The organism is Loktanella atrilutea (genome assembly GCF_900128995.1).
In the GTDB taxonomy this organism is placed as follows: Bacteria; Pseudomonadota; Alphaproteobacteria; order Rhodobacterales; family Rhodobacteraceae; genus Loktanella; species Loktanella atrilutea.
On the sequence record NZ_FQUE01000001.1, the window covers coordinates 840,193 to 897,363 of the forward strand.

Consider the following 57,171-nt stretch of genomic DNA (forward strand, 5'->3'; position numbering starts at 1 on the left):
CGGCCGCGGCGGAGAGCGGCAGGCCCGAGCCGCCGTATTCCTCCGGGATCAGGGCAGAGAGGTAGCCCGCCTCGGTCAGGGCCTTGACGAAGGCGGTCGGATAGGCGCGTTCGGCGTCGAGCTCGCGCCAGTAGCTGTCGGGGAATTCGGCGCAGAGGCGGGCGACGCCATCGCGGATGTCGTCGTGGTTTTCAAGGTCTGGCATGTCGGTCGGTCCTGTCGTTGGGTCGTTGAAGTGCCGCGGCGGCGGATCGGACCGACCGCCGCGGCGTCATGGGAATGTCAGCGGCACGGGCCGCCGGATCGGGTCAGCCCTGTCCGAATTCCGCGCGCACCCGGTCGCCGTGGGCGTCGAGGGCGGGGACCGGACCGAAGTCGGGGGTCTGGCCATCGACCACGGCGCCCGGCGCCAGCAGGCGCACGGGGCCGGTCGGGGTCTCGACCTCGACGAAACGGTTCTGGGGATGGCGCGCCAGATCGTCCATGCTGTTGACGCGCCCGTTGGCGATGCCCGCCGCCTCCAGCCGGTCGGCGATGGTATCGCGGTCGTCGGACTGGAAAGCCTGTTCGATCAGCGCATCCAGCGCCGGGCGATTGGCGACCCGGTGGGAGTTGCTGTCGAAACGCGGATCGGTGGCGAGGTCCGCATTCCCCAGCAGGGCGGCGCAGAACCGCGCCCATTCCCGCTCGTTCTGGATCGAGAACAGCACCTGCTTGCCGTCCCGGCAGGCGAAGGCGCCGTAGGGCGCGATGGTCGGATGGCTGAGGCCGTTGCGGTCGGGCGCCTTGCCGCCATAGGCGAACTGCAGGTAGGGCACGTTCATCCAGTCGGTCAGCGCGTGAAACAGGCTGACCGCGATGTGCCGCCCCTTGCCGGTGGTGTGGCGGGCGTAAAGCGCCTGCAGCACCGCCTGATGCGCGGTCATCCCGCAGGCGATGTCGCAGACCGACACGCCGACGCGGGCGGAGCCTTCGGCGTTACCGGTGATCGCGGACAGCCCGCTTTCCGCCTGCACCAGCAGGTCATAGGCCTTGCGGTCGGCAAAGGCCCCCTCCTCGCCGTAGCCGGAGATCGAGACGGTGATCAGCCGGTCGTTCATCGCGCGCAGGCGGGCGGGATCGAAGCCAAGGCGGGTGATCGCACCGGGGGCGAGGTTCTGGATGAAGATGTCGGCCTCGGCCAGCATCGCCTCCATCACCGCCTTGTCAGCCTCTTGCCGCAAGTCCAGCACCACGGATTCCTTGCCCCGGTTCAGCCAGACGAAATAGGCGCTTTCGCCGTGCACGAGGTGGTCATAGCCGCGGGCGAAATCGCCCTCGGCCCGCTCGATCTTGATGACGCGGGCGCCGGCCTCGGCCAGACGCCCGGACAGATAGGGCGCGGCGACCGCCTGCTCCAGCGAGACGACGAGCAGCCCCTTCAGATCATCGCTCATCGGCGTCCTCCTGTGGTCGGTGTGCGCGGAAACTGGCACGGGTGGGTGCGGCTGCCAAATAGGGATTGCCTTTGACGGCCATCAAGAAATGATATGGCACGTCGCGGCATCAGCCCCGCTCGGCGCTGGCCTGCATGGTGACGACACCGTCCGCATCCCGCCGGACCCGCAGGTCGAGGCCGGTCTCGCTGTCGATCGCCTCGACCGTGACGGGCTGGCCCGCGATCAGGGGCGCGAGGCCGCGGTAGCGGAAGACGGCGGCAGGGGCGCCGAAGATGCTGGCGGCGAGGTTCTGCATCCACGTCGCCTGCATCGGCCCATGGACGACGAGGCCGCCATAGCCCTCGACCTGCTGCGCATAGGGCCGGTCGTAGTGGATGCGGTGGCCGTTGAAGGTGATGGCGGAATAGCGGAACAGCATGACCGGATCCGGCGTCACGTGCCAGGCGTGAAGTGCCGCCCAGGGGTCGCCCGCGGCGGGCACGGGCGCCGGGCGTTCGGGGTCGGGGTCGGCGCGATAGACGATGTCGTGGCGTTCGGTCACGCAGGGGCCCCGCGGGCTGTCGTAGGCGTGATCGACGGTCACGAAACCCAGATCGCCGCTGCGCCCGCGCTTGAATTCCACGCCCGATATGGTCGAGGTCCGCGTGACCTCGTCATGCAGGGCGAAGGGCGCGAGGGTGCGCACCTCTCCTCCTGCCCACATGCGGCGCGGCAAGGGCAGCTTCGGCAGGAAGAGGCCGGTGCGCGGATGCCCGTCGCGGCCGAGGTCGGCCACGTCGTGAATGTCCGGCGACAGGCACCATATGAAACCGGCGGGCACTTCCCCCGGCCCGCAGCGGTCGCCCAGCATCACGCGGAATTCCGCCAGCAGCCGTGGGGTGATGATGTCGGTCATCACCCGTGTCCGGCCGATCCAGTCGTCGTATGCCTCTGCCATGACCGCTCCTTGGTGCTTGTCGATGCCACCGGTTTACCCGTCGCCGGAATTGAAGGGCAACAGGATTATCCTATGGCGCCCATAGCCCTGCACGAGGTCAGTCCGATCCGCGGCGCCCGTATTGCAGCAGGATCGGGACCATGATGACGAGAATGACGATGCGGGCGAAGTGGTGGATGGCTACAAAGGCGGGATCGTAGCCAAGGGCGAGGCCGATCGCCGCCATCGCCTCGACCCCGCCGGGGGCATAGGCGATCCAGATTTGCCCCCAGGGCAGGCCGGTCAGCAGCGCGGCGGCACTGGCGAAGGCCAGCGAGACGCCGAGCGTCGTGCCGATCAGCACCGTCCCTGCCCCCGCCATGCCAAGAAGCTGGCGCGGCGTGATGGCAGTCAGCCGCGTGCCCGCGGCGGTCCCGGTCACGACGAAGGCGGCGAAGATCGCCCAAGCGGGCGCCGGACCGTGGGCGAGGTCGGCGACATGGGCGCTGGCGCTGAGGATCATGCCGATCAGCAGGCAGGCGGCCGGCACCTTCCACCGGGCGGCGAGTGTTCCGGCGCCCAGCGTCAGCGCCAGCAGCAGCACAAGAGCCACCGCTCCCATCGGATGCACGACACGCAAAGCCGCCGGCTGCGCGTCAAGTGCGGTGGCGAGCGGCGGGACGACGGCGACCAGCACCAGAAGCCGCATCACCTGCAGGATGGTGATCGTCGTCACGTTGCCGTGGCCGTCCAGCGCGATCGCGATGGCGTTCGACATGGTGCCGGGAGAGCTGGACAGATAGGCGGTTTCCACGTCCATGCCGAAGACCCGGCGCAGCAGGGTGGCCCCGCCCATCAGTGTCGCGACAAGCGACAGCGCCAGCAGCAGCAGACTGACGGACCAGGACCCCACCTGCGACAGCGCGTCTGCCTGCACCCCGGCGCCGAGCGAGATGCCGATGATGGCGAAGGCCACGTCGCGCAGCCGCTGCGGGACGGCCATCGCGACGCCCAGCGTGGCGGCGACGGCGACCGCGATGCTGGACCCGATCAGACCCGCCGCCGGCAGGCCGATCAGCGCGGCGCAGGTCGCACCGGCAAGGCCGATTACGGCCGCCGTTGCCGCCTTTCTGAAACCCGAGATCATCGCGTCGCCCTTGCTTGACTTGGATACGGAACGGCGGCGCATGTCCGTGCCGTTCGGTGCGGGGCCGCGCCGTGCGGCAGGTCCCTGCCCCGCGGTGCGGCCTGCGCCATCGGCGTGGCGCGAAGGGTGGTGCGTGTCATCGGTCTTCTTTTGATCAGTGCGTGTGGCCGGCCGAGGCAGCCCCCGGCCGGCGCAGGGTCATGCGTCGCCTTCGGCCATGTTGCGGGCGCGGCGTCCCATCCAGATCGGCAGGACCACGACCAGCAGGGCCAGACCGTACAGCAGGAGGCTCTTCCAGTTGTCGATCAGGATGTACCAGTCCCCGCCAGAGATCGACAGGGCGCGACGCAGGTTGTTCTCGAACAGTCCGCCCAGCACGAAGCCGAGGATCACGGGGGCAAGCGAGAAATCGAGCTTGCGCAGGAACCACCCGAAGATGCCGAGCCATGTGATCATGAACAGGTCGAACGGATTGCCGACGATGGAGTAGATGCCGACGAAGGCAAGGATCGCGATCAGCGGCGTAAGGTAGTGCTGCGGGATCGTCAGCATCCGGGCGAAGAGGCCCACAAGCGGCAGGTTGATGACCAGCAGCGCGACGTTGCCGATGTACATCGAGGCGATCAGACCCCATGCGATCTCTGGTCGCTGGGCGAACATCAGCGGGCCGGGCTGGATGTTGAACATCAGCAGCGCGCCCAGCAGGATCGCCGTGGTGCCGGATCCGGGGATGCCCAGCGTCAGCATCGGCACCATGGCGCCACCCGCTGCCGCGTTGTTGGCGGCCTCCGGCGCCGCAAGGCCCCGCACGTCGCCGGTGCCGAAGGTGCGCTGCCCCTCTGCCCCCGCCATCCGCTTTTCGGTGCCGTAGGCCACGGCAGATGCGACGGATGCCCCCGTCCCCGGCAACACGCCGATGAAGAAGCCGATCAGCGAACAGCGCAGGATCGTCCACTTGGTCTTGGCGAGGTCGGCCCAGCGGACGAAGCTCTTGTCGACCGGCAGGGTCTTGAGCTTGCCGGTGACCTGCTGCTCGACAAGGTGCAGCAGCTCGGCCATGCCGAAGAGGCCGACGACGACGATCAGGAAGTCGATACCCGCCAGGATGTCTGGCAGCCCGAAGGTGTAGCGCGCGACGCCGGTGTTGCTGTCGATGCCGATGGTGGCCAGCATCAGGCCGATCAGGGCGCCCAGCAGTGTCTTGACCGTGCTCTTGCCCACAAGAGAGGCGAGCGAGGCGAAGGCGAAGACCATCAGCGCCACGTAGTTGGCGGGAGAGAAGGTCACGGCGAACTGCGCCAGCAGCGGCCCGAAAAGCGACATCAGCACGACGGCGATGGTGCCGCCGACGAAGCTGGCGACGGCAGACAGGGACAGGGCGCGTCCCGCCTCGCCGTTCAGGGCCATGGGGTGGCCGTCGAGGGTGGTCATCACGGCGCCGGAGTCGCCCGGCACGTTCAGCAGGATCGAGGAGATGCGGCCGCCGTATTCGGCGCCGTAGTAGATGCCCGCCAGCAGGATCAGCGCGCTTTCGGGCGGAAAGCCGAGGCCGTAGGCGATGGGCAGCAGGATCGCCACGCCGTTGATCGGGCCAAGCCCCGGCAGCGCGCCGATCAGCGTGCCGGCAAAGCAGCCCAGCAGCACCAGCATCAGGTTGAAGGGCATGAGTGCGACACCGAAACCGGTCGCCAGCCCCGAGAGGACGTCGCCCATCAGTTCGTTCCTTCAGTGTTGGAGTATGGCTTCGCCAGAAGCTCTGCGTCCGGCAGGTTCAGGTCGAGGATCTCGACGCACAGTACCCAGCCAAGCACGCCGGCGCACAGGCCGAAAAGTCCCGCGCGGAGCCATGCGGCCCCCAGCATCCGGGCCACGATGGCGCCGAAGAGGATGGTGGAGACGATGAAGCCCAGCGGCTCGTAAAGTTCCGCGTAGGCAAAGAGCAGGACCACCATCGCGCCAAGGCGGAACCATGTCCGGCCGGCGACGTGCAGATGCTCTGTATCGGGTTTCCACAGGATGCCCAGTATGCACAGCACCGCCACGACCGACAGGATCTGCGGCCAGCTTTCGGGGCCGAGAGGGTCGTATTGGAACGGGGCCTTGATGATCGTGAACGCGATGAACCCGTAGGCCAGCGTGACGAGCAACAGCAGCCCGGCGAAGATCCGGTCGGCCATGACAGCACCTTTGATTGCAGGAAATGGATCAGGGACGGCACCCGGGTATGGGTGCCGTCCCGATTTGGTGGCTTACTGCTGGATCAGACCGGCTTCGGTCGCGATTTCGCGCAGGGTGGCCATGTTCTCGTCGACGCGGGCCTTCAGCTCGTCACCGGCGAGGTTCAGGGGCAGCAGGCCCTTGTCGGCCTGGACCTGCTCGAACTCCGGCGTGGCGTAGGCCGCCTTGAAGGCGTCGACCCAGGTGTTGTAGTCCGCGTCGGACACGCCCTTGCCCATGTAGAAGCCGCGCATGATCGTCCATTCGACGTCGAAGCCCTGCTCCTTGGCGGTCGGGATCTCGGCGAAGGCGCCGTCGAGGCGTTCGTCGGACATCACCGCCAGCACGCGCATGTCGCCGGCTTCCATGTGGGACGCCATTTCACCCACGTCGCCGGTATAGACTTCGATCGACCCGCCGAGCAGTGCGGCAATCGCGTCGCCGCCGCCGTCGAAGGCCACGTAGCGCATGTCCATCGGGGACGCGCCGGTCTCACGGACCAGCAGCGCCGCCTTCATCCAGTCCTGCGATCCGACGGAGCCGCCTGCGCCCACGACGATGGAGGACGGATCGTTGCCCAGATCGGTCATCAGCTGCTCCAGCGAGGTGTATTCGCTGTCGGCCTTGACGATGACGGCACCGAAGTCGGCACCCGCCGTGCCCAGCCAGCGCACGTCGTTTTCATCGAAATCGCCGTACTTGCCTGTCGCGATGTTCAGCAGCGACCCGGTCGAGAAGGCGACGATGGCGTTGGGATCGTCGGTGCGGGTGGTGTTGAACAGGTTGTAGGCCACGGCGCCGATGCCGCCGGGCATGAAGGTCACCTGCATCGGGCCGCCGAAGGCATCGGCAAGGCCGGTCTGCGCGACGCGGCAGGTCACGTCGAAACCGCCGCCCGGCTGGGCCGGGGCGATGCATTCGGGGCTGGTGACTTCGGCAGAGGCAAGGGTCGGCAAGGCCAGTGTCGCGGCCAGCAGTGCAGCGCCGGTCATACGGTTCAGGGTCATCGGGGTCTCCTCCCATTGAGACAAGATTCAAGGGACGCGGTGCGCCCGGTCCCCACCTAGCGGGCCAGTCTGTCGCCTTGCTGAGGCGTGGCTTTCGCGGACCTGACGCGGACCTGACCCGAAGCTGACACGCGCCGCCACGGCTATGCCGGGGCGGCGCGACGCGATAGGTTGGTCCCATGCGGATGCTGCTTGTGGAAGACAACGACGATCTGGCCGAGACGATACTGGATCGTCTGCGGGCCGAAGGCCATTCCATCGACCGCGAGTCCGACGGCGATCAGGCCAACAGCCTGCTGCGCCACGCGCGGTTCGACATCGTGCTGCTGGATATCAACCTGCCCGGGCGCAGCGGCTACGAGGTGCTGCGGTCCTTGCGGGCGCGCGGAGACGAAACACCGGTCATCATCCTGACCGCCCGCAGCCGGATCGACGACCGGGTGCTGGGACTGGACGCGGGTGCCGACGATTACATGGTCAAGCCGGTGGATTTCCGCGAACTCTCGGCCCGCTGCCGGGTGCTGGCGCGGCGCCGCGCGGGCAGCGCCAGCAACGTCTTCGCCGCCGGCGACCTCGTCTTCGACCGGGCCGCCAAGCGTGCCACCGTGCGCGGACAGGACGCCGACCTGCGCGCGCGCGAGATCCAGTTGCTGGAGATCCTGATCGACAACCTCGGCCGGATGCTGACCAAGGAAGAGGTCGCCGACAAGCTTTACAGCTTCGACGAGGCGCCAAGCCTGAACGCGGTCGAGCAGATCGTCGCGCGTCTGCGCAAGCGGCTGGAGGGCACGCCGCTGGTGGTCAAGACGGCCCGGGGCTTGGGATACATGGCCTATGTGGCCGAAGACTGACCGGACCTACTCGCTGCAGCGCCGCCTGCTGGCGTCGATGGCGCTGGGCTTCGTGGCGTTGCTGCTGATCATCTCGGTCCTGCTGTGGAGCTATGCCCGCGACGCGTCCAACCGCACCTACGACCTGTTGCTGGCCGGGGCGGCGCTGGCGGTGCTGGACCGGGTGTCGTCGGGGCCGTCGGGCATTTCCGTCGACCTGCCCTATTCGGCGATGGAGATCCTCGCCCTCGCGCCGCAGGACCGGATCGCCTACCGCGTCTTTTCAGACCGGGACGGAGAACTGACAGGCACCCCCGGCCTGCCCGCGCCGCGCGATGCGACGCTGGGCAGCGTGCCCGTCTTCTATGACGCGTACCTCGACGCGCCGTTCCGCTTCGTCCAGCAGGGCCGGCAGCTGACGACGCCGACGGGGCGGGTCTGGGTCGGGGTGCAGATCGGCCAGACCCGCGCGGGGCGCGCCGCACAGCAGCGGGCGCTGTTCCTCAGCGGCATGGGCGGCCTTGCGGTCGTGTCCCTGATCGGGCTGGGGTTCGTCTGGCTGGCGATCCGGGTGGCGCTGGCCCCGCTGCGGCAACTGGCAGAGACCCTGCGCGTGCGCGATCCCGGGGATCTGTCGCAGATCGAGGGGGCCCCGCCGCGCGAGATCCGGGGGCTCTTCGACGCGATCAACGGCTTCATCCGCAGGCTGCATGCCAACCGGCAGCTGACGGAAACCTTCATCGCCGATGTCGCCCACCAGACCCGCACGTCTCTGTCGGCGTTGCAGGGGCAGCTGTCACTGGCGGCGGATGCGGCCAGCTTCGACGAGATGACGACACGGATGCACAAGGCCGACAGTCAGGCGCGGCGCACGGTGCGACTGACCAACCAGCTGCTGGCCCATGCGATGGTCACGCACCGGGCCGATACCGGCACCCTGCGCCCCGTCGCGCTGAAACCGGTCGTGACGGAGGTCCTGACCGATCTGCTGCGCGACAGCGACATGCGCGGGATTACCCTGACCCTGTCCGCCGACGACATCGCGGCGGGCGAAGATCTGGTGCGCGGCGATGCTATTTCCCTGCGCGAGGCGCTGTCGAACCTGCTGGAGAACGCACGCCGCCACGGTCCTGCCGACAACACGATCGACGTCACGCTGGAACCCGGCGGCACCGACACCGTATCGCTGATCGTCGAGGACGCTGGCCCCGGCATCGCGCCGGCGGACCGGGCCCGCGCGACGGAGCGCTTCACCTCGATTTCCCGCACCACGGCGGGATCGGGGCTGGGCCTGTCGATCGTGCGCGCGGTGGCGGAAAGCCATGACGCACGCCTGATGCTCGGCACGTCGGCCCGCGGCGGGCTGCGCGTGGAACTGCAGTTCAAACGACTTCTGTCGCAGGCTGCCGGGCGGGCGGTGACGGCACTGATCGTGCCCGTGGTGGCGCTGCTGCTGACCATTGCGCCGGGTGCGGCGCAGGCCATGACCCAGATCACCATCGCCAGCGCGACGGACACCGATGTGATGACGGCGTTGATCGACCGCTTCGAGACGCTGAACCCCGACGTCGCCATCGCCTACCGCGAATACCAGACCGTCGACCTGCACCGGCTGATCCTGAACGCGGCACCCGAGGACATGCCCGACGTGGTCATCAGCCCCGCGATGGACATGCAGGTCGATCTGGTGAACCGCGGGCTGGCCCTGCCGCTCGCGATCCCAGAGGCGCTGCGCCTGCCGGACTGGGCGGTCTGGCGGTCGGAACTCTTCGGTTTCACCTTCGAACCGGCGGTCATCATCTACAACACCGACCTGATCGCTCCTGGCACGCTGCCGCAGGAACACCGCGAACTGACCAACTACATCCGCAGCAACGAAGTCCGGCTGAACCGGCGGATCGGCATCTACGACCTGCGCCGATCCGGGATCGGATACCTTTTCGCGACGCAGGACGTGGTGCAGGGTCTGCAGGCGTCCCGCATGACGGAAGTGCTGGCGCGCGCCAACGTGCGCCGCTTCTGCTGCACCTTCGAGATGATCGCCGCGACGGCGCGGGGCGATCTGGCGCTGTCGATGAACGCGATCGGGTCCTACGCGCTGGCGGCCGCGGCCAAGGACCCCCGGCTGGGCGTCCATTTCATGAGCGACTACAACCTCGTCATGGCGCGCACCGCCTTCGTGCCGCGCGACGCGCCGCACGCGGATATCGCCGAACGGTTCATCGCCTTCCTGCTGACCGAAGGCCAGCGCGTCCTGTCCACCGAATCCGACCTGATCCCGATCCTGCCCTATGCGGACGTGCCCGTCGGCGGCCATATCGACCTGCGCGATTTCGCGGGCAGCTTCCTGCCCATCAAGCTCGGCCCCGGCCTGCTGACCTACCTCGACGCCCGCAAGAAGGCGGAATTTCTGGAAACATGGGATACCTCGGTCAGCTTCGGTCCCTGAGGGCGCCGCCCTGCCCGCGCGTCAGACCGTGAAGGCGCCCCGAAACGCCTCCAGCGCCGCAACCGGGTCGCCCGCGGCGTAGGCTTCCATCGCCACCGGCCCGGCATAGCCCATGTCCCGCAGCGCCCGCGCGACGGCGGCATAGTTGATCTCGCCGGTCCCCGGCTCGCAGCGGCCGGGGTTGTCGGCGACCTGCACCTCGCCGATCCAGGGCAGGCATTTTTCGCACCAGCGGATCAGGTCGCCCTCTCCGATCTGGGTGTGATAGAGGTCGAGGTTGATGCGCAGCTGCGGGCGGTCGACGGATGACACCAGCGCCAGCACGTCCGCGGTCGACCCGAAGGGGCAGCCGGGATGGTCCAGCGGGTTGAGGTTCTCGAGGCAGAAGGTCACGCCCTCCGCCTCGGCCATGTCGCAGATGCGGTGCAGGGTATCGCGGGCCTTCAGCCACATCGGCCCCGTCACGACCTCTTGCTGCCGAATCGGGATGCCGCCCTCGCCAAGGCCCGTGCCGTGCAGGTTCAGCCGGTCGACGCCCAGCCGCTTGCCGACCTGCGCCGTCTCGCGCGCGGAGGCGAGCAGCATGTCGGCGCCTTCGTCGTCGGCCAGACGGCCCCGCAGGTAACCGTTCATGATCGTGTAATCCGCGCCGACAGCCTCCAGTTTCGCAAGGTCATGATCCGGCCAGTTCCAAAGGCCGACGCCGAATCCCATCTCTTTCAGGCGCGCAGCGCGCCAGTCGATCGGCCGGTCGCGCCAGAGCATCTCGGCGCAGGCAGCGAACCGGAAGGGCTGAGTCGTCACGGCGCGTCGCGGTCCATGATCCACTGCACCTCTGGCGCCGCGACAAAGCGCCAGTTGCGGCGGGGACCGGCCATGACATTCAGGTAATACATCTCGAACCCGTAGGGCGCGCCGCAGGGGTGGTGGCCGCGGGGGACCAGCACCACGTCGCCATCCTTGACCGCCATCGTCTCGTCGAGTGACCCGTCGTCCGTATAGACCCGCTGGACGCCAAAGCCCGTGGCGGGGTTGAGGCGGTGGTAATAGGTTTCCTCCAGATAGGTGATCCGGGGGAAATCGTCTTCGTCGTGGCGGTGACTGGGAAAGGACGACCAGTGGCCGGCGGGGGTGAAGACCTCCGTCACCAGCAGGCTGTCGCAATAATCCTCGGCCTCCATCGCGATGTTGTTGATATAGCGCGTATTTGTGCCCTTGCCGCGTTCCGTCAGAGTGATTCCGTCGGGCCCGATGCGGCGCGCCTCGTGCCCGCCTTTGCCGGGGGCGCTGCACACGGCGATCACGCAGTCGGTCTCGGCTCTTGCCTCCCAATCGGTGCCGTCCGGCAGGTAGAGGCAATGGGGCGGCGCCTTCTCGAAGACGTCCATCCGGTCGCCCAGCGTGCCCCAGTCCTGCCCGGCACCGGTGATCTGCGCCTTGCCCTCGACCATCACGATGATGACCTCTCGGTCGCCAGTCGCCTTGGCGACAGTATCGCCGGCCCTCAGGCGGTGCAGCGCGAATCCGACGTAGCGCCAGCCGGCGCTTTCGGGGGTGATGGCATGCACTTCGCCACGGGTGCCGAAGGGTTTTCTCAGAAGGTCCGGCATGGGCTTACCTTTCGATGCGCAGGCCGGAGCGGCCGCAGATCTGCGTGATGTGCTCAAACCCGAGCTTGGAGTAGTCATAGGGCGGGGACTTGGCGGGGTCCTGTTCGGCCTCCACCACGATCCAGCCGGCGTAGTCCATCGCCGCCAGCCGGTCGGTGATCGCCTGGAAGTCGGTGCAGCCCTCGGGATCGCCCGGCACGGTGTAGACCCCCGCCCGCACCCCGTCGAGGAAGCTGCGGTCGCCGTCGCGGACCCTCGTCAGCACGTCGGGCCGCACGTCCTTGAAGTGGACGTGATGCACCCGGTCGCCCCATTTATCCAGGACCGCCAGCGGGTCGGCCCCGGCAAAGACCAGATGCCCAGTGTCGTAGAGCAGCGTGACCTCCGGTCCGGAGCCGTCCATCAGCCAATCGATGTCATGGGAGTCCTCGATCATCGCGCCCATGTGGTGGTGGTAGGACAGGGTCATGCCGGCGTCCCGCACGCGCTTCGCCAGCTCTGTGAGCTTCTTCGCGTAGCCCGTCACCTCGTCGCGGCTCAGCTTCGGGCGCTGGCTGACGGGGGTGTTCACCATGCCCTGCACAGTGTTGGAACATTCCGCGTAGACGATGCAGGGCGCGTTCAGGGTGGTGAACTGGTCGACCTGCTGGCGGATCGCGGCAAATTCCTCCTCGACCGTGGCGACATGCAGGTTGCCCGAACACCAGCCGCCGCAGAGGCTGACGCCGTAGCGGTCGAGGTAGGCGCGCAGGCCGTCGGTGTCGGCAGGCATCCGGCGACCGCGTTCGACACCGGCGTATCCGATGCGGGCCGCGTCCTCCATCGCGCCTTCGGTGGTGAATGCCGCCGTCAGGTCCGGAAGGTCGTCGTTCTGCCAGGCGATCAGGGAGATGCCGATCTTGACGGTCTTCGCGGTGTCGGCGGGCATCAGGTGGTCCTCTGGGTTTGCTTGTTGGTCTCGTAGGTCTCGCGCGCCTGCGCCACGGCGTCGCGGTCCGACACCTCTGGCACGGTCACGTCCCACCATGTCCCGCCCGGTTCCGAACTGGGATAGGGGTCGGTGTCGATGACGATGACGTAGGGCTCGGTGGCCTCGTGGCGGCGGGTGAGCGCGTCCTCGAGTTCCGCGATGGAGCCGACCTTGACCGACGTGGCCCCCATGGCGGCGGCATGGGCGGCGAAGTCGATGGCCGAGGGTTGGACGTGGATCGTGTGGTCCAACAGGTTGTTGAACTCCGCCCCGCCGGTCGCCATCTGCAGGCGGTTGATGCAGCCGTAGCCCCGGTTGTCGGTCACGACCACGGTGAAGGCGATGCCCATCATCGCCGCCGTCGCCAGTTCGGAGTTGGCCATCATGTAGGTGCCGTCGCCGGTGAAGCAGATCACGTCACGCTCCGGCTCCGCCATCTTGATGCCCATGGCCCCCGCGATCTCGTAGCCCATGCAGGAGAAGCCGTATTCCATGTGGTAGCTGCCGGGACGGCCCGCCTTCCACAGCTTGTGCAGCTCGCCCGGCATGGTCCCGGCGGCGCACATGACGACCGTGTCGGGGGTGGCCGCGCGCTGGACGGCACCGATCACCTGCATGTCGGTGGGCAGGGCATTTCCCTCGCCCGGGGGTGCGGTCAACGGATCGACGACGGCGAACCAGTCGTCCTTCAACCCGTCGATGCTGCCCTGCGCGCAGTGGTGGCCGAGAGCCTCCGTCAGCTCCTCCAGCCCCACGCGGGCATCGGCGACCAGCGGCAGGGCGTCGTGCTTTGCCGCGTCGTAGGCCGCGACGTTCAGGCAGGCGATCCGGCGGGAGGGGTTGGCGAAGAGGCCCCATGACCCGGTCGTGAAGTCCTGGAACCGGGTGCCGATGCCCAGCACGAGGTCGGCCTCGGCGCAGACCGTGTTCGCGGCGGTGCCCCCGGTGACGCCCACGGGGCCGAGGTTCAGAGGATGATCCCAGCCCAGCGCCGATTTGCCGGCCTGGGTTTCCACGACGGGGATGTGGAAGGCTTCCGCGAAGGCGCGCAACGCCTCCGTCGCGCCGGAATAATGCACGCCGCCGCCCGCCACGATCACCGGGCGCGTCGCAGCCCGGATCGCATCGGCCATCGCCGCCAGTTCACCTTCGTCGGGCCGGATGCGACGCTGCCGCCAGACCTTCGGCGCAAAGAAGCTCTCCGGCCAGTCGAAGGCCTCGGCCTGCACGTCCTGGCAGAAGGCGAGGCACACCGGGCCGCAGTCGGCGGGGTCGGTCATGGTGCGGAAGGCGCGTGGCAGGGCGGTCAGCAGCTGTTCGGGCCGGGTGATCCGGTCGAAGTAGCGCACGACGGGGCGGAAGCAGTCGTTGGCGCTGACCGTGCCGTCGCCGAAATCCTCGATCTGCTGCAGCACCGGGTCGGGGCCGCGGTCGGCGAAGACGTCGCCCGGCACCAGCAGGACCGGCAGGCGGTTCACATGGGCGAGTGCCGCCGCCGTCACCATGTTCAGCGCCCCCGGCCCGATGGAGGATGTCACCATCATCGCACGCCTGCGCCCGAGTTGCTTGGCATAGGCGATGGCGGCATGGGCCATGGTCTGCTCGTTGTGACCGCGCCAGGTGGCGAAGGTCTCGCGGTGGGCGTGCAGCGCCTCGCCGATGCCCGCCACGTTGCCGTGGCCGAAGATCGCCCAGCAGCCTGCGATGAAGGGCGCGCCATCGTCGTTCTGCTGCGCCGCGACGTAGCGGATCATGGCCTGCGCCGCCGTCAGTCGGATCGTTCCGGTCATCTCGTCTCCTCCCGCACGGCGTCCCGCGCCCTGTCCCAGGTGTCGCACAGCCGGGCGTAATTCTCTGCCATCATGTCGACGGCCTCTCCATCGGTGATCTGGCCGTCGAGCCAGGCCCGCGCCGCGTCGCCGAAGATCGTGCGTCCCACGGCGAAGCCCTTGACCAGCGGCTGCCGTGCGGCCAGCGCGAAGCTTTCCGCCAGCCCCGCCTGCGGCGCGTCGAGGCCCAGCACGACGATGCCGCGGGTGCGGGGATCATTGCGCTCGATGGCGGCTGTGGCATTGGCCCAGGCGGCTTCCGTCTTGAACGGCTCCAGCTTCCACCAGTCGGGGAAGACGCCGGCGTCGTAGAAGGTCTGGATCAGTGCGGCCGAGGTCATGTCGTCCACCGGGCCGACCTTCGACGGGATGATCTCGAGCAGGAATTCCAGCCCGTTGCGCCGCGCGGCGGTGAAGAGGCGCTTGACGCGGGCGACCTGCATCTTGGCGGTCTTGTCGTCGTCGTCCGGGTGGCAGAAGACCAGCAGCTTGACCACGTTCTCGCGCGCCCATTCGCGAAGCTGGCCCAGATCCTCGCCCAGCTCCGGCTCGAAGTCGACGGGGCGTGAGCCGGGCAATTCGGTGGGCCGCCCGATCCAGAGGCCCGATCCGCTGGCACGGTGCAGCGCCGACCGCCCGATCCGGTTGTCACAGAGGATGCCGTAGCCCGGCCGCCCGTCCTGCACCCGCAGGGCGGCGTCGAGGCAGAGCTCCTTGAACCGCCCGCCCTTGGCCGGGGTATAGCCCGCCATCTCCTCCAGCTGGCTGCGGTGGTCGAAGGCGAAGGTCTTGACCGACGACCAGTCGCCGGAGCGGTTCGTCGCCCAATGCACCTGCTCAAGCTCCGCGTCGTGCCGCAGATCGGGGCGTTCGATGCCGCGGTCGAAAAAGAACTGCAGCTCCTCCCAGCTCGGATAGGCCGGGGTGCAGCCGTGGCGGCTGACGGCGAAGGCGCCGCAGGCGTTGGCGTATTTCAGGGCCGTAGGCCAGTCCGCGCCGTCCAGCCAGCCCTTCAGCAGGCCGGACATGAAGCCATCGCCGGCGCCGAGCACGTTGAAGACCTCGATGAGAAAACCGGGGCCTGCCTCGCCCTCGTCCAGCGAGTCGGGGATCGCGCCGGTAAAGGCCACCGCCCCCGCCGCCCCGCGCTTGCACACCAGCGTGGCACCCGACACGGCCCGCACGGCCCGCAGTGCGGCAATCGTGTCGGTGGTGCCGCCGGCGATGTGGAATTCCTCCTCCGTCCCCACGATCAGGTCAAAAAGGTGCAGCGTGCCCTGCAGCTTCGCCGTCACGGCGGCGCTTTCGACGAAGCGGCTCTCGCCGTCGCCATGCCCCGCCACGCCCCAGAGGTTCGGGCGGTAGTCGATGTCGAGGGCCGTCAGCATCCCGTCGGCGCGCGCGATCTTCAACGCCTTCAGCGTCGCCGCCTCCACCCGGGGGTGGCTCAGGTGCGTGCCCGTCGCCACCACCGCACGGGCGGACCGGATGAAGCCTTCGTCGATGTCATCCACCGTCAGTCCCATGTCGGCGCAGTTCTCGCGGTAGAAGATCAGGGGAAAGCTGTCCGCGTCGCGGATCCCCAGCAGCACCAGCGCCGTCAGCCGGTCGGGGTCGGTCTTGACGCCGCGCGTGTCCACCCCCTCGCACTGCAACTGCTCGCGGATGAAGCGCCCCATGTGTTCATCGCCCACACCGGTAATCAGCCCCGACTTCAGCCCCAGCCGCGCGGTGCCGCAGGCAATGTTCGTCGGGCTGCCGCCGATGTATTTGTCGAAGGACCCCATGTCCTCCAGCCGCCCGCCCACCTGCGCGCCGTACAGGTCCACGGAACTGCGGCCGATGGTGATGAGGTCGAGGGTCTTCATGGTGTCTCCTCCAGCGTGACGGAGCGGCCTTCGGAGGTCGCGACGGCGTGGATCACGCGCTCGATCTTCAGGCCTTCGGCGAAATCGGGCCAGCAGGGGGCGCCGCCACGAATCGCGCGGATCAGGTCGCGCGCCTCGATCACCTTTTGCTCGTTGAAGCCGAAATTGTGCCCCGGTCCGGGGCAGAAGGCGGCGAAGTCGGGCTGGTCTGGGCCGGTCAGGTGACGAGTGAACCCGGCCTCTCCGCGCCGGTGGAGCCAGAGTTCGTTCATGTTCTCCTGGTCGAAGACCAGCGTGCCGTCACTGCCGTGCAATTCCCACTGCAGGCGGCATTTGCGGCCCGATGCCACGCGGGAGGTGGCGAAGGACCCCTGCGCGCCGGAGGCGAAGCGGATCAGCGCCAGCGCGGAATCGTCGTTCTCGACCGCGCGCGGGCCGTCGGGGGAGGGGCGCATCGGGACGGAGGTCTGGGTGATTCCCGTCACCTCGGACACGTCGCCCATCAGGCCGACCATCTGGCTGACGAGGTGGCAGCCCAGATCGCCGAGCGCGCCAAGACCGCCCTTTTCCCGCGTCATGCGCCAGGTCCACGGCAGGTCGGGATTGGCAGCGTAATCCTCGTCATAGACGCCGCGAAAGGCGTGGGGCAAGCCTATCACGCCATCGCGCACCATCCGCACGGCCGCCTGATAGGCGGGGCTGCGGGTGTAATTGTAGCCCAGGATCGTGACCTGCCCGGGGTGTGCTGCGGCAAGGTCGGCCATGGCCTGCGCATCCGCCAGCGTCACCGCCATCGGCTTTTCCAGCCAGACATGCTTGCCCGCGCGCAATGCCGCCTCTGCCATCGGGCGGTGCAGCCCGTTGGGGGTGGTGATGGACACCACGTCGACGGCGGGATCGGCGACCGCCGCCTGCCAGTCCGTCGTGCCACGGGCAAAGCCGAACTGCCGGGCGAAGGCGTCCGACGCCTCCTCCGTCGCGTCGCAGAGCACCTCGCGCCGAGGGTGCGCGCCGCCGAAGACGGTGGCGACCGATCCCCAGGCCATCGCGTGGCACTTGCCCATGAAGCCGGTGCCGATCAAGGCGATGCCGAGGGGCTTATCGGGCATGTCGGTGCTATTCATCAATCTTCCCTCACCCCGCGGACTAGACGGTCCCGCCGAGCGATCCTTCAAGCTGCGCCATTTCCTGTCCGCCGGCCATCAGGTCCTGCAGCTCTTCGGGGCTGATCTCGCCTCGCGTGGCGGTGCCGAGGGTCTTGCCCCGGTTCAGCACCGTAAAGCGGTCGCCCACGGCCAGCGCGTGCCGCACGTTATGGCTGATGAAGACGACGCCGATGCCCTGATTGCGGACCTTGTCGATGGTCGCCAGCACGTTCGAGGTCTGGCGCACGCCAAGGGCCGAGGTCGGCTCGTCGAGGATCAGCACCTTGGCACCGAAATGAACGGCCCGCGCAATCGCGACCGTCTGGCGTTCGCCGCCCGACAGCGTACCGACCGCCTGATCGGGCCCGCGCAGGTTGATGCCCATCTTGCGCATCTCGGTCATCGTGATCTCGTTCGCACGGTCGACGTCGAACCGCTTGAAGAGTCCCCTGCCCTTCGTCGGCTCGCGCCCCATGAAGAAGTTGCGCGCCACGCTCATCAGCGGGATCATGGCGAGGTCCTGAAACACCGTGGCGATCCCCGCCTCCATCGCGTCGCGGGGGGTGTCGAACTTCATGGGCGTGCCTTCGAACAGGATCTCTCCCTTCGTGGGCTTGTGGACGCCGGACATCGTCTTGATGAAAGTCGACTTGCCCGCGCCGTTGTCGCCCAGCAGGCAGTGGCATTCGCCGGGCCGCACGTCGAAGCTGACACCGGCCAGTGCGATGATGTTGCCGAAGTGCTTTTCGATGTTCCTCATCTCGACGATGGGCGCCTGCGCGGTGGCGGCCTCGCCGTGGTGGAAGGTGCTGTCGGTCATCTCAACGCTCTCCCGTCACGCGCTTGCGGATGGCGTTATTGAACAGAACGGCGATCAGCAGCATCGCGCCAAGGAACACCTGAAACCAGTCCTGATCGAAGTTCGTATAGGTCAAACCGATCACCACCATGCCGAAGATGATCGCGCCGAAGAAGGCCCCGATGGCGGACCCGTAGCCGCCTGTCAGCAGGCAGCCGCCGATGACGGCGGCGATGATCGCCTCGAATTCCTTCTGAAAGCCGCGGCGGGCATCGGTGGAGCCTGCGTCGATCACGGTGATGATTGCGACCAGCGCAGCGCAAGCTGCCGTCAGCATGAACAGCGACACCTTCACGCGCGCGACCGGCACGCCCGAGTTGCTGGCGGCGTTGGTGTCGCCGCCCGCGGCAAAGATCCAGTTGCCCGCAGGCGTGCGCAGCAGGACGTAGGTTGCCAGTGCGGCGATGACGACGAACCACAGGATCTCGACCGGGATGCCGGGGACCTTGGGCGCGCCGTTGCCGAAGGTCTCGACCAGACCCATCTCGGCCAGCCGGGCAAAAAGGCCCGGGAATGCGTCACCCGAGAAGAAGGGCGTCAGGATATCGCCCTCCGTCGCCTCGCGCACGCCGCGCAGTTGGGTCGATCCGCCGGTGGCCCATTTCAGACCGACCAGCGACAGGCCCCGCAGGATGAACAGGAACGCCAGCGTCACGATGAAGGACGGCAGGCCGGACCGGATCACGATGGTGCCGTTGACCGCCCCGACGCAGGCGGCGAAGACGAAGGTCAGCGGGATGGTGACGACCAGCGGCAGGCCCCAGTTCACCGCGCAGATCGCGAAAAAAAGTCCGGCGAAGGCGACCATCGATCCGATGGACAGGTCGAACTCTCCGCCGATCATCAGCATGGCCGCGCCGATGGCGAGAATGCCCAGTTGCGACGCGGGTGACATGAAGTTCATGAAGCCGGACAGGGTGAACATCGACCCGTCAGCGGTGATCGCGAAGAAGATCACCACGAGGATCACGCCGGCGATGGCCCCCAGTTCCGGCCGCCGCATCAGGCGCGACAGAAAGGATTCGGCCTTCACGCGTTCGTCTTCAAGGGCGCCGTCGGATGCGTTCATGATGTGATCTCCTCCCCCGTCTGAAAGAGGCGGCGCATCCCCCGCGCCGCCCCTTTGCTTTGTGGTGTCAGTCCGGTCCTAGCGGATACCCTTCGACGACAGGTCGATGACCTGCGCCGCCTTGTCAGCGGTGATCAGGTTCGGACCCGACGGCACGTTGCCACCGGGCATCAGGCCGTATTTAGCGTTGAGCGCGAGGAAATCGACGGCGAGGTAGCCCTGCAGGAACTGCTGCTGGTCGATCGCGAAAGCCGCGTCGCCGTCGACGACGGACTGCAGAAAGCTGGCGGACAGATCAAAGGTTGCCACCTTGATGTCACGGCCCGATGCCTTGGCGGCGGCGACGGAGGGCTCTCCGGCGGTGCCGGCCCCCAGTGCCATAATGGTGTCGATGCCCTCGTCCGAGGACAGGGCGGCGGCGACCTTGGACTGGATTTCGGTCGGGTCGTTGGACGTCGGCAGGACGGTCACGGTGCCGCCGAAGCCTTCGGCGAAGCCCTCGCAGCGCAGGTCGAGAGAGACGTTGCCGACCTCCTGGTTCACGCAGATCGCATTGGTGCCGCCCATCTCGGCCAGTTTCTCGCCCGCCGCGACGCCCGCGTCACGCTCGTCCTGACCGACGTGCAGCAGCGCGCCCAGCTCATTCGACACGTCAGAGCCGGAGTTGATCGAGATCACGGGGATGCCGGCGGCCACCGCACGCTCGATCGACGGCCCGAGCGCGTCCGCATCGGGGATCGAGACCACGAGGCCATCGGGTTCCTGGTTCACGGCGGCGTCGATCAGCTGCGCCATGGCGACCATGTCGAAGGTCTCGGGCGAGCGGTAGTCGACATTGACGCCGGTGTCCTTGCCCGCTTCCTCGACGCCGTTCTTGACCACGGACCAGAACGGATCGTTGGCCTGACCGTGCGCCACGACGACGATGTCCTGCGCCAGAACCGGCGAGGCCAGCGTCACGGCACCGGCGGCCAGTGCGCCCTTGAGAAATGTCTGCATTGTGTTCCTCCCTTTCGATGTCATCAGGTGCCGGGCGGCGCCCGGTCACCGCATCATCCGGCGTGAACCGGATGGCGTCTTGCCAGCCTCCTCAGTCTGGCATCGCAGCGTGGGGCCGCGGGACGCGCGGCCCGAAACCTTACATCACGTCGGCCAGCCTGACCGCGGCACCGGACTGGCGCGACAGCGTCGCGGCCTCTGCCATGGCCAGTGCCGCGACGCCGTCGTCGAGCGTCACCGGCACAGGCGTCCCATCGGTCACCGCGGCCACGAAGGCCGCCCATTCGGCGCGGTAGGCGGGCATGTAGCGTTCGAGGAAGAAGTAGGTGGGCTTCGCCCCCGTCACGCCCGCGGTCGTCGATTTCACGAGTGTGTTTTCCGGCACGTTCTGGGCCTGCAACAGGCCTTCGGACCCCAGAAGTTCGACGCGCTGGTCGTAGCCATAGACGGCACGGCGCGAGTTCTTGATCACAGCGATCCGCCCGTCGGCATAGGTCAGCGTGACCACGGCGGTATCGACATCGCCCGCCGCCCCGATCGCCGGATCGACGATGGACGACCCCACCGCCATGACGGTTTCGGGCGCGTCGCCCATGATGAAGTTCGCCATGTCGAAATCGTGGATCATCATATCCCGGAACAGCCCGCCGGAGACCTTGACGTAGCTGACCGGCGGCGGCGCCGGATCGAAGGACGTGATCGACAGCAGCTCTGCACGGCCGATGTCGCCCGCATCGAGTGCCGCCTTGAGCGCGCCGAAGCTGGGATCGAAGCGGCGGTTGAAGCCGATCATCACCGGGTGGCCGGAGCCGGCGACCGCTTTCTGACAGGCCCGCGCGCGTGCAAGGCTCAGGTCCACGGGCTTTTCGCACAGCACCGCCTTGCCCGCCGCGATCGCGGCCTCGATCAGGTCGGAATGGGTGTCGGTCGATGTGGCGATCAGCACGGCGTCGATCAAGGGATCGGCGATGATCTCGGCCGACGGGCGCGCCGTGGCGCCATGTTCCGCGGCCAGCTTCTGCGCGGCCTCTGACATAACATCGGACACGGCGGTCAGCTGGCTGCCGGGATGGGACGTAATCGCCTGCGCATGGACCGTGCCGATGCGCCCCGCGCCCAGTAGACCGACATGAAGCATGATTCCCCCCGAATCCCGTTACTGAACCGACGCTACTCCCGCCCTGCACGCGCGTGCAAGAAAATTATGCACCCGCGTGCAAGCGGACTGGTCTGTCCCCGGTTTTCCGATATGCTCGCACACCGGAGGGCCACGATGGCGGATCGCGCGAACGACAACATCACCGCCGACGACGTCGCGCGTGTCGCTGGCGTCTCGCGCTGGACAGTCAATCGTGCCTTCAAGAAGGATGCCTCGATCTCTGCCGCCACCCGTGCGCGGGTGATGGAGGCCGCGGGCCAGCTGGGCTATGCCCCCGACCTGCTGGCGGCAAGCCTTGCGTCGGACCGCAGCAACCTCGTCGCGCTGCTGGTCGATGATTTCGCCAACCCGCACAAGCTGGTGATGATGGAACGCCTGACCCGCATCCTGCGGCAACACGGGTGGGATACGCTTCTGGTCAACACGCTGGACCGGAACGACGCCACGGTGGCCCTGATGAACGCCAGCCAGCGCAGGGTCGACGCCGCCGTGCTGATCGGCGTCAACTTCGACGATCAAGAGCTGGAAACCGCCCTGGGCGCCCGCCGGATCCGCAAGCTGATCGTCTTCGCGCGTTTCTCGGCCAATCCGAACACGATCTCGATCTGTTGCGATGACCGGGCGGCGATGCTGCAGATGACGGATCATGTCATTGGCAAGGGCTACCGCCGGCCCCTCTTCCTGGCCGGTCCGCAGACCCTGTCCGCGCATCTGATGCGCAAGGAAACGTTTCTGGCCCGCTGGCAGGCGGCAACGGGCACCATCGCTGCATTCACCTCTGTCGCACGCTACGACCCGACGCTGGCCTATGCGACCGTGACGACCCATCTGACAGGGCTGTCGGCGGACAGGCGGCCCGATGTCATCGTCTGCGAGAACGACGCGCTGGCGATGGGCGCCATCGATGCGATCCGCTATGAATTCGGTCTGCGCACGCCGGACGACATCGCCGTCACCGGCTTTGACGACGTGCCGCAGACGACCAGCCCGAACTACCGGCTGACGACCTACCGGCAGCCGCTGACCGCGATGGTCGAAGGGCTTGTCAGCGTGCTGAAGGGCGAAACGGAGTCTGCCGACCTGAGCCTGTTTCAGGGCAGGATGGTGATCCGCGACAGCGCGTGACGGCACGGCGCACGGTAAAACCTCAGGCAGAGCAACGAAAACCGATTCAGTGGTCCCCCGCGGGAACGGACTGCCGGGCCGTCGGTTGTCATGCGAGCCCGCACTGCGCAGGACAGGTGTCCTGCCGGGCCAGCAAGGACGACCCCCATGGCCAAGATGAAGACCCTCGACGACCTGTTCCTCGACACGCTGAAGGACGTCTACTACGCCGAGCGCAAGATCCTGAAGGCCCTGCCGAAGATGAAGCGCGCTGCTCAGAACGAAACGCTGGTCGCCGCCTTCGACAAGCACCACGCCGAGACGGAAGAGCAGATCGAGCGCCTGCAGAAGGTGTTCGAGATTCTGGGCAAGCCCGCCCGCGGCAAGACCTGCGACGCGATCGAGGGCATCCTTGCGGAAGCCGAGGACATCATCGACGAGTTCAAGGACAGCCCGGCGCTGGATGCCGGCCTGATCTCGTCGGCGCAGGCCGTAGAGCATTACGAGATCACCCGCTACGGCACCCTGCACCGCTGGGCCAACGAACTCGGCATGACCGATGCCGCCAAGCTTCTGGACGAGACGCTGCAGCAGGAGTGGAAGACCGACGCCGACCTGACAGACCTTGCCGACAAGACGGTCAACGACGCCGCCAAATCGTCTTCGGCAGACAAGGCGTGAGATCGGTTCCTCGCCAGACATGAGACCGAGAAATGGCACCTGCGGGTGCCATTTTTTTTAGCATGATCCCCAGCCCCGGAGCGGGCTCTGGGCATCATGCAGCCTTAAAGCGCCAACACCTGAGGGTGGGGAAGAAGTGCAAGCGTGCCAGCCCTTCGCGATTCGTGGCCTTGACGCTTCTCATCATGCGACACGCGAATACGACCAGCTTGGGTGGATGATCAATGGTGGCCTGTAGCAAGGAGAATCGAACCTCCCGGCCGCCTTCATTCAGAGGGTTGGTATCTGGTGACCGCCCCTCTGACCACGAACATTCCCGCTTCATCAGTCAGCGCGGCGGGCCTGTCCAATGTCCATGGCCCGCCACACCACCCGTCGCTTCGTCCCTCAGCTGCAGCCGCTGGTGCCGCCGCAGGTGTTGCACTTCATGCAGGTGCCGTTGCGGACCAGCGTGTAGTTCTGGCATTCGCCGCAGGGGTCGCCTTCGTAGCCCTGCATCTTGGCCTTGTCGCGGGCAGTCAGGCCGCCTGTGGCAGCCATGGTGCCGGACGACAGGGACGTCGCCGTCCCCTGCCCCATCGCGACCTGCGGGGCAATGGCCTGCAGCGCCTCCATCGTGTCGGTCAGGGTGTTCAGGCCGCCCTGCAGCACGACCAGATCCTGCGGCATCCGCTTGCGCAGATACCCGGTGGAGCTGATCTGCTTGAGCACCTCCAGCGAGCGCGACGCTGCTGCTTCCGACGGGGTCGCGACATTCGCGACGCCTTCCTCCACCCCGCGACCGATGTCGTCGAAGGCGTGGCCTTCGGGCTTTACATGGGCCAGATCGGTGCGGTCGAGGTAAGAGACCGCCAGTTCGCGGAAGATGTAGTCGAGGATCGAGGTCGCGTTCTTGATGCTGTCGTTGCCCTGCACACCGCCCGCCGGTTCGAACTTGGTGAAGGTGAAGGCGTCGACGAACTCCTCCAGCGGGACGCCGTACTGCAGGCCGACGGACACCGCGATGGCGAAGTTGTTCATCATGGCACGAAAGCCCGCGCCTTCCTTGTGCATGTCGATGAAGATCTCGCCCAGCTTGCCGTCCTGGTATTCGCCGGTCCTCAGGTAGACCTTGTGACCGCCGACGATGGCCTTCTGGGTGTAACCCTTGCGCCGTTCGGGAAGCTTGTCGCGCTGGGACTTGGCGATCTCCTTGATGATGATCTTCTCGACGATCTTCTCGGCCAACACGGCGGCCTTTTCGTGCTGCGACCCGGTCGACAGGATCTCTGCCGCCTCCTCGTCATCCTCGACCAAAGCGCTTGCCAGCGGTTGTGACAGCTTGGACCCGTCGCGGTAGAGCGCGTTGGCCTTGATGCCCAGCGACCACGACAGCTCATAGGCCTTCTGGCAATCCTCGATCGTCGCATCGTTGGGCATGTTGATCGTCTTGGAGATCGCGCCCGAAATGAACGACTGCGCAGCTGCCATCATGTGAATGTGGCTGTCGACGGAGAGATACCGCTTGCCGATCTTGCCGCAGGGGTTGGCGCAGTCGAAGACGTTGTAGTGCGCGGCCTTCAGGTGCGGCGCGCCTTCCAGCGTCATCGTCCCGCAGACGTGCATGTTGGCGGCGTCGATCTCGGCCTTGGTGTAGCCGAGATGGCGCAGCAGGTCGAAGGACGGATCTGACAGCTTTTCCGACGGGATGCCCAGCGACTTGCGGCAGAAATCCTCGCCCAGCGTCCACTGGTTGAAGACGAAGCGGATGTCGAAGGCGGCCTTCAGCGCGGCCTCGACCTTGGCGATCTCCTCTGACCCGAATCCGTGGCCGATCAGCGAGGTGTGATTGATGCCGGGTGCCTGCCCGAGAGAGCCGTGACCCACGGCGTAGGCGATGATCTCCTCGATCTGGGCAGAGCCGTAGCCCAGTTTCGCAAGCGCCGCCGGCACCGACTGGTTGATGATCTTGAAGTAGCCGCCCCCGGCCAGCTTCTTGAACTTCACCAGCGCGAAGTCGGGCTCGATTCCGGTGGTGTCGCAGTCCATGACCAGACCGATGGTGCCGGTGGGCGCGATGACACTGACCTGCGCGTTGCGGAAGCCGTGGATTCCGCCCAACGCCAGCGCCTCTTCCCACGCCTTCGTGGCAAGGGCGATCAGGCGCTGGTCCGGGCAGTTGTTGTGATCGAGCGGGACCGGCTTGATGTCCAGGTCTTCGTAGCCTTCGGACAGGCCTTCGGCGGCAAGGCGATGGTTGCGGATCACACGCATCATGTGCGCGGCATTGCGGGCGTGCCCCGGAAATGCCCCCAACTCTCCGGCCATCTCTGCCGAGGTGGCATAGGCGGTGCCGGTCAGGATCGCGGTCAGCGCGGCACAGAGGCTGCGGCCCTCGTCGCTGTCGTAGCCCAGACCCATGTTCATCAGCAGACCGCCGATGTTGGCATAGCCCAGACCCAGCGTGCGGAAGTCGTAGGACCGCTGCGCGATCTCCTTGCTGGGAAACTGCGCCATCATCACGCTGATCTCCAGCGTCACGGTCCAGAGGCGGCAGGCGTGGATGTAGTCCTCGGCCTGAAAGGTGCCGTCGGTGTAGAAGGTCAACAGGTTCAGCGAGGCCAGGTTGCAGGCCGTGTCGTCGAGGAACATGTATTCCGAGCAGGGGTTCGACCCGCGGATCGCGCCGTCTTCGGGGCAGGTGTGCCAGGCGTTGACGGTGTCGTGGTACTGGATGCCCGGATCGGCGCAGGCCCAGGCGGCGTGACCCACCTGATCCCACAGGTCGCGGGCCTTGATGATGCGCGCAACCTCGCCGTTCTTGCGGTTGATCAGCTTCCAGTCGCCATCGGCCTCTACCGCCTTCAGGAAGGCGTCAGTGACCCGAATGGAGTTGTTGGAGTTCTGGCCGGAGACGGAGGAGTAGGCCTCCGAATCCCAGTCGGTGTCGTAGGTCGGGAATTCGATGCCCGTGTGACCCTGCTTGGCATAGTCCAGCACGCGCTTGATGTAGGTTTCCGGAATGGCAGAGCGCTTAGCTTCCTTGATCGCCGTCGCGAGAGTGGCGTTCGCCTTGGGATCACAGGCGTCCTCGGCGGTGCCGTCCCAGGCCTTGATCGCGGCAAAGATGGCGTTGAGGTAACGCTCATGCATCTTCGATCCGGCGACGATGGAGGCGACCTTCTGTTCCTCGATGACCTTCCAGTTGATGAACTGCTCGATATCCGGGTGGTCGGCGTCGACGATGACCATCTTGGCCGCGCGGCGGGTGGTGCCGCCGGACTTGATGGCCCCTGCGGCACGATCGCCGATCTTCAGGAAACCCATCAAGCCCGACGACTTGCCGCCGCCCGACAGCTTCTCGCCCTCTCCGCGGAGCGATGAAAAGTTGGTGCCCGTGCCCGAGCCATACTTGAACAGCCGCGCCTCGCGGACCCAGAGGTCCATGATGCCGCCGTCGTTCACCAGATCGTCCTGCACGGACTGGATGAAGCAGGCGTGCGGCTGGGGATGCTCGTAGCTGCTGGTCGATTTCGTCAGCTCGCCCGTCTTGTAGTCGACATAGTAGTGGCCCTGCGCCGGGCCATCGATGCCGTAGGCCCAATGCAGGCCAGTGTTGAACCACTGCGGGCTGTTCGGGGCCGCGCGCTGGGTCGCCAGCATGTAGCGCATCTCGTCGAAATAGGCGCGGGCGTCGGCCTCGGTCGTGAAGTAGCCGCCCTTCCAGCCCCAGTAGGTCCATGCGCCTGCCAGCCGGTCGAAGACCTGCCGCGCGCTGGTCTCGCCGCCAAAGGTGGCACCCTCTGCCGGTTCGGCCCGCCACAGGAAGGACGGCACGCCCTTCTCCTTGATCCGCTTCACCGCCGAAGGCACACCCGCCTTGCGGAAGTATTTCTGCGCGATGACGTCGGATGCGACCTGGCTCCACTCCGCGGGAATCTCGCAATCCTCGAGCTTGAAGACGACCGTGCCATCCGGGTTGCGAATCTCGGATGTGGCGCTGCGAAAGGCGATGTCGGCGTAGGCATCGGCCCCCTCGCGCGTGAACGTGCGGTCGAATTTCATCTCTGTCCCCTGTCATATGCCGTCTGCGCGGCCGGTTGATCGGTGCGAGCACGATCAGGACCTGTCGCGATCAGCAATCACGTTCGGCCACACTACATCTTGTATCGGTTTGCTCGACCTCCACAAACTGACGTATCTGGGCCGAGGGGGTCAACTCGATTTTGCAGGGTTGAGGCAGGTAATTGCGCTTGACTGACACGCTGCTACGGGTGCGGGTGATTCATCCCGGTGGTTGTCCACAGTCTGCAACCGCCCCTGATCGACGGAAAATCACGGCGGGTCGCCGACTTAGGGTGCATCCGTCCCTGACGGCCCTTCCGATCAGGTCGGCTATCTTGTGGTGTGCGCCGGCTGCATCACTTCTGCACAGGTGACGGGCATTCGATCGCACCTGCCGCTTCTGAAGGCAGAACGATTCTCGAGCAGCGCGAATCGAGGAATATGAATGTCCCGGCTTTTCGTATTGGGTGGCGCGCGTCAGGATTTGTTCGTGTCGTTGAAACGGTCCTGCCATACGATACGCATCACGGCTTCCTCGACAGTCGGATCGGGGTCATCGCGTGTATCGCGGGTCGCATGAAACCTCACGCAGGAACAGTCAGAGGCTGGAATGGTGCGGCCGCATGTGCAGCCCCTGTTCGGTATCTCGCGCGCTGCAATCCGTCGTGCCATCTGCAAAACCCTCATCAACCTCGGGACGTCCAGGATGGGGGCAAACCGTGAACATGCCCCTAAGATTACCGTATCCGCCCGCACATCCGGACCGATGATACCTCTGGCAAGGGCTGCGTCAATTCTGGAGAAGGGCCTTTACCGGGTGCCACAGACTGGTCAGCCGATATCGAGGGGTTGGTAGCTCATAAAGCGAGAGGAAATGGTGGGTGATAAGAGATTTGAACTCCTGACATCTTCGATGTGAACGAAGCGCTCTACCACTGAGCTAATCACCCTTGGGCGGTGATTTAGCTGTCGTCGGCGTCCTCTGCAACCCCGGATTTCGTATTTCCCATGGCCGCAGGCGTCGCCGGGTCCTTGGTCGTGCGCAGTTTCAACGTCAGCATCTGCGCCCCCTCGCCCACATCCTTGACCTTCACGGTCTTCAGCTTTCCGACCGGCGGCAGGATCAGCTCTCCGCCGTCCGCCATGATCGCCGCGATCTCTGCCAGCGTGGCCTCGATCGCGGGCTTGGCGTCTTTCTTTTTCACACCGGATCGCGCCACGACGCGGTCGATGAAGTCGGCCTTCTTCACCGTCCCACCACCGGGCGCATCAGCGGCGGGGGCGACGACGCGCGGTGCCGGCGCCTTGGTCGCGGCAGCAGGCGCGGGTTTCACCTTGACCCGGGGGGTGGCCGGGGTGAGGCGGACAGTGCCATCGGCGTCGGGTGCGGGCTTGTCGGTCATGGAAGATTCCTGAGGGATGGGGGGCAAGATACAGGTCGCTACGGCGCGGTATCGGAGGGGATCGGGGCCGCAAGATGACGTCATTCCGAAAAAAGGGGCGCACCCTGCGGTGCGCCCCCTGTCGTCATAGGGCCGGTCAGTGGACCCCGGCACCGCCTGTCAGCCGGGCCCGCTGTTCGGCCAGCGTCGCGGCGGCGGCAGCCTCCTCGGCGGCCTCGTCCCATTCGACGGGATCGGGCTGCCGGATCAGCGCGTGTTCCAGCACCTCCGACACGTGGGTGACGGGAATGATCGTCAGACCTTCCTTCACGTTGTCCGGAATGTCCGCGAGGTCCTTCTCGTTCTCCTCGGGGATCAGCACCGTCTTGATACCGCCGCGCAGGGCGGCCAGCAGTTTCTCTTTCAACCCGCCGATCGGCATGGCGTTGCCGCGCAAGCTGACCTCGCCGGTCATGGCGATGTCCTTGCGGACGGGAATCTGCGTCAGGACCGAGACGATGGAGGTCACCATCGCCAGACCCGCGCTCGGACCGTCCTTCGGCGTCGCCCCGTCAGGGACGTGGACGTGGATGTCGATCGTGTCGAACTTCGGCGGTTTCACACCGATCTTCGGGCTGATCGACCGGACATAGCTGGAGGCCGCGTCGATGGATTCCTTCATCACGTCGCCCAGCTTGCCAGTGGTCTTCATCCGGCCCTTGCCCGGCAGCCGCAGCGCCTCGATCGACAGGAGTTCGCCGCCGACGGAGGTCCACGCCAGTCCGGTCACGACACCGACCTGGTCGTCCTTCTCCGCCAACCCGTAGCGATGCTTGCGCACGCCGAGGAAGTCGTCGAGGTTGTCCGCCGTCACCGTGACGTGGTCGTAGGTCTTCTTGGCGATCTGGGTCACCGCCTTGCGGGCGATCTTGGCCAGCTCACGCTCGAAGTTCCGTACGCCGGCCTCGCGGGTGTAATACCGCGCGATGTCCGTCAGGGCGCTGTCCTCGACCGAAAATTCCTTCGGCTTCAGGCCATGGTTCTTCATGACCTTGGGCAGCAGGTGACCCTTCGCGATCTCGCGCTTCTCGTCCTCGGTGTAGCCGGACAGGCTGATGATCTCCATCCGGTCCAGCAGCGGCCCCGGCATGTTGTAGGAGTTTGCCGTGGTCAGGAACATGACGTTCGACAGGTCGTATTCCACCTCGAGATAGTGGTCCACGAAGCTGCCGTTCTGTTCCGGGTCGAGCACCTCGAGCATCGCGGAAGCCGGATCGCCACGGAAGTCCTGACCCATCTTGTCGATCTCGTCGAGCAGGATGAGCGGGTTCGTGGTCTTGGCCTTCTTCAGCGCCTGGATGATCTTGCCGGGCATGGACCCGATGTAGGTCCGGCGGTGGCCGCGGATCTCCGATTCGTCACGCACGCCACCCAAGGAGATGCGGATGAACTCGCGCCCCGTGGCCTTCGCCACCGACTTGCCCAGCGACGTCTTGCCGACGCCCGGAGGACCGACGAGGCACATGATCGGCCCCTTCAGCTTGGCGCTGCGGCTTTGCACGGCCAGATACTCGACGATCCGCTCCTTGACCTTCTCCAGCCCGAAGTGGTCGTCGTCCAGCACCTTCTGTGCATGGACAAGGTTCTTCTTGGTGCGCGATTTGACGCCCCATGGCACGGCCAGAATCCAGTCGAGGTAGTTGCGCACCACGGTCGCCTCGGCACTCATCGGGCTCATGTTCTTGAGCTTCTTGAGTTCCGCGTCGACCTTTTCACGCGCTTCCTTGCTCAGCTTGGTCTCGGCGATCTTGGCTTCCAGTTCGGCGACCTCGTTCTGGCCGTCCTCGCCGTCGCCCAGTTCCTTCTGGATCGCCTTCATCTGTTCGTTCAGATAGTATTCGCGCTGGGTGCGCTCCATCTGTGACTTCACGCGGGTCTTGATCTTCTTCTCGACCTGCAGCACGGACATCTCGCCCTGCATCAGGCCATAGACCTTCTCCAGCCGCTCGCTGACGCTTAGCGTTTCCAGCAGGCCCTGCTTCTCGGCGACCTCAATCCCCAGATGGCCGGCCACGAGGTCGGCAAGCTTCGCCGGTTCCGTCGTCTCGCTGACGGCGGACATGGCTTCCTCGGGGATGTTCTTCTTGATCTTGGCGTAACGCTCGAACTCCGCCGCGACCGTGCGCACCAGCGCCTCGATCTCGTCCTCGTTGCCGGGCATTTCGGTCAGATATTCGGCGGACGCCTCGAAGAAGCTGTCGTTCGCGATAAAGTCCACGATCCGCACACGGGCGCGGCCTTCGACCAACACTTTCACGGTGCCGTCGGGCAATTTCAGCAGTTGCAGCACGTTGGCCAGCACGCCGGCCTTGTAGATGCCGCCTTCGGCGGGATCATCCTCGCCGGGGTCGATCTGGCTGGACAGCAGGATCTGCTTGTCGTCGCGCATGACTTCTTCCAGTGCGCGGACCGACTTCTCGCGCCCCACGAACAGCGGCACGATCATGTGCGGAAAGACCACGATGTCCCGCAGGGGCAGGACCGGGTAGGATGGGGCAAGTGGCTCTTGCATGCTCTGTTCCTTTGTTTGGCAAGACGTTCCGGCCCCTCTGTCGGCAACCGTGCGAACGCCTCCTCGTGTCACAATATCTGGGGGTGCCGCGGATATGTTTCAACCACGTTTATGTCCGTCACCGCCACACATTGCCCGCGTGCGGCCAGCATCACAAGGCTTGACCCCGCGCAACCGTCATAAAACCGTGACAAAGCGGGTTTTGCCACGGGTGAACCGCCCTTTCAGGGCCTTTTTCGCCGAAATCGGCACATGTCCGGTCCGGCACGAAAACCGAGGCGAACCGGTCCGTCACAGGGGTGCGATATCACCCTCCGCCCGCATGGCGTGAAATCCTGATTCCCATGCGGCAAAACGGTTCTGCGCGATCGCATCGCGCATCTCTCCCATGATCTGCTGAAAGTAGTGCAGGTTGTGCCAGGTCAGCAGCATGCCGGAAATCATCTCCTGCGCGCGAAAGACGTGGTGCAGATAGGCGCGCGAGTAATTGCGGCAGGCGGGACAGGTACAGGCCTCGTCCAGCGGGCGGGGATCGTCGGCGTGGCGGGCGTTCTTGATGTTCACGACGCCGTGGCGGGTGAACCCCTGACCCGTGCGGCCTGATCGCGACGGCAGCACGCAGTCCATCATGTCGATGCCCCGCTTCACGGCGCCGACGATATCGTCGGGCTTGCCCACACCCATCAGATAACGCGGCTTGTCCCGCGGCAGCATGTCGGTGGCGAAATCCAGACAGCCGAACATCGCCGCCTGCCCCTCGCCGACCGCCAGCCCGCCGACGGCGTAGCCGTCGAAGCCGATCCGGGTCAGCGCCTTGGCCGATTCCTCGCGAAAGTCCCGTTCCAGCCCGCCCTGCTGGATGCCGAACAGCGCGTGGCCGGGCCGGTCGCCGAAGGCGTCGCGCGACCGCTGCGCCCACCGCATCGACAGGCGCATGCTCTCGGCGATCCGGTCGCGGTCCGCGGGCAACGCGGGACATTCGTCGAAGCACATGACGATGTCAGAGCCGAGGAGTTTCTGAATCTCCATGCTCCGCTCGGGCGAGAGCACGTGCTTGCTGCCGTCGATATGGGATTTGAACGTGACCCCCGCCTCGGTCAGCTTGCGCAGATCGGCAAGGCTCATCACCTGAAACCCGCCGGAGTCGGTCAGGATCGGCTTGTCCCAGTTCATGAACCTGTGCAGCCCGCCCAGACGCGCGATCCGTTCCGCCGTGGGGCGCAGCATCAGGTGATAGGTATTGCCCAGCAGGATGTCGGCCCCGGTGGCGGCGACGCTTTCGGGCATCATCGCCTTGACCGTGGCGGCGGTGCCGACGGGCATGAAGGCCGGCGTGCGGATGTCGCCGCGCGGCGTGTGGATGACGCCGGTCCGCGCCATGCCGTCGGTGGCAGTCAGGTCGAAAGTGAAACGGGCCGTCATCGTGGGTGTCCTTGCAGGTCGACCCCTTCTGCCCCCGCCCGCGCGAAATGAAAAGGGGACCGGTCGCCCGGTCCCCTCCCTCCCGTCCCGGTCGGGCCCTCAGGCCGCGGCGGTAACGGCGCGCTTTGTCATGACGGCGCACAGGTGCGCGCGATAGGCCTTGTCGCCATGCAGGTCGGCAATCATGTGATCCGGATCGACGCGCAGCCCGTCCAAAGCGCCGGCAGAAAAGTCGGAGGACAGCGCCGCTTCGGCTTCCGTCCAGCGGAACACCCCGGTTTCCGACGCGCCAGTGATCGCCACTCGCACGCCGTCGTCAAACTTCGCCACAAAGACCGCCACCAGCGGAAAACGTGACGCGGGCTGGATGAACTTCTCGTAGGCCGCGGCGCGGGGGACCGGAAACTTCACTTCGGTAATGATCTCGTCCTCCTCCAGCGCCGTGGCGAACATTCCGTGAAAGTAGTCGTCCGCGGCGATCTCCCGGGTATTGGTCACGATCGTGGCGCCGGACGCCAGCGCCCCCGCCGGGTAGCAGGCAGAGGGATCGTTGTTCGCAAGGCTCCCGCCGATGGTGCCGCGGTTGCGGACTGCCGGATCACCGATCCGGGCGGCCAGCGAGGCGAGCCCCGGATAGGAGCCGGCCAGTTCCCGCGCCACGGTGGCATGCGTTGTCGCCGCGCCGATGCAGATACGGCCATCGTCGTCGGTGCAAACGCCCTTCAGCTCGGCCACGCCATGCAGGCTGACCAGCTTGCCCGGATCCGCCAGCCGCGCCTTCAGCGTCGGGATCAGCGTCTGCCCACCGCTCAGCGCCTGCCCGCCGCCCGCAATCGCCGCCACCGCATCCTGCAGCGTCGTGGGCCGTTCGATCTCGAATGCATACATCTCTCTCGTCCTTTCCCTGTGATCAGAAGCACCGGGTCCCCCCTTCTTCTGGTCAAAAATACCTCGGGGGTCCGGGGGCTGGCCCCCGGAACGCCCTTTGTCGCTTATTGCATCGCTGCCCAGACCCGCGCCGGCGTCAGCGGCATGTCGATATGCGCCACCTTCTTGCCCGAACCGGAATTGATCGCATCCAGCACCGCGTTCACCACCGACGGCGGAGAGCCGATCGCCCCGGCCTCGCCGCAGCCCTTCACCCCCAGCGGGTTGTGGGTGCAGGGGGTCTGGCACGAATGGTCCACCGTATAGAACGGCACATCCTCCGCCCGCGGCATGGCGTAATCCATGTAGGAGGCACTCAGCAGCTGACCGTCGGCGTCGTAGACGCAGCCCTCCAGCATCGCCTGTCCGATGCCCTGCGCAATCCCGCCGTGGACCTGACCGGACACGATCATCGGGTTGATGATGTTGCCGAAGTCGTCCGCCGCACTGAACCGCTCGATCTTCACATGGCCCGTCTCGGGATCCAGCTCCACCTCGCAGGCATAGGCGCCGGACGGATAAGTGAAATTCGCGGGGTCATAGAAGGCCGTCTCCTCCAGCCCCGGCTCGATATCCGTCAGCGGGTAGTTGTGCGGCACATAGGCCGCCAGCGTCACGTCGCCCCAGGCCACGGACTTGTCCGTCCCCGCGACCGAGAACCTTCCGTTCTTCAGCTCGATGTCGCCCTCGCTGGCCTCCATCAGGTGCGCCGCGATCTTCTTGGCCTTGTTGATCACCTTCTCGGCGGCCCGCACCATGGCGGAGCCGCAGACCGCGAGGCTGCGCGAGCCGTAGGTGCCCATCCCGAAGGGGATCTTCGAGGTGTCGCCGTGCACGATGTCGATCTGGTCCTCGGGGATGCCGATCATCTCCGAGATCACCTGCGGGAAGGAGGTCTCGTGCCCCTGCCCGTGGCTGTGCGCGCCCACCATGACGCTGATCGACCCGGTCGCGTTCACCCGCACGGTCGCCGCATCGTAAAGCCCCGCCCGCGCGCCAAGCTGACCGACGAGGTTCGACGGCGCGATGCCACAGGCCTCGATGTAGCAGTTCACGCCAAGGCCCCGCAGCTTGCCTTTCGCCTCCGACTCCTTGCGCCGCGCGGCAAAGCCCGCGAGGTCTGCGATCTCCTCGAGCTTGTCCATCGTGGCGACGTAGTCCCCGGTGTCATACTCGACGGCGACGGGCGTCGCGTAGGGGAATTCGGTGATGAAGTTCTGCCGCCGCAGCTTGATCGGATCGACGCCGAGCTCGCGCGCGGCCTTGTCGATCACCCGCTCCAGCTGGAACGTCGCCTCCGGCCGGCCGGCGCCGCGGTAGGCGTCGACGGGCACGGTATTTGTAAAGACCGCCTTCACGTTCACATAGATATGCGGCGTCTTGTAGTTGCCGGCCATCAGCGTGCCGTGCAGCCAGGTGGGCACCGAGGACGCGAAGGTCGAGAGATACGCGCCCATGTTGGCGAGGGTCTCGGTGCGGACAGCCACGAAGTTGTTGTCCGCATCCAGCGCCAGCTCGATCTTGGTCACGTGGTCGCGCCCGTGGGCGTCCGACATGAAGGCCTCCGATCGGGTGGAGGTCCACTTCACCGGCCGGTTCAGCGCCTTGGCCGCAAAGGTGCAGAAGGCTTCCTCCGCGTAGTGAAAGATCTTGGTGCCGAAGCCGCCGCCCACGTCGGGCGCCACGACCCGCAGCTTGTGCTCGGGAATGCCCAGCACGAAGGCGCCCATCAGCAGGCGGATCACATGCGGGTTCTGGCTGGTGGTGTGCAGCGTGTGCATGTCGTCAGAGCGGTTGTATTCGCCCACCGCCACCCGCGGCTCCATCGGGTTGGCGACGAGGCGGTTGTTCACTAGTTCCAGCGTCGTCACATGGGCCGCGCCCTTGATGGCATCGTCGACGGCCTGCTTGTTGTCCTCCACGAAGCCCCAGTCGTAGCACAGGTTGGAGGTCAGGTCGTCGTGGACCCGTCCGGCACCGTCCTGCAGCGCCGCCTTCATGTCGATGACCGCCGGCAGCACGTCATAGTCCAGCACGATCGCCTCCGCCGCATCGCGGGCCTGTGCCAGCGTGTCGGCCACGACCGCCGCCACCGGTTCGCCCACGTGGCGGATCTTGCCTTCGGCGAGGATCGGATGCTTGGGCTCCTGCATCGGCTGCCCATGCCGGTCCGTGATCAGCCAGCCGCAGGGCAGACCGCCGACCGCGGCGAAGTCCGCCGCCGTAAAGATCCGGTGCACCCCCGGCATCCCCTCCGCCGCGCTGGTATCCACGCCGTTCAGCGTCGCATGGGCCACGTCGGCGCGCAGGAAATGCACGTGCAGCTGGCCGTGGATGTTGATGTCGTCCGTGTAGTTCCCGGCTCCGGTCAGGAACCGCACATCCTCGCGCCGCTTGCTGCTGGCGCCGATTCCGCTGTCCTTGGGCATTTTACTCTCCTCCCAGAGTGTGCAGGTCCGACGTCGCCGCACGGTCCCCTGCTTCTTCTCGTTCCAAATACCTCGGGGGGAGGCGAAGCCGGGGGGCAGAGCCCCCCTCCACCCTCACCCCGGCACACTCACTCCGCCGCCAGCGCCGGCATCTCCTGCCCCGACGCCGCCATGATCGCCTTGACGATGTTGTGGTAGCCCGTGCAGCGACAGATGTTGCCGTCGAGGTGGTGCCGGATCTCCGCCTCCGAAGGCTTGGGATTGTCCTTCAGCAAGGCGGTCGCCGCCATCACCATCCCCGGGGTGCAGAAGCCGCACTGCAGGCCGTGGTGATCCTGGAACGCCTGCTGCACGACGCTCAGCGTGCCGTCCGGTGCGGCGATCCCCTCGATCGTCGTGACCGCGGCGCCTTCCGCCTCAGCCGCGAACATCGTGCAGGCCTTCACCAGCAGGCCGTCCACATGCACCGTGCAGGCCCCGCACTGCGAGGTGTCGCAGCCGACATGCGTTCCCGTCAGGTGCAGGCCTTCGCGCAGGAAATCCACCAGCAGCGTTCGCCCCTCGACCTCACCGCTCACCGAACGTCCGTTCACATCCATCGTCACACGCATCATCGTTCCTCCCTCGAACGCATCGATCATGGCGGAAGTTAAACACGCGCAACCCGCTCTGGGAAGGACCGTCTTTCGCTGCAGGTGCGAAGGACCCGCGACGCGCCGCGTCAATCCGTGGCGCGGCGGGGGCGCGGGCGCGAGGGGATTTCCTTCAGCAGGCCGCCGACGCCCATGTCGGCGATGGCGGCGGGCGTCACATCCAGACCGCACAGCAGCCGTTCCAGCACCCAGTCCGCCCCGTTCAGCGCGGGTGACCGGGCGCAGCCCGGCAGCCCCACGACCGGTCGCCCGGCGTGGTGGCCAAGGAACAGCAGGTTGCCCGGATCGACGGGCATGCCGAAGTGATCGACAGTGCCGCCCGCCAGCCGCACCCCCTCTGGCGCGGTATCGTTCAGGTCCGACGTGGCGGACCCGGTCAGGATGCAGACCAGCGGCGCATCGGTCGCGATCAGCGCCTGCGCAATGGCCTGTGCGTCATGGTCCACGAGGCTGCGACCGGCAAATCCGACGCCCAGCCGGTCAAGGCGTGTGCGCAGGGACCGCACCCCCTTGTCGCCAAGGTCGCGCCCGGCGCGGGTCTCGATCAGGGCGACGCGGTCGATGGACGGGCGGTGCAGGGCGATGGCGGCGCGCCCCGCGTCGCAGGCCGCCCGCAGCGGCTCCTGCCCCACGGCGTAAGAGATGATCTTGACCGTGGCGACCAGTCCGCCCGCCTCCATCCGGTGAAGGTCCGGCACGGTCGCCACGGTGATCATCGGGTCGATCCGGTTGACCGCCTGCAGCGCCGCGACCTGCAGGGCGGCCAGCCCCGGCGCGTCCGCGATCACGTTGACGCGCCCCGTGGCCGCGACGCCAAGCCGCAGGCCCGGCGCCCCCGCCACCAGCGTTTCAGCCAGATCAGCGGCGGCGCGGTCCTCGTCCACGTCGCCGGGATCAAGGCGGGCGACGGTGACGCGATCCAGTCCCGCCGTCGCCAGACGATCGAGGTCGGCGGCGGTCAGCACATGGCCTTTCGACAGGGTGCCGTCGGGCAGGGTCTCGCGGTGGGCGAGAATCGCGCCCTGCGCGTCAGCGACCGGGACGGGCCCGAACCTCATCGGTTGCGGCGCAGGGTGGCGATGACCTGCGCCATGATGCTGACGGCGATTTCTGCCGGGGCCCGCCCACCGAGGTCGAGTCCGATGGGGGCATGGATCCGGGCGATGTCGTCCTCCGTGAAACCGGCCTCGGTCAGGCGCGTGACGCGCTTGGCATGGGTGCGCGTCGATCCGAGGCAGCCGAGGTAGAAGGCCCGCGATGTCAGCGTCTGCGTGATTGCGGGATCGTCGAGCTTGGGGTCGTGGGTCAGGGTCACGACCGCCGTCCGGCTGTCGGGGGCAAGCGCCGTCATCGCCTCGTCGGGCCAGTCCTCGACGATCGTCTCGCCCGGAAAACGATCAGCAGAGCCGAAAGCCCCGCGCGGATCGATCAGCACGGGATCGAAGCCGCAGGCCCGCGCCATCGGCAGCAACGCCTGCGCGATATGCACGGCACCGACAACGATCATCCGCAGGGGCGGGTTGTGGACGGCGACGAAGGTCCGGCCGTCCTCCTCCACCCCCGACCGGTCGAGGCGGAACCGGTCGGGGTAGTCGGCCGGGTCCGCCACGCGGCGGGCGTCCGAGTCGAGGTCGATGACATAGGCGACGGGCTGCTTTTCGGCGATGGCAGCCACGAGCTGATCCAGAAGCGCCACGGGCATCGCACCACCCACCGGTTCGACCAGCACCCGGATGCGCCCACCGCAGGCCAGACCCACGGCAAAGGCCTCGTCGTCGCTGACGCCGTAATCCAGCAGGCGCGCCTCTCCGGTCGGGATCGCGTCCAGCGCCTCCATGATGACGGCGCCCTCGACGCAGCCGCCAGAAACGGAGCCTTCCATCCGGCCCTCGCCGTCGATGATCAAAAGCGATCCGACGCCGCGCGGGGCAGAACCCCACGTCTCGATCACGGTGGCGACGGCAACGGGTTGACCGGCGCGGTGCCAGTCGCGAGCGGTCTGCAGCAGATGGTCGGTCATCGGAGGGCCTCAGGTCTGGGTATGTGCGGCGCGGGTAAAGGCGAAGGGGCTGGTGTCGGGCGCGGCTTCTGCGTCACGCATTGCGGCCAGCAGGCGCGTCTTCTCCCCCCCATCATCGGGCCGCGACAGCGCCTCTGCAAGCCCCTCGAGTGCTGCGATGTTGTGGCCGGCCCGCAGGCTGGTGACATGGGGCAGCATGGCGGCGATACCGCGGGCCTTGGGCGCGAAGCCGTCCCAGCGCAGCAGGGGGTTCAGCCAGATCAGCTGCCGCGCGCTCAGCGCAAGGCGCTGCATCTCCTGCCCCAGATCGGCCGCCGCGTCGCGGTCGAGGCCGTCGGTGATCAGCAGCACCACGGCCCCCTGCCCCATGACCCGCCGCGACCAGTCACGATTGAAGGCGTGCAGGCAGGCGGCGATGCGCGTGCCGCCTTCCCAGTCCTGCGCCTCTGCCCCTGCGGCCTTCAGCGCCGCATCGACGTCGCGGGTGCGCAGGTGGCGGGTGACGTTGGTCAGACGCGTGCCGAAGGTGAAGGCATGGACCCGCGCCCAGTCCTGTCCCTGCGCATTGGCGACCCCGTGGACGAAATGCAGCACGGCGCGGGAATACTGCGACATGGAGCCCGAGATGTCGCAAAGCACGACGAGGTTGGGATAGCGGATGCGCCGGCGCTTGGTGGCGAAATCCATGACCTCGCCGCCGCGCCGCATGGCCTGCGCCTGCGTGCCGCGCCAATCGGGGATGCGGCCCGGCAGGGCCTGCGTGCGGCGCGAGCGCAGCGGCTTTACGGGCAATGTCAGCTGCGACAGGATGCGCCGCGCGGCCTGCATCTCGGCAATGCTCATCTGCTCGAAATCGAGGGTCCGCAGGCGTTCCTGCGCAGAGATCGTCTGGCTGGCGTCGATATCGAGGACGATCTCGTCCTCCTTCGCCTCGTCCTGTTCCGGCGTGTCGCGCTCCTGCCCGTCGAGCAGCGCCTCGGCCGCTCGCTTCTCGGCAGCCTGCGCGCTGCGCGCCTCGGCCACGCCGCGGACCATCGGCGACATGAAGGACATCATCTGTTCGAGAAAGCGCGGATCGCGCCAGTAAAGCCGGAAGAGCTGCGCGAAGACGGTGGATTCCTCGCGTTTGGACACGAAGCAGGCGTGCAGGGTCCAGTAGAAGTCGCGCCGTTCGGTGAAGCCCGCGGCCTCGACCGCGCGGATCGCGTCGACGACGCGGCCCGGCCCGATCGGCAGCCCCGCGCGGCGCAAGGCGCGGGCGAAATGGGCGATGTTGCTGGCAAGCTTCGGGTTCTCGGGGAGGTCGAGGTCGGCGAGGTCTACCATGGCCGGCGTCGCAGGGGGGCTGTCTGCCCCCCGGGCTGCGCCCTCCCCCCGAGGATATTTGGAAGACAGAGAGGACGGGCGCCGGTCACGCGGGGATCGCGGCGCGCGCGTCGTCGAGGATCTTCCTGGCCTTCGCGCCTTCGATCTTCTGTATGTCGTCCTGATACTTCAGGATCGCGCCCAGCGTGTCGGCGATGACGGCGGGTGACAGGTCGATGACGTCGAGGGCGAGCAGGCACTTCGCCCAGTCGATGGTCTCGGCGACGCCGGGCTTCTTGAACAGATCCTCGGACCGCAGGCGCTGGACGAAGGCCACGACCTCGCGGCTGAGGGTCTCGGCGGCCTCTGGCGCGCGGGCGTGCAGGATGTCGAGTTCGCGGTCGAAATCGGGATAGTCGACCCAGTGATAGAGGCAGCGGCGTTTCAGGGCGTCGTGAACCTCGCGCGTGCGGTTACTGGTCAGGATCACGATGGGCGGCGTGGGGGCCTTGATGGTGCCGAGTTCGGGGATCGTGACCTGGAAGTCCGACAGCGCCTCGAGCAGGAAGGCCTCGAAGGGGGCATCGGTGCGGTCCAGTTCGTCGATCAGCAGGACCGGCGCGCCGCCGGGCTGCGGGCGCATCGCCTGCAGCAGCGGGCGTTCGATCAGGTAGTCTTCGGTAAAGAGCTCCGCCTTCAGGGCGGTGCGGTCGGTGCCGCCCGCCGCCTCTGCCGTGCGGATCGCGATCATCTGTTCGGCGAAGTTCCACTCATAGACGGCAGAGGCGGCATCGAGCCCCTCGTAGCACTGCAGGCGGATCAGGCGGCGGCCGAGGGCGGCGGAGAGCGCCTTGGCAATCTCTGTCTTGCCGGTGCCGGCCTCGCCTTCGAGGAACAGGGGGCGGCCCAGTTTCAGGGCGAGGAAGACCACCGTGGCCAGCGGGCGCGGGCAGATGTAGCGTTCGGCGGCCAGCGCCGTCTGCACCGCGTCGATGCTGTCGAATGTCATGGAACCACTCTCCCCCCGGGTCGCCTGTGCGTTCAACCTGCACCCCGGGGCGCCCGCGTCAAGGCGGACATTGTCGGCACGCGCCGAAGGTCGTAGCCTCCGGCCGGACCGGGCGGGCGGCGGGGTCGCAAAAGGAACCAGACCCTTGCCCAATTCTGCCGCATTGGCCCCGCACCTTGCCCGCAGACGTGGGTCGGGCCGCGACAGGACAGGAGAGCCGAAATGACGGACCATGCGTTGCACTTCACGACCGACCTGAAGGGGCTGGAGCCGGACGACTGGCTGGCGGCGCTGGAAGAGGTCGTGGAGGAGAACGGGTCCTTTACGCCGCTGGGACCCGACCATGTGGCGACCTTCCTCGACGCCGGGCCGCAGCTGCTGGTCACCTTCGAGAACGCGGCGGATATCCGGGCCCTGCCCGACGCGGCCCCCCGCGGCTTTGCCTTCGCCCGGCGCGAGGGCTGGTCGCATCTGGCGATCATCGGCAGAGAGGAGAGCTGGTTCCGCGATCCCGCGATCTACCGGCACGTCGACCGGCTGATCGACGACGGTTTCTTCGAGGATTTCGAAAGCGTGCTGTTCTTCGGCAGCGGCGCGGGCGGATATGCGGCGGCGGCCTACAGTGTCGCGGCCCCAGGCGCGCGGGTGCTGGCGCTGCGGCCGCAGGCGACGCTGGACCCGACCGTCACCGGCTGGGATACGCGCTACATGGCGCAGCGGCGGCTGAACTTCACCGGGCGCTACGCCTATGCGCCCGACATGATCGACGCGGCCCGTCAGGTCTGGATCGCCTACGCGCCGCAGCAGCGGTTCGACGCGATGCACGCCAGCCTCTTTACCCGGCCCAACGTGCAGATGCTGCGAATCAGCGGGATCGTCGGCCGGCTGGACGCAGCTTTCGACAGCCTCGGCGCCCTCGACACGCTGCTGCGCGACGCGATGGCGGGCGACCTGACGGTGCAGCGATTCATCCGTGCCCTCGCGGCGCGCAAGACCTACAGCCCCTACCTGCGGAACCTCGTGCGGCGGGCCCGCGACCGCGGCCACGACGATCTGGCAGCACTGGCCTGCCGCGCGGTGCTGGCGCGCGGCCCTGACAGCCATTTCGCGCGGCAACTGGAACAGATGGGCCAACCGGTGCCGCAGCAGGACGCCGCGGAATAGGACGGTCCCGATCTGACGTGCGCCCGGGGCGGCGTGACTGGTCAGCGCCGCCGTTCGCGTGTAATGGACGGTCATGCCCGACCGACAGATCACAGAACTGACCCTGCGCCGCCCCGACGACTGGCACCTGCACCTGCGCGATGGCGCGATGCTGGAGGCCGTGCTGCCGGAAACCGCCCGCCATTTCGCGCGGGCCATCGTGATGCCGAACCTCGTGCCGCCGGTGGTGACCGGTGCGCAGGCCATGGCCTATCGCGACCGGATCATGGCGGCCCTGCCCGCCGGCGCCGATTTCACGCCACTGATGACGCTCTACCTGACCGAGGATACCGACCCCGATGACGTGACGGCGGCCCATGCGGCAGGGATCATCACCGCGGTGAAACTCTATCCCGCGGGCGCCACGACCAATTCCGCCAGCGGCGTGCGCGATTTCGACAAGGTGCGCCCGGTGCTCGACCGCATGGCAGAGATCGGCCTGCCGCTGTGTGTCCACGGCGAGGTGACCGATCCCAGCATCGACATCTTCGACCGCGAGGCGGTGTTCATCGACAAGATCCTGCGGCCGATGCGCAAGAAGAACCCCGACCTGCGCATCGTGATGGAGCATGTGACGACGCAGAACGCCGTGGACTACGTCCGCGACGCGGCCCGCAACCTTGCCGCGACGATCACGACCCATCACCTGATCATCAACCGCAACCACATCCTCGCCGGCGGTATCCGCCCGCACTTCTATTGCCTCCCGGTGGCCAAGCGCGAGACGCACCGCGTGGCACTGGTGCAGGCGGCGGTGTCGGGCGACAAGCGGTTCTTCCTCGGCACCGATTCCGCCCCCCATACGGAGGCCGGCAAGCTGCAGGCCTGCGGCTGCGCCGGCATCTTCACCGCGACCAATACGATGTCCTGCCTTGCAGAGGTCTTCGAGGCCGCGGGCGCCCTGCGCCAGCTGGAGGCCTTCACCTCTCTGAACGGTCCGGCCTTCTACCGGATGGAACCCAATGCCGACACGATCACCCTGACGCGGGGCGATCCCGTCGCATATCCTGCGCGGATCGACACCGGCGAGGGGCCGGTGACGGTCTTCGACCCCGGTTTCCCCCTGCACTGGCGCGTCACCTGACGCGGACCGTCCCCGTGCCCCGAACGAAAGGTTCCACCCGATGATCCCCACCGGTTTTCCCGCCAAGGACGAGATCGCCCGCCTGACCGCCGGCATGCTGCTGGAAATCGGCGCGGTGGATTTCAACACAACGACCCCCTTTACCCATGCCAGCGGCAAGCAGGCGCCGACCTACGTCGATTGCCGCAAGCTGATCTCCTACCCCCGCATCCGCGCGACGCTGATGGATTTCCTGACCGTCACGATCATGCGAGAGGCCGGTTTCGAGGCCTTCGACAACATCGCCGGCGGCGAGACGGCGGGCATCCCCTTTGCCGCGATGGTGGCCGAACGCATGGCGCTGCCGATGACCTACGTGCGCAAGAAGCCCAAGGGCTACGGCCGCAATGCCCGCATCGAGGGCGTGATGACCGAAGGCCAGCGCGTCCTGCTGGTGGAGGATCTGACCACCGACGGCGGGTCCAAGCTGTCCTTCGTGGACGCGATCCGCGAGACCGGCGCCACCTGCGGCGCGACGGCGGTCATCTTCTTCTACGGCATCTTCGAAGGGGTGGAGGCGCGACTTGCCGACCACGGCGTGCAGCTGCTGCACCTGTGCACCTGGTGGGATGTGCTGGCGGTCGCCCGCGCCCGCGGCGCATTCGACGACAGGACGCTCGACGCGGTAGAGGCCTACCTGCGCAACCCGGCCGGATGGACCCCGGGCGTCATGGTCTGACGCTGCGCCGGCGGATGTCTGCCGCCGATCAGACCACCATATCTTGAGGCTTCTGGTAGCGATGTGCGCCATCTTGTGGTAAGCTCGCCGCAGGCGACCTATCCACAGAAATATACAATTTGGGTCCGCGCCGCCGCTGGTCTATGACCGGCGCAAGCCACGCCGCACGTGGCAACCGACCGAGGGGACAGGCATCCGATGAACGAGATCAGCATTTTCAATGCGACCGGCACCGCCGAGGCGAGCGTCGACACGATGCCGCATTCGATCGAGGCGGAACAGCAGTTGCTGGGCGCGATCCTGACCAACAACGACATCTTCGACCGGATCGCCTCTGTCGTGGGCCCGCAGCATTTCTACGATCCCGTCCACGCCCGCATCTTCGATTGCTGCGCCGCGCGCCTGTCCAAGAACGCGCTGGCCAGCCCGGTAACGCTGAAATCCTACATGGAGGATGACGAGGGCCTCGCCGAACTCGGCGGCGGCGCCTACCTCGTGCGGCTGGCGGCCTCGGCCACCTCCGCCTTTGCCGCGCGCGACTACGCGCAGATGATCTACGACCTCGCGATCCGCCGTCAGCTGATCCAGGTCGGGCAGACGATCTCTTCCAAGGCGTCCAAGGTCGACGTGGCCTCCGAACCCAAGGACCAGATCGTCGAGGCGGAACAGGCACTTTATGCGCTGGCCGAAAGCGGCACCAGCGAGAGCGGCTTTCAGTCCTTCCTGCGGGCGGTGACCGACGCGGTGAACGTCGCCAACGCCGCCTATCAGCGCGATGGGGGGCTGGCCGGCGTCTCGACCGGTCTCGTCGATCTCGACAAGAAACTGGGCGGGTTGCACAAGTCCGACCTTCTGATCCTTGCGGGCCGCCCGTCCATGGGCAAGACGTCGCTTGCGACCAACATCGCCTACAACATCGCCAAGGCCTACAAGAAGGGCACCCTGCACGACGGCACCGAAGGCGCTGTGAACGGCGGCGTCGTGGGCTTCTATTCGCTGGAAATGTCCGCCGAACAGCTGGCTGCCCGGATCCTGTCGGAAGCGGCAGAGGTGCCAAGCGAACAGATTCGCCGCGGCGACATGACAGAGGTCGAATTCCGCCGCTTCGTCCATGCCGCCAAGCAGCTCGAATCCTGTCCGCTCTTCATCGACGACACGCCCGCCCTGCCGATCAGCCAGCTGGCCGCCCGCGCGCGGCGTCTGAAGCGGACGCATGGTCTGGACGTTCTGGTCGTGGACTACCTGCAACTGGTGCGCGGCACCGGGCGGTCGGAAAACCGCGTGAACGAGATCTCCGAGATCACCATGGGCCTGAAGGCCATCGCCAAGGAACTGATGATCCCGGTCATCGCCCTGTCGCAGCTGTCGCGTCAGGTGGAAAACCGCGAAGACAAGCGCCCGCAACTGTCGGACCTGCGGGAATCCGGCTCGATCGAGCAGGACGCCGACGTGGTGATGTTCGTGTTCCGCGAGGAATACTACAAGGAACGCGAAAAGCCGGGCGATCACGAGATGGACAAGATCGCCATCTGGCAGGAAGAGATGGAGCGCCTGCGCGGCAAGGCCGAGGTCGTCATCGGCAAGCAGCGCCACGGCCCCATCGGCACGGTCGAACTCAGCTTCGAGGGCCGTTTCACCCGCTTCGGCAATCTTGTGAAGCCCTGGCAGCAGGACGGCGGCGCCGGCGGCGACGTCGGTTTCTAGACCCGCGTCCCTCTTCGGTCCGGCGCCCATGGCTCTGGACCTCATCGGGCGGGGCCCGCCCCTTCTTCTCGTCGGAAATACCTTGCGGAGGCGTGGAGGTGCAAAACCTCCACGCGGGACGGCACGGCCCGCCCACGGCGCTGTCATTTGCAACCTGCCGCCATACCCCTATCTTGGTGAGAGCCAGTGAAAGGGTCCCCATGACCGATGAGCCCCGCCCGACCTCTGCCAGCGTATCCCGGACAGAGGCGCGCAACATCCGCAACGCCCGCGACCTCGAATCCCACGTCGTCTGGCTGGAAAGCATCACCGGCACCGCTCTTGGCGTGCTCGCGGTGGCATCGGGCATCTATACCTACCTCGGCGTCTCCTCGCTGCTTGACGACAACGGCGCCCTGTCGGTCTTTGCCGCGCTGGCCTATTCGGTCGCCGTCTCCGTGGGGATCTACGTCTTCTGGTCCTACATGATGCGCCTGCTGCCAGCGGTGCATACGGCCACGGCGCGCATCGGCCTCGGTCTGTCCATGGTGCTGGGCAGCCTTGCCATCATCGCCATGTCGTCCTGGCTGAACGCCGCGGCCCTCGCGGGTGCCGCCGCCGTCGAACAGCATCTGGCCGAAACGGTGCAGCAATATCAGACGGCCCTCGAACGCGCGGACGAGATCACCCAGTCGGCGCAAAGCCTGTCGCGCGACGTCGCCCGCGTCCGCCAGTCCTTCGACGATCTGAGCGAGCAGGAGGCAACCGGCCAGCTGTCGGGCTTCGCCGGGCAAGGCGCCGTCTTCCGCCTGCTGCGCCAGAAATCCGATGAACTCGCCGCGCTCGAGGCGCAGATCACCGCCCAGCAGCCGCTGGTCGAGCAGGCCTTCACCGAAGGGAACGCGATCCTGTCGCGGATGCGCGCCCTGACCGTTGACCAGGGCTCGATCGAGGCCCGCACCGTGCCCTTCAGCGAGGAGGCGGTCCGGCTGGCCAACGTCATCACGCAACTGCGCCAGCTGTCCGTGGCACCGCTGGTGAACCGCGCCGCCACCGATCTGGCCGATGCGGTGGTCCTGCCCAGCCTCGATGGGTCCGACAGCGACACCCGCGCGGGTCAGCAGGCGACAATCGATTCGGTCCTCGGCGTGCTGCAGCAGCGGGCGACCACCCTGCAGGCGGCGGCGCAGGACGTGCTGGCGATGACGCCCCCCGCCGATATCAGCTACACCCCGATCAGCGCCGCCGACGCGGTGATCCTCTACGCCGGAAACTTCATTCCCTCCTGGGCCGGCGCCATTGCCATCGACCTGCTGCCCGCCGTGCTGGTGCTCATCCTCGCCGTCACGCAGGCCGCGATCCGGGCGGGCCGCGACGGCACTGCGGCCGAGGATTCAATGACCCTGTCGGAACTGCGCGCCGCCGTGAACGCGATGCGCGAGATGGAAACCTCCCTCGACCGGACGGAGGCGGTGGTGACCCGCCTCGATCGCCAGAAGACCCCCGCCGAATGACGACGGCCCCTGCCCGCTGGTCCGCAGGCCGTCTGCTGCGCTGGATCTTCGGCCTGCAGTTGGTCTTCGGCGCGGTGTTGCTGGGATCGGACATCGCCCGCATCCTGCCGCAGGTCGCGATGCCCTCCAGCGCGCCGGCGATCACGCAGCCCCTCGGTCCCGGCGACCAGACCCGCCGCTACGATCCCGCGCGGATCGATCAGCGCCCCGCCCGCCCCGGCTCGCGCCCGATCCCTGCGAGCACTGACATGCCCTCGCGCCTCGATTTCAGCGATACGGTCTGGCAGGGCGAACCGACGATCACCCTCACCGGCCGCATCGCGCCGGGCGACGCGGACCGCCTGACCGATTTCCTGACGACCGTGGACCCGGCACCCACGCAGGCCTTCCTCAATTCCCCTGGCGGATCGGTGCAGGACGCGCTCGCGATGGGCCGCGTCCTGCGCGATCTCGGCCTCGCGACCCGGATGACCGCCAGCGACATCTGCCTCTCCGCCTGCCCCTACCTGCTGGCCGCCGGCACGACCCGCAGCGTCGAGGACGGCGCCCTCGTGGGCATCCACCAGCACTACTTCGGCGAAAACACTGCCCTGCCCGCCTTCATGGCCGTCTCCGACATCCAGCGCGGCCAGGGCGAGGTGATGGAATATCTTGCGGACATGGGCATCGATCCGCTGATCATGCGCCCGGCCCTCGCCACCCCGCCGGACGAGATCTACCTGCTGACCCCCGACGAGATGCAGCGCTTCCGCCTGACGACCGACGCCGACTGAAGTCCTCGCTTTTTTCCAAATACTCCCGCCGGAGGCTTGCCGTGCCCTGCACGGCAAATCAGCCCGCCAGCGCGCGCAACGCCCGCGCCCGTGCCGGCGGGACCGCATCGACGGCGACGGCGGTGAAGACATGCACCGTGTCCATCACGTCATCCACCACCGCATGATCTCCGACCCAGCCACCCATCCCGAGGTAGCTGCGCAACAGCGGCGGCAGCCCCGCCAGTGCCGCCCGACGGTCCGGCACCGGCCCCGCCAGCGGCACGACCCGGTCCGCCCGGCGCCCCGGCCGCAGCCCCTCCGGCCCCTGATGATGGCGGCCCAACAGGGCCAGCGCGGCGGCGTGGCGCTGCGGATCGGCGCCGGCAAAGCTGGAGCAGCCGATCAGCAGCCCCGCGCCATGGGTATCGACGAGGGCGGTCAGCGCGCCCCAGGCCAGACGCAACACGTCGACGGCCCCGGCCGTTGGGGCCACGCAGAACCGCCCGATCTCGATGACCGGGCGTTCAAAGGTGGCCAGTGGCGACAGGTCGTAGGCGGTGGCGGCGTAGCTTGTGCTCAGGGCGTCGCCGTGGGGCAGCACCATGACACGGCAGGTGCCGACCAGACCGCCCTCACCGCCGATCATGATGTGCTGGCAGGCGGCATCGAAGGCATCCGCATCGACGCCGGGGCGGCCGAAGAAGCAGGCGTGGCGCAGCGCCTGACAGGCCGCAAGGTCGGCGGCATCCTGCGCCAGCCGGACGCCAAGGCGACCCTTGTGGAATGATGCCGTCATCGGACCTCGCCTTGGCGACCCGTGACCGCCGCCCTACATGTCAACCAACACATTGCAGGAAAGATGACAATCATGGACAAAGTCAACAAAACCGACGCCGAGTGGAAGGAAGAACTCTCGCCCGAGGCGTTCAAGGTGCTGCGCAAGCACGGCACCGAACGGGCAGGCACCCACGACGATTTTCCGAAGGATGCCGGCACGTTCCTGTGCAAGGGCTGCGGCAATCCGCTGTTCACGCAGGACACGAAGTTCGAATCCGGCACCGGCTGGCCGTCGTTCTATGCGCCCATCGACGCCGACGCGGTGGGCGAACAGACCGACCGCAGCCTGTTCATGCGACGGACGGAAGTCCACTGCGCGCGCTGCGACGGGCATCTTGGACACGTCTTTCCCGACGGCCCGGCCCCGACCGGCCTGCGCTACTGCATGAACGGCGTGGCCATGACGTTCGAACCGGACCAGTCCTGATCCTGTCCGTCCGGCCCGACGGTCCCCGGTCTAGCGCGGACCGTCGTCGCCGCCGCCGATGAAGTTGGAGGCGTCGAACCGGCCGACGCTGCCCAGCAGCTGCCGCAGGAACGTGCTGTCGCGGACGTTGTCGGTGGTGACGCGGCGCGACAGGGCGATGACGCGGCCGTCCTGCAGGGTAAACCGTTCGACATTCGACACGGTGCCGCTCGGGGCGAAGCTGACGGCCAGCACCTGACGGTCGACCTCGACCGGTGCGCGGGCGCCTACCGTCTCGAACCGGCTTTGGACGTAGAAAAAGGCGTCGGTCCCCAGCATGCCGGTCGCCGTCGGCGGGCCGATCAGGGTCGTCACCGTCTCTCGAGTGTCCTGTCCCACGGTGATCTGCGCCAGATCGCCCTCGGTCGGGACATAGCCGTGATTGCGCACGATCGGCGTGCAGGCCATGGTCAGGGCCAGTCCGCCCGCCACGATCAGGCCGCGCACGCCACCCGTGATGCTGTCTGTCATGGACCGCTCTTCCCCGTCTTCTTCGGACCCGCGGCCCTTGCCTTGGCGCGATACGCCTTTTAACTCACCTACAACATGCGATGCCCCTTGTTCAAGAATGGAACCGCCCGATGACAGGTCACAGCGACTTACCGACCAAGATCCTGCGGCTGGCCGACCTGACCAACCGCCACGCAACGACATTCGACCTGACGACGACACCGGCGGAACGCGATGCCGTGGCGGCGCATCTGGACATCCTCGGCGTGAAGAAGCTGACCTTTGCGGGAGAGATCGTGCCGCAGGGGCGCGGCGATTGGCAACTGACCGGCAGGCTTGGCGCCACGGTCGTGCAGGCCTGCGTCGCCACGCTGGAACCGGTGACGACGCGGCTGGACGAGGATGTGCGCCGCGTCTACGCCCGCGACTTTACCTACCCCGAAGGGGCCGAGGTCGAGATGCCGGAGGACGACGCCGTGGAACCGCTGCCCCAGACCCTCGACCTTGGCACCGTCATGGTCGAGGCGCTGAGCCTTGGCCTGCCGCCCTTTCCCCGCGCGGAGGGTGCGGAACTGGGTCAGGTGCTGGCCGCGGAGGACGGCATCGCGCCGATGACGGATGACGACGCAAAGCCCTTTGCGGGCCTTGGCGCGCTGCGCGACCGGCTGACGAAGGACCCGTCCGGCGACGCGTGACGGGCGCGTCATAAAAGGGTTGCACAAATACGCTTTCGCAGTATGTTCGCGACCTCTTCGACACCCCCTCGACAGGGCCGCCGTGATGGCATAGGTGCCCAGCGAGAACATGAAACACGGGCCATTCGCGCCCATCATTAACAGATAGGTTGCGACATGGCCGTCCAGCAGAACAAAGTCTCCAAATCCCGCCGTAACATGCGTCGTGCCCACGATTCGCTGTCGGCTGCGAACCCCAACGAGTGCACCAACTGCGGCGAGCAGAAGCGTCCGCACCACATCTGCCCGTCCTGCGGCCACTACGCGACCCGCGAAGTGATCGTGGCCGACGCCGTCGAGATGGATGAAGACGCCGCCTGAGGCCGCGTAACGACCCTGACCAGCGGAAAGGCGTGACCATGACCCAGACGGGGACGACCCTGAACGGGACCGATGCGTCGCGCGTTCTGTCGATCGACGCCATGGGCGGCGACAATGGGCCTGCAACCGTGGTTGCGGGCCTTGCGCTGTTTCTGAAGAAGAAACCCGGCACGCAGGTCATCCTGCACGGCCGCGCAGCAGAGTTGACGCCGCTGCTTGACCGTCACGGTCTGACGGACAAGGTCACGCTGCGCGACGCGACCGACGTGGTGACGATGCACGACAAGCCCAGCCTCGTGGTGCGTCAGGGCAAGGCCACGTCCATGTGGTCGGCCATCGACGCCGTCCGCAACGGCGAGGCGGGCGTCGTCGTCAGCTGCGGCAATACCGGCGGCCTGATGGCGATGTCGATGCTGCGCCTGCGCAAGGTCGACGGCGTGAACCGCCCGGCCATTGCCTGCCTCTGGCCATCACGCAATCCGCAGGGCTTCAATGTCATGCTGGATGCCGGGGCCGATATCCGCGCCGATCAGGACGACCTGCTGATCTATGCGCTGATGGGCACGTCCTACGCCCGCAATGCCTTCGACCTCAAGCGCCCCCGCGTCGGCCTGCTGAACGTCGGCACGGAAGAACACAAGGGCCGGGCCGAACTGAAGGTCGCGCATGAACTGATCGGATCCGCCGCCACCAAGGGCGATTTCGAATACGTCGGCTTCGTCGAGGGTGGCGACCTGCCCGGTGACGTCTGCGATGTGATCGTGACCGACGGTTTCACCGGGAACGTCGCCCTGAAGACCGGCGAAGGAATCGCGAACCTGATCTCCGGCCTGCTGCGCGCCTCTCTGCGCCGGACGCCGCTGTCGATGCTGGGCGCCCTAATGGCCCGCGGCGCACTGAACGCACTAAAAAAGCGCGTCGATCCGCGCCGGGTCAACGGCGGCGTGTTCCTTGGCCTGTCCAAGACCGTGATCAAGAGCCACGGGTCCGCCGACGCCACCGGCGTCGCGGCAGCGATTTCCCTCGCGCACCGGCTGGCGGATCAGGGCTTTTCCGAAAAGCTGGCGGCGCGGCTGGCGGGCGCCCTGCCCCATGATACCGGCACCGCGCCGACACGAGGAGAGCCCGCATGACCCGCCGCGCCGTCGTTCTGGGGGTCGGGCACTACCTGCCGGACCGGATCGTGCCGAACAGCTGGTTCGCCGAAACGCTGGACACGAGCGACGAGTGGATCAAGAGCCGGTCCGGGATCGAGCGCCGCCATTTTGCTGCCGAAGGGCAGACCACCTCCGATCTCGCGTCGCGCGCGGCCAAGGCCGCACTCGCCGACGCGGGAATGCAGGGGTCAGACATCGACGCGATCATCCTCGCCACCTCGACCGCCGACATGACCTTCCCCTCTGCCGCGACCATGGTGCAGGAGGCGATCGGCAACACGACCGGATTCGCCTATGACGTGCAGGCCGTCTGCGCGGGATTCGTCTATGCACTGGCCAACGCCAACGCACTGATCATCTCGGGTCAAGCGCGGCGGGTGCTGGTGATCGGGGCGGAAACATTCAGCCGGATCATGGACTGGACCGACCGCAGCACCTGCGTGCTGTTCGGCGACGGCGCGGGGGCGCTGATCCTCGGGGCAGACGACGGCGCAGGCACGCCAGCCGACCGCGGCATCCTCGCAACCGACCTGAATTCCGACGGGCGCTACCGCGACCTGCTCTATGTCGACGGGGGTGTCGCCACGCAGAACACCGGCAAGTTGCGGATGGAGGGCAAGGAAGTCTTTCGTCACGCGGTCGAGAAGCTGGCCGCCACCGCTGAGGCGGCGCTGACGAAGGCGGGTCTTGGTCCCGACGACGTCGCCTGGGTCGTGCCGCATCAGGCCAATATCCGCATCATCCAGTCCACCGCCAAGAAGTTGGGCGTCGGCATGGACCGGGTCGTCGTGACCGTGCAGGATCATGGCAACACCTCTGCCGCATCGATTCCTCTGGCGCTGTCCGTCGGGCGCGACCGCGGCCAGATCAAGCGCGGCGACCTTGTGGTGACAGAGGCGATCGGCGGCGGGCTGGCCTGGGGATCGGTTGTTTTGCGCTGGTGATTCCCGCCTGTCACCAACGTCCCGCAACCGCCTGATATTGACTTTCAATTTGGCTCTCACATACTGTTCACGAAATCTTTGGGGGAAGCCATGACCGACAAGACACTGACCCGGATGGATCTGTCCGACGCCGTGCACACGCAGGTGGGCCTGTCCCGCAACGAAAGTGCCGAGCTGGTCGAGAGCGTCCTGCAGCACATGTCCGATGCGCTGGTCGCTGGCGAGCAGGTGAAGATCAGCTCCTTCGGCACCTTCTCGATCCGCGACAAGGCGGCTCGCGTGGGTCGCAATCCGAAGACCGGCGAAGAAGTGCCGATCCACCCCCGGCGTGTGCTGACGTTCCGTCCCAGCCACCTGATGAAGGACAAGGTTGCCGCCGGCAACAAGACCTGAGGGAGACGCGCGTGGCCAAGGCCCCAGACGCCTTTCGCACCATATCAGAAGTCGCCGACCAGCTTGATACGCCAGCGCATGTCCTGCGCTTCTGGGAAAGCAAGTTCACGCAGGTGAAACCGGTGAAACGGGCCGGCGGGCGCCGCTATTATCGTCCCGACGACGTGGCGCTGCTGGGCGGCATCAAGGCGCTGCTGCACGATCAGGGCATGACCATCAAGGGCGCGCAAAAGATGTTGCGCGAACGCGGCGTGAAGGTCGTGATGGCCATGGGCCAGCCCGAGGATGCGGAGACGGGCGAGGTCATCGATGCCGTCGCCGCACCGCCGACCGCCCCCCGCATGACCGAAGCGGACGCGTTGCGCGACGCGCCTTCGGCGGAGGGCACCGACGCTTCGGACAATGTGGTGCCGCTGCCCTTCGAGGTACCCGCCAGACAAGAAACGCCGGACACGGCTTTGCCCGACATGGGCGAGCCCGAACTGGTGGAACCAGATGCGCCGGACTTCGACGCGCCGGAGCCGGTGGACGCTCATCTGCCGGATGCGAACCCATCTGAAGAGACCGGGTCGCAGCTTTATGACGAGGTCGCACCCGCCGACGACGGGGAATCTGCATCTCTCGCCCCAATCGAAGAGACGGCGCCCTCCCTTGACCTGCCGCCCGATCCGGCGCCGCGGACGGACGTGCCCTCTCGCGTCCTCGCCGATCTGGGGCGGATGAACCGCGACCTGTCGGCGGCGCGCAGGGCCGCTCTGGCGCCGGTGGTGGACCGGCTGGGGCGTGTCCACGCCGCGATGACCGCGGGCTGAAAATACCCGCGCGCCGGCGCAAATCGGCCCTTGCCCTCTGCCCCATATCGGGTAAACAGCCCTCAGTCGGGCTATAGCGCAGCCTGGTAGCGCGTCCGTCTGGGGGACGGAAGGTCGCAGGTTCGAGTCCTGCTAGCCCGACCAAACAAACCGCCCGCTGGCCCCGCGCCGCGGGCGTTTTGCTATGTGATGCAGGGGAATGGCGCATGACTGATTTTGCATCCGGCGTACTGGCCGATCACCAGATCGCACAACTGATCGATGCGGGTGCCATCACCGCACGCCAGCCCATTGCGCAGGGACAGATCCAGCCCGCCTCCCTCGACCTGCGGTTGGGCGACGTGGCCTACCGGGTGCGCGCGTCGTTCCTTGCGGGCGGCACCCGCACGGTCGAGGAGCGACTGGCCGATTTCACCATGCATGCGGTTCCCCTGACCGGCGGCGCGGTTCTGGAAAAGGGCTGCGTCTATGTCGTGCCCCTGCAAGAGGCTTTGGCCCTGCCGCCCGGCATGACCGCCGCCGCCAGCGCCAAGTCCTCGATAGGGCGCCTCGATCTGCTGACACGCATTATCACCGACCGTGGCACCGCCTTCGACCGGGTACCGGCAGGCTATACCGGACCGCTGTATGTGGAGATCTGTCCGCGCAGCTTTTCCGTCGTGGCACAGCCGGGGCAGATGCTGAACCAGATGATCTTTCGGCAGGGCCAGACGGTGATGTCGGACGCCGATCTGCTGGCGCTGCACGAAAAGACCCCCATCGTCGACACCGATCCGGTGATTTCGGACGGTCTGGGCTTTTCCGTCGATCTGCGCCCCGCCACCGGCACGCTGATCGGTTACCGCGCCAAGCCGCATACGGGCGTCGTCGACCTGTCGAAGCTGGGACACTACGCCCCGAGCGACTACTGGGAGGAGGTCCATACCGACACCGGCTGGATCATCCTCGACCCCGGCGCCTTCTACATCCTTGTCAGTCGCGAGGCGATCGCCATCCCACCCCTGCAGGCGGCCGAGATGGCGCCCTATCTGGCGATGGTCGGCGAATTCCGCGTCCACTATGCCGGCTTCTTCGATCCCGGCTTCGGCTGGGCGGATGCGGGCGGCACCGGGTCGCGTGGTGTTCTGGAGGTGCGCTGCCACGAGGCCCCCTTCGTGCTGGAGCATGGCCAGATCGTCGGACGTCTGGTCTACGAACGGATGTCGTCGCATCCCCACGCGCTATACGGTGCGGGAATCGCGTCGAACTATCAGGGTCAGGGCCTGAAACTGTCCAAGCACTTCGCGCCGCGCTGACGGCCTAGGCCACCTTGTCGTAAGCGAGCGCGAAGGCGATGCAGTTGCGCCCGCCGTCCTTCGCCGCATAAAGCGCCTCGTCGGCGCGCTTCACCGCCTGTTCGAAACTCGTATCCGTGTCGCGGAGCGCGCTGACACCGAAGGACGCGCTGATACGGAAGCCACCGGTCTTGCAGTTCGCGGATTTCTGGCGCGACAGGTCGGAGATGGCGATGCGCAACCGCTCCACCAGTTGCTTCAGCTCCTCCTCCTGACGGGCGTCGGCGATCAGCAGAAATTCTTCGCCGCCCCAGCGGCCCAGCACGTCGCCCTGTCGCAGCAAGGGCGGCAGGGCGCGGGCGATGCTTTGCAGCACACGGTCGCCCTGATCGTGGCCGTGAGTGTCGTTGATCGTCTTGAAATGGTCGAGGTCGAAGAGCACGATGCAGGCCGTCTTGCCGGTGGCGCGCAGGTCAGCCATGCGACGGCGCAGGATCTGGGTCAGGCCGGCCCGGTTGCGCAGCCCTGTCAGACCGTCGGTCACCGCCTGTTCCGCCAGCCGCAGTTCCGCGGCGCGACGCAACTCGTCGGCGATCTGGTGCTGGTAGCCAGAGGCGATGGACAGCAGGATCGTGGATGCGATGATGAGGGCGATCAGTATCGCCTCGATCTGGTAGCCGTCACGCGTGACACCCCAGACGTGATAGAGGAACATGCCGGCCAGCCATGGCACGCAGGTGCCGACAGCCGCCATGTACCGCGTCCGCACGCCGACCTGAGAGGTCAGCATGAGAATGCGCACGACCGGGTGTACGGCGTAGAGGGCGATGGCGCAGACCGCCCCGCTGCACAGTGACGCCAGCGTCGGCGGCGCCATCTGACCGCCGAAATGCCTGACACCATAGGTCATCGCCACGATTGCGTTCAGCAGGATCGCCAGAAAGCACACCAGACAGCCGATCCCGATGCGTGGGGTGCGGTGGCGCAGGATCGTGGACAGGCACAGCAGCAGGATCGCGGTTGCGGTATCCACGCTGACCCTGCCCCGCATCGGCAGCCAGCCGGACAGAGGATCCGCCCCCCTGATCCCGAACACCAGCCACGTCAGGACGACGGCAGCGGCGCCGGCGGTCAGCCACGTCGCCTGCCCCGGTTTGCCGTTGGCAAAGGGCGTCTGCACCATCGCCGCTGCCAGCATGATCAGGCCAAGTGCCGTTGCGGGATGCGTCGCGGCAGAGGTGACGCGGTCGAAGGATGTCCAGTGAGCCTGCAGGCCGAGGTTCACGATCAGGCCGGCAAACGCAAAGGCGGCCATGGCGGCGGCCCATGTGAACTTGCGGGCCTGCACCCATCGCACCGCGCCGGCGCGGTCGTGGGCCGGGTCGAAAGGTTCGTTCAGTCTGGACATCGGTCGCGCCTCCTCGGTGGTCGGTCCCGGGACGATGCGTCGATTTGGTCAAGACAGATTTAACAGATAAAATGCCATTTAATTTTGCGTCGTATTGGCACAGATGAATCCGTGTCAGGCGTCGTCCTCGAAGAGGTCGTTTTGACCGGCCTGATCGGCGTCCTCGACCTCGGTGCCGGGTTGCGGACGGCTGTCCAGCAAGCCCGCGGCGCGCAGTTCCTTCAGCCCCGGCAGGTCGCGCGCGGACTCCAGACCGAAATGGTCGAGGAAGTGTTGCGTCACGATGAAGGTGACGGGCCGGCCCGGCGTCATCCGGCGGCGGCCAAGGCGGATCCAGTCAAGCTCGATCAGCTGGTC

At 66.9% G+C, this 57,171-nt stretch carries 50 protein-coding genes and 2 tRNA genes (2 of these 52 cut by a window edge); 19 read left to right on the plus strand and 33 right to left on the minus strand.

The window, feature by feature from the left end:
• The 7 genes from BUA54_RS04070 to BUA54_RS04100 form a co-directional block, all read right to left on the minus strand.
• Positions 1–205: the beginning of an acyl-CoA dehydrogenase family protein gene (locus BUA54_RS04070; protein ID WP_072855883.1), read on the minus strand. It extends 953 nt beyond the left edge of the window; the window shows 205 of its 1,158 coding nt (coding positions 1–205); its start codon is at positions 203–205; its stop codon lies off the left edge, out of view.
• A 103-nt stretch (positions 206–308) separates the two neighbouring features.
• On the minus strand, positions 309–1,436 hold the full coding sequence (locus BUA54_RS04075) for a CaiB/BaiF CoA transferase family protein (RefSeq protein WP_072855884.1): 1,128 nt from the start codon (positions 1,434–1,436) through the stop codon (positions 309–311).
• A 109-nt stretch (positions 1,437–1,545) separates the two neighbouring features.
• Positions 1,546–2,376 (minus strand): HTD2 family dehydratase, encoded by an 831-nt coding sequence (locus BUA54_RS04080; protein WP_072855885.1) that lies wholly within the window; start codon positions 2,374–2,376, stop codon positions 1,546–1,548.
• 97 nt (positions 2,377–2,473) lie between these two features.
• Entirely contained in the window at positions 2,474–3,544 is a 1,071-nt protein-coding gene (locus tag BUA54_RS04085; protein WP_245810550.1) for an AbrB family transcriptional regulator, read from the minus strand.
• A 156-nt stretch (positions 3,545–3,700) separates the two neighbouring features.
• The gene (locus BUA54_RS04090; RefSeq protein WP_072855886.1) at positions 3,701–5,215 is read right to left on the minus strand and encodes a tripartite tricarboxylate transporter permease; all 1,515 of its coding nucleotides are present in this window, start codon (positions 5,213–5,215) and stop codon (positions 3,701–3,703) included.
• Positions 5,215–5,679 (minus strand): tripartite tricarboxylate transporter TctB family protein, encoded by a 465-nt coding sequence (locus BUA54_RS04095; protein WP_072855887.1) that lies wholly within the window; start codon positions 5,677–5,679, stop codon positions 5,215–5,217. The genes BUA54_RS04090 and BUA54_RS04095 overlap by 1 nt, the downstream gene beginning before the upstream one ends.
• 72 nt (positions 5,680–5,751) lie before the next feature.
• Complete coding sequence (locus BUA54_RS04100; protein WP_072855888.1) at positions 5,752–6,726, minus strand: Bug family tripartite tricarboxylate transporter substrate binding protein; 975 nt, start codon at positions 6,724–6,726, stop codon at positions 5,752–5,754.
• A 179-nt stretch (positions 6,727–6,905) separates the two neighbouring features.
• On the opposite strand from BUA54_RS04100, the gene BUA54_RS04105 reads away from it, so the two are divergent.
• Positions 6,906–7,577 (plus strand): response regulator transcription factor, encoded by a 672-nt coding sequence (locus BUA54_RS04105; RefSeq protein ID WP_072855889.1) that lies wholly within the window; start codon positions 6,906–6,908, stop codon positions 7,575–7,577.
• Complete coding sequence (locus BUA54_RS04110) at positions 7,561–10,005, plus strand: sensor histidine kinase (protein ID WP_245810551.1); 2,445 nt, start codon at positions 7,561–7,563, stop codon at positions 10,003–10,005. Before BUA54_RS04105 ends, BUA54_RS04110 begins: the two co-directional genes overlap by 17 nt.
• 21 nt (positions 10,006–10,026) lie before the next feature.
• Here BUA54_RS04110 and BUA54_RS04115 read toward each other — a convergent pair whose 3' ends face one another.
• The 10 genes from BUA54_RS04115 to iolG all read right to left on the minus strand — a co-directional run bounded on the left by BUA54_RS04115 (position 10,027) and on the right by iolG (position 21,492).
• The gene (locus BUA54_RS04115; RefSeq protein ID WP_245810552.1) at positions 10,027–10,809 is read right to left on the minus strand and encodes a TIM barrel protein; all 783 of its coding nucleotides are present in this window, start codon (positions 10,807–10,809) and stop codon (positions 10,027–10,029) included.
• The gene (iolB, locus tag BUA54_RS04120; RefSeq protein ID WP_072855890.1) at positions 10,806–11,615 is read right to left on the minus strand and encodes a 5-deoxy-glucuronate isomerase; all 810 of its coding nucleotides are present in this window, start codon (positions 11,613–11,615) and stop codon (positions 10,806–10,808) included. Before iolB ends, BUA54_RS04115 begins: the two co-directional genes overlap by 4 nt.
• A gap of 4 nt (positions 11,616–11,619) precedes the next feature.
• Entirely contained in the window at positions 11,620–12,543 is a 924-nt protein-coding gene (gene iolE / locus BUA54_RS04125; protein WP_072855891.1) for a myo-inosose-2 dehydratase, read from the minus strand.
• Positions 12,543–14,375: a 3D-(3,5/4)-trihydroxycyclohexane-1,2-dione acylhydrolase (decyclizing) gene (iolD, locus tag BUA54_RS04130; RefSeq protein WP_072855892.1), complete on the minus strand. Its 1,833-nt coding sequence runs from the start codon at positions 14,373–14,375 to the stop codon at positions 12,543–12,545. Before iolD ends, iolE begins: the two co-directional genes overlap by 1 nt.
• Positions 14,372–16,282, minus strand: coding sequence for a bifunctional 5-dehydro-2-deoxygluconokinase/5-dehydro-2-deoxyphosphogluconate aldolase (locus tag BUA54_RS04135; RefSeq protein ID WP_072855893.1), 1,911 nt, complete (start codon positions 16,280–16,282; stop codon positions 14,372–14,374). Before BUA54_RS04135 ends, iolD begins: the two co-directional genes overlap by 4 nt.
• Positions 16,279–17,406 (minus strand): Gfo/Idh/MocA family protein, encoded by a 1,128-nt coding sequence (locus BUA54_RS04140; RefSeq protein ID WP_072855894.1) that lies wholly within the window; start codon positions 17,404–17,406, stop codon positions 16,279–16,281. The genes BUA54_RS04135 and BUA54_RS04140 overlap by 4 nt, the downstream gene beginning before the upstream one ends.
• A gap of 22 nt (positions 17,407–17,428) precedes the next feature.
• A complete protein-coding gene (locus BUA54_RS04145; protein ID WP_072855895.1) occupies positions 17,429–18,247 on the minus strand; it encodes an ATP-binding cassette domain-containing protein in 819 nt (272 codons plus the stop codon).
• Position 18,248: 1 nt separating this feature from the next.
• Complete coding sequence (locus BUA54_RS04150) at positions 18,249–19,355, minus strand: ABC transporter permease (RefSeq protein ID WP_072855896.1); 1,107 nt, start codon at positions 19,353–19,355, stop codon at positions 18,249–18,251.
• Positions 19,356–19,433: 78 nt separating this feature from the next.
• The gene (locus tag BUA54_RS04155; protein WP_072855897.1) at positions 19,434–20,354 is read right to left on the minus strand and encodes a sugar ABC transporter substrate-binding protein; all 921 of its coding nucleotides are present in this window, start codon (positions 20,352–20,354) and stop codon (positions 19,434–19,436) included.
• A 139-nt stretch (positions 20,355–20,493) separates the two neighbouring features.
• A complete protein-coding gene (gene iolG, locus BUA54_RS04160) occupies positions 20,494–21,492 on the minus strand; it encodes an inositol 2-dehydrogenase (protein WP_072855898.1) in 999 nt (332 codons plus the stop codon).
• A 135-nt stretch (positions 21,493–21,627) separates the two neighbouring features.
• Here iolG and BUA54_RS04165 point away from each other — a divergent pair, with 135 nt between their 5' ends.
• On the plus strand, positions 21,628–22,638 hold the full coding sequence (locus BUA54_RS04165; protein WP_072855899.1) for a LacI family DNA-binding transcriptional regulator: 1,011 nt from the start codon (positions 21,628–21,630) through the stop codon (positions 22,636–22,638).
• Between the two features lie 147 nt (positions 22,639–22,785).
• On the plus strand, positions 22,786–23,298 hold the full coding sequence (locus BUA54_RS04170; RefSeq protein ID WP_072855900.1) for a YciE/YciF ferroxidase family protein: 513 nt from the start codon (positions 22,786–22,788) through the stop codon (positions 23,296–23,298).
• 387 nt (positions 23,299–23,685) lie between these two features.
• Here BUA54_RS04170 and BUA54_RS04175 read toward each other — a convergent pair whose 3' ends face one another.
• From BUA54_RS04175 to BUA54_RS04230, 12 genes are all read right to left on the minus strand, one after another.
• Positions 23,686–27,342 (minus strand): vitamin B12-dependent ribonucleotide reductase, encoded by a 3,657-nt coding sequence (locus BUA54_RS04175; protein WP_072855901.1) that lies wholly within the window; start codon positions 27,340–27,342, stop codon positions 23,686–23,688.
• A gap of 875 nt (positions 27,343–28,217) precedes the next feature.
• A tRNA-Val gene (locus tag BUA54_RS04180) sits at positions 28,218–28,292 on the minus strand.
• Between the two features lie 12 nt (positions 28,293–28,304).
• Positions 28,305–28,745 carry an HU family DNA-binding protein gene (locus BUA54_RS04185; RefSeq protein ID WP_084114059.1) on the minus strand — a complete coding sequence of 147 codons (441 nt, stop codon included), beginning with the start codon at positions 28,743–28,745 and terminating at the stop codon, positions 28,305–28,307.
• A 136-nt stretch (positions 28,746–28,881) separates the two neighbouring features.
• A complete protein-coding gene (gene lon, locus BUA54_RS04190) occupies positions 28,882–31,296 on the minus strand; it encodes an endopeptidase La (protein ID WP_072855902.1) in 2,415 nt (804 codons plus the stop codon).
• A 291-nt stretch (positions 31,297–31,587) separates the two neighbouring features.
• Positions 31,588–32,718 carry a tRNA guanosine(34) transglycosylase Tgt gene (gene tgt / locus BUA54_RS04195; RefSeq protein ID WP_072855903.1) on the minus strand — a complete coding sequence of 377 codons (1,131 nt, stop codon included), beginning with the start codon at positions 32,716–32,718 and terminating at the stop codon, positions 31,588–31,590.
• 99 nt (positions 32,719–32,817) lie between these two features.
• Positions 32,818–33,606 (minus strand): FAD binding domain-containing protein, encoded by a 789-nt coding sequence (locus tag BUA54_RS04200; protein ID WP_072855904.1) that lies wholly within the window; start codon positions 33,604–33,606, stop codon positions 32,818–32,820.
• 104 nt (positions 33,607–33,710) lie between these two features.
• On the minus strand, positions 33,711–36,074 hold the full coding sequence (locus BUA54_RS04205) for a xanthine dehydrogenase family protein molybdopterin-binding subunit (RefSeq protein WP_072855905.1): 2,364 nt from the start codon (positions 36,072–36,074) through the stop codon (positions 33,711–33,713).
• Positions 36,075–36,202: 128 nt separating this feature from the next.
• Positions 36,203–36,688: a (2Fe-2S)-binding protein gene (locus tag BUA54_RS04210; protein WP_072856149.1), complete on the minus strand. Its 486-nt coding sequence runs from the start codon at positions 36,686–36,688 to the stop codon at positions 36,203–36,205.
• A 107-nt stretch (positions 36,689–36,795) separates the two neighbouring features.
• On the minus strand, positions 36,796–37,785 hold the full coding sequence (locus BUA54_RS04215) for a molybdopterin-binding protein (RefSeq protein ID WP_072855906.1): 990 nt from the start codon (positions 37,783–37,785) through the stop codon (positions 36,796–36,798).
• Positions 37,782–38,747, minus strand: a complete 966-nt coding sequence (locus BUA54_RS04220) for an XdhC family protein (protein ID WP_072855907.1) — start codon at positions 38,745–38,747, stop codon at positions 37,782–37,784. The genes BUA54_RS04215 and BUA54_RS04220 overlap by 4 nt, the downstream gene beginning before the upstream one ends.
• A 9-nt stretch (positions 38,748–38,756) precedes the next feature.
• A complete protein-coding gene (locus tag BUA54_RS04225; protein ID WP_072855908.1) occupies positions 38,757–40,073 on the minus strand; it encodes a vWA domain-containing protein in 1,317 nt (438 codons plus the stop codon).
• 85 nt (positions 40,074–40,158) lie between these two features.
• A complete protein-coding gene (locus BUA54_RS04230) occupies positions 40,159–41,061 on the minus strand; it encodes an AAA family ATPase (RefSeq protein ID WP_072855909.1) in 903 nt (300 codons plus the stop codon).
• 222 nt (positions 41,062–41,283) lie between these two features.
• Here BUA54_RS04230 and BUA54_RS04235 point away from each other — a divergent pair, with 222 nt between their 5' ends.
• The 6 genes from BUA54_RS04235 (at position 41,284) to BUA54_RS04260 (ending at position 48,036) form a co-directional block, all read left to right on the plus strand.
• Positions 41,284–42,225: a hypothetical protein gene (locus BUA54_RS04235; RefSeq protein ID WP_072855910.1), complete on the plus strand. Its 942-nt coding sequence runs from the start codon at positions 41,284–41,286 to the stop codon at positions 42,223–42,225.
• Between the two features lie 73 nt (positions 42,226–42,298).
• Entirely contained in the window at positions 42,299–43,348 is a 1,050-nt protein-coding gene (pyrC, locus tag BUA54_RS04240; protein WP_072855911.1) for a dihydroorotase, read from the plus strand.
• A 40-nt stretch (positions 43,349–43,388) separates the two neighbouring features.
• Complete coding sequence (locus BUA54_RS04245; RefSeq protein ID WP_072855912.1) at positions 43,389–44,066, plus strand: orotate phosphoribosyltransferase; 678 nt, start codon at positions 43,389–43,391, stop codon at positions 44,064–44,066.
• Between the two features lie 198 nt (positions 44,067–44,264).
• On the plus strand, positions 44,265–45,770 hold the full coding sequence (locus tag BUA54_RS04250) for a replicative DNA helicase (RefSeq protein WP_072855913.1): 1,506 nt from the start codon (positions 44,265–44,267) through the stop codon (positions 45,768–45,770).
• 200 nt (positions 45,771–45,970) lie between these two features.
• The gene (locus tag BUA54_RS04255) at positions 45,971–47,263 is read left to right on the plus strand and encodes a hypothetical protein (RefSeq protein WP_072855914.1); all 1,293 of its coding nucleotides are present in this window, start codon (positions 45,971–45,973) and stop codon (positions 47,261–47,263) included.
• On the plus strand, positions 47,260–48,036 hold the full coding sequence (locus BUA54_RS04260) for a COG3904 family protein (RefSeq protein WP_072855915.1): 777 nt from the start codon (positions 47,260–47,262) through the stop codon (positions 48,034–48,036). The genes BUA54_RS04255 and BUA54_RS04260 overlap by 4 nt, the downstream gene beginning before the upstream one ends.
• 58 nt (positions 48,037–48,094) lie before the next feature.
• Here the strand turns inward: BUA54_RS04260 and BUA54_RS04265 are convergent, their stop codons facing one another.
• Entirely contained in the window at positions 48,095–48,814 is a 720-nt protein-coding gene (locus BUA54_RS04265) for a GNAT family N-acetyltransferase (RefSeq protein ID WP_072855916.1), read from the minus strand.
• A gap of 72 nt (positions 48,815–48,886) precedes the next feature.
• On the opposite strand from BUA54_RS04265, the gene msrB reads away from it, so the two are divergent.
• A complete protein-coding gene (msrB, locus tag BUA54_RS04270; RefSeq protein WP_143155332.1) occupies positions 48,887–49,282 on the plus strand; it encodes a peptide-methionine (R)-S-oxide reductase MsrB in 396 nt (131 codons plus the stop codon).
• 30 nt (positions 49,283–49,312) lie between these two features.
• Here the strand turns inward: msrB and BUA54_RS04275 are convergent, their stop codons facing one another.
• The gene (locus BUA54_RS04275) at positions 49,313–49,792 is read right to left on the minus strand and encodes an outer membrane protein assembly factor BamE (protein ID WP_072855918.1); all 480 of its coding nucleotides are present in this window, start codon (positions 49,790–49,792) and stop codon (positions 49,313–49,315) included.
• A gap of 110 nt (positions 49,793–49,902) precedes the next feature.
• Between BUA54_RS04275 and BUA54_RS04280 the strand changes: the two genes are divergently transcribed.
• The 8 genes from BUA54_RS04280 to BUA54_RS04315 all read left to right on the plus strand — a co-directional run bounded on the left by BUA54_RS04280 (position 49,903) and on the right by BUA54_RS04315 (position 55,427).
• A complete protein-coding gene (locus BUA54_RS04280) occupies positions 49,903–50,466 on the plus strand; it encodes a YceD family protein (RefSeq protein WP_072855919.1) in 564 nt (187 codons plus the stop codon).
• 156 nt (positions 50,467–50,622) lie between these two features.
• The gene (rpmF, locus tag BUA54_RS04285; RefSeq protein ID WP_072855920.1) at positions 50,623–50,826 is read left to right on the plus strand and encodes a 50S ribosomal protein L32; all 204 of its coding nucleotides are present in this window, start codon (positions 50,623–50,625) and stop codon (positions 50,824–50,826) included.
• Positions 50,827–50,864: 38 nt separating this feature from the next.
• Positions 50,865–51,959, plus strand: coding sequence for a phosphate acyltransferase PlsX (gene plsX / locus BUA54_RS04290; RefSeq protein ID WP_072855921.1), 1,095 nt, complete (start codon positions 50,865–50,867; stop codon positions 51,957–51,959).
• A complete protein-coding gene (locus tag BUA54_RS04295; RefSeq protein ID WP_072855922.1) occupies positions 51,956–52,927 on the plus strand; it encodes a beta-ketoacyl-ACP synthase III in 972 nt (323 codons plus the stop codon). Before plsX ends, BUA54_RS04295 begins: the two co-directional genes overlap by 4 nt.
• A 90-nt stretch (positions 52,928–53,017) precedes the next feature.
• Positions 53,018–53,320, plus strand: a complete 303-nt coding sequence (gene ihfA, locus BUA54_RS04300; RefSeq protein ID WP_072855923.1) for an integration host factor subunit alpha — start codon at positions 53,018–53,020, stop codon at positions 53,318–53,320.
• A gap of 11 nt (positions 53,321–53,331) precedes the next feature.
• Entirely contained in the window at positions 53,332–54,132 is an 801-nt protein-coding gene (locus tag BUA54_RS04305; protein ID WP_072855924.1) for a MerR family transcriptional regulator, read from the plus strand.
• A 67-nt stretch (positions 54,133–54,199) separates the two neighbouring features.
• A tRNA-Pro gene (locus BUA54_RS04310) sits at positions 54,200–54,276 on the plus strand.
• Positions 54,277–54,338: 62 nt separating this feature from the next.
• A complete protein-coding gene (locus tag BUA54_RS04315) occupies positions 54,339–55,427 on the plus strand; it encodes a 2'-deoxycytidine 5'-triphosphate deaminase (RefSeq protein ID WP_072855925.1) in 1,089 nt (362 codons plus the stop codon).
• 4 nt (positions 55,428–55,431) lie between these two features.
• Here BUA54_RS04315 and BUA54_RS04320 read toward each other — a convergent pair whose 3' ends face one another.
• Complete coding sequence (locus tag BUA54_RS04320) at positions 55,432–56,814, minus strand: GGDEF domain-containing protein (protein ID WP_072855926.1); 1,383 nt, start codon at positions 56,812–56,814, stop codon at positions 55,432–55,434.
• 114 nt (positions 56,815–56,928) lie between these two features.
• On the minus strand, positions 56,929–57,171 hold the final stretch of the coding sequence (gene scpB / locus BUA54_RS04325) for an SMC-Scp complex subunit ScpB (RefSeq protein ID WP_072855927.1). Its footprint extends 387 nt past the window's final position; the window shows 243 of its 630 coding nt (coding positions 388–630); its start codon lies off the right edge, out of view; its stop codon occupies positions 56,929–56,931.

Coding starts and splice junctions, on each gene's coding strand:
- BUA54_RS04100 (WP_072855888.1), bottom strand. CDS start 6,726: ATGACCCTGAACCGTATGACCGGCGCTGCACTGCTGGCCGCGACACTG.
- BUA54_RS04185 (WP_084114059.1), bottom strand. CDS start 28,745: ATGACCGACAAGCCCGCACCCGACGCCGATGGCACTGTCCGCCTCACC.
- iolD (WP_072855892.1), bottom strand. CDS start 14,375: ATGACCGGAACGATCCGACTGACGGCGGCGCAGGCCATGATCCGCTAC.
- BUA54_RS04110 (WP_245810551.1), top strand. CDS start 7,561: ATGTGGCCGAAGACTGACCGGACCTACTCGCTGCAGCGCCGCCTGCTG.
- iolG (WP_072855898.1), bottom strand. CDS start 21,492: ATGCTTCATGTCGGTCTACTGGGCGCGGGGCGCATCGGCACGGTCCAT.
- BUA54_RS04140 (WP_072855894.1), bottom strand. CDS start 17,406: ATGAATAGCACCGACATGCCCGATAAGCCCCTCGGCATCGCCTTGATC.
- BUA54_RS04275 (WP_072855918.1), bottom strand. CDS start 49,792: ATGACAGACAGCATCACGGGTGGCGTGCGCGGCCTGATCGTGGCGGGC.
- BUA54_RS04260 (WP_072855915.1), top strand. CDS start 47,260: ATGACGACGGCCCCTGCCCGCTGGTCCGCAGGCCGTCTGCTGCGCTGG.
- BUA54_RS04145 (WP_072855895.1), bottom strand. CDS start 18,247: ATGACCGACAGCACCTTCCACCACGGCGAGGCCGCCACCGCGCAGGCG.
- BUA54_RS04080 (WP_072855885.1), bottom strand. CDS start 2,376: ATGGCAGAGGCATACGACGACTGGATCGGCCGGACACGGGTGATGACC.
- BUA54_RS04165 (WP_072855899.1), top strand. CDS start 21,628: ATGGCGGATCGCGCGAACGACAACATCACCGCCGACGACGTCGCGCGT.
- BUA54_RS04255 (WP_072855914.1), top strand. CDS start 45,971: ATGACCGATGAGCCCCGCCCGACCTCTGCCAGCGTATCCCGGACAGAG.
- rpmF (WP_072855920.1), top strand. CDS start 50,623: ATGGCCGTCCAGCAGAACAAAGTCTCCAAATCCCGCCGTAACATGCGT.
- lon (WP_072855902.1), bottom strand. CDS start 31,296: ATGCAAGAGCCACTTGCCCCATCCTACCCGGTCCTGCCCCTGCGGGAC.
- BUA54_RS04280 (WP_072855919.1), top strand. CDS start 49,903: ATGACAGGTCACAGCGACTTACCGACCAAGATCCTGCGGCTGGCCGAC.
- BUA54_RS04170 (WP_072855900.1), top strand. CDS start 22,786: ATGGCCAAGATGAAGACCCTCGACGACCTGTTCCTCGACACGCTGAAG.
- BUA54_RS04090 (WP_072855886.1), bottom strand. CDS start 5,215: ATGGGCGACGTCCTCTCGGGGCTGGCGACCGGTTTCGGTGTCGCACTC.
- BUA54_RS04295 (WP_072855922.1), top strand. CDS start 51,956: ATGACCCGCCGCGCCGTCGTTCTGGGGGTCGGGCACTACCTGCCGGAC.
- BUA54_RS04230 (WP_072855909.1), bottom strand. CDS start 41,061: ATGACATTCGACAGCATCGACGCGGTGCAGACGGCGCTGGCCGCCGAA.
- BUA54_RS04315 (WP_072855925.1), top strand. CDS start 54,339: ATGACTGATTTTGCATCCGGCGTACTGGCCGATCACCAGATCGCACAA.
- BUA54_RS04210 (WP_072856149.1), bottom strand. CDS start 36,688: ATGATGCGTGTGACGATGGATGTGAACGGACGTTCGGTGAGCGGTGAG.
- tgt (WP_072855903.1), bottom strand. CDS start 32,718: ATGACGGCCCGTTTCACTTTCGACCTGACTGCCACCGACGGCATGGCG.
- BUA54_RS04205 (WP_072855905.1), bottom strand. CDS start 36,074: ATGCCCAAGGACAGCGGAATCGGCGCCAGCAGCAAGCGGCGCGAGGAT.
- BUA54_RS04235 (WP_072855910.1), top strand. CDS start 41,284: ATGACGGACCATGCGTTGCACTTCACGACCGACCTGAAGGGGCTGGAG.
- BUA54_RS04085 (WP_245810550.1), bottom strand. CDS start 3,544: ATGCGCCGCCGTTCCGTATCCAAGTCAAGCAAGGGCGACGCGATGATC.
- BUA54_RS04155 (WP_072855897.1), bottom strand. CDS start 20,354: ATGCAGACATTTCTCAAGGGCGCACTGGCCGCCGGTGCCGTGACGCTG.
- BUA54_RS04175 (WP_072855901.1), bottom strand. CDS start 27,342: ATGAAATTCGACCGCACGTTCACGCGCGAGGGGGCCGATGCCTACGCC.
- BUA54_RS04105 (WP_072855889.1), top strand. CDS start 6,906: ATGCGGATGCTGCTTGTGGAAGACAACGACGATCTGGCCGAGACGATA.
- plsX (WP_072855921.1), top strand. CDS start 50,865: ATGACCCAGACGGGGACGACCCTGAACGGGACCGATGCGTCGCGCGTT.
- BUA54_RS04215 (WP_072855906.1), bottom strand. CDS start 37,785: ATGAGGTTCGGGCCCGTCCCGGTCGCTGACGCGCAGGGCGCGATTCTC.
- BUA54_RS04200 (WP_072855904.1), bottom strand. CDS start 33,606: ATGTATGCATTCGAGATCGAACGGCCCACGACGCTGCAGGATGCGGTG.
- BUA54_RS04075 (WP_072855884.1), bottom strand. CDS start 1,436: ATGAGCGATGATCTGAAGGGGCTGCTCGTCGTCTCGCTGGAGCAGGCG.
- BUA54_RS04225 (WP_072855908.1), bottom strand. CDS start 40,073: ATGGTAGACCTCGCCGACCTCGACCTCCCCGAGAACCCGAAGCTTGCC.
- pyrC (WP_072855911.1), top strand. CDS start 42,299: ATGCCCGACCGACAGATCACAGAACTGACCCTGCGCCGCCCCGACGAC.
- iolE (WP_072855891.1), bottom strand. CDS start 12,543: ATGCCCGCCGACACCGCGAAGACCGTCAAGATCGGCATCTCCCTGATC.
- BUA54_RS04150 (WP_072855896.1), bottom strand. CDS start 19,355: ATGAACGCATCCGACGGCGCCCTTGAAGACGAACGCGTGAAGGCCGAA.
- BUA54_RS04250 (WP_072855913.1), top strand. CDS start 44,265: ATGAACGAGATCAGCATTTTCAATGCGACCGGCACCGCCGAGGCGAGC.
- BUA54_RS04265 (WP_072855916.1), bottom strand. CDS start 48,814: ATGACGGCATCATTCCACAAGGGTCGCCTTGGCGTCCGGCTGGCGCAG.
- BUA54_RS04095 (WP_072855887.1), bottom strand. CDS start 5,679: ATGGCCGACCGGATCTTCGCCGGGCTGCTGTTGCTCGTCACGCTGGCC.
- BUA54_RS04245 (WP_072855912.1), top strand. CDS start 43,389: ATGATCCCCACCGGTTTTCCCGCCAAGGACGAGATCGCCCGCCTGACC.
- msrB (WP_143155332.1), top strand. CDS start 48,887: ATGGACAAAGTCAACAAAACCGACGCCGAGTGGAAGGAAGAACTCTCG.
- ihfA (WP_072855923.1), top strand. CDS start 53,018: ATGACCGACAAGACACTGACCCGGATGGATCTGTCCGACGCCGTGCAC.
- BUA54_RS04220 (WP_072855907.1), bottom strand. CDS start 38,747: ATGACCGACCATCTGCTGCAGACCGCTCGCGACTGGCACCGCGCCGGT.
- iolB (WP_072855890.1), bottom strand. CDS start 11,615: ATGCCGGACCTTCTGAGAAAACCCTTCGGCACCCGTGGCGAAGTGCAT.
- BUA54_RS04135 (WP_072855893.1), bottom strand. CDS start 16,282: ATGAAGACCCTCGACCTCATCACCATCGGCCGCAGTTCCGTGGACCTG.
- BUA54_RS04320 (WP_072855926.1), bottom strand. CDS start 56,814: ATGTCCAGACTGAACGAACCTTTCGACCCGGCCCACGACCGCGCCGGC.